49 protein-coding genes and 3 pseudogenes are annotated in these 54,176 nt (G+C 62.6%); 16 read left to right on the top strand and 36 right to left on the bottom strand.

Annotated features, from left to right (window positions below):
- Window positions 1–179: 179 nt before the first annotated feature.
- Window positions 180–806, top strand: a complete 627-nt coding sequence (locus AC1DFR_RS20260; protein ID WP_476874312.1) for a hypothetical protein — start codon at window positions 180–182, stop codon at window positions 804–806.
- Window positions 807–1,007: 201 nt separating this feature from the next.
- Here the strand turns inward: AC1DFR_RS20260 and AC1DFR_RS20255 are convergent, their stop codons facing one another.
- Window positions 1,008–2,801, bottom strand: coding sequence for an alpha-amylase family glycosyl hydrolase (locus AC1DFR_RS20255; protein ID WP_476872174.1), 1,794 nt, complete (start codon window positions 2,799–2,801; stop codon window positions 1,008–1,010).
- A gap of 1,589 nt (window positions 2,802–4,390) precedes the next feature.
- Between AC1DFR_RS20255 and AC1DFR_RS20250 the strand changes: the two genes are divergently transcribed.
- The 5 genes from AC1DFR_RS20250 (at window position 4,391) to AC1DFR_RS20230 (ending at window position 8,338) form a co-directional block, all read left to right on the top strand.
- On the top strand, window positions 4,391–4,636 hold the full coding sequence (locus AC1DFR_RS20250) for a hypothetical protein (RefSeq protein WP_476872173.1): 246 nt from the start codon (window positions 4,391–4,393) through the stop codon (window positions 4,634–4,636).
- Window positions 4,633–5,343 (top strand): hypothetical protein, encoded by a 711-nt coding sequence (locus tag AC1DFR_RS20245; RefSeq protein WP_476872172.1) that lies wholly within the window; start codon window positions 4,633–4,635, stop codon window positions 5,341–5,343. The genes AC1DFR_RS20250 and AC1DFR_RS20245 overlap by 4 nt, the downstream gene beginning before the upstream one ends.
- Window positions 5,336–5,497 carry a hypothetical protein gene (locus AC1DFR_RS20240; RefSeq protein WP_476872171.1) on the top strand — a complete coding sequence of 54 codons (162 nt, stop codon included), beginning with the start codon at window positions 5,336–5,338 and terminating at the stop codon, window positions 5,495–5,497. Before AC1DFR_RS20245 ends, AC1DFR_RS20240 begins: the two co-directional genes overlap by 8 nt.
- Before the next feature lie 223 nt (window positions 5,498–5,720).
- Window positions 5,721–6,458: an AfsR/SARP family transcriptional regulator gene (locus AC1DFR_RS20235; RefSeq protein ID WP_476872170.1), complete on the top strand. Its 738-nt coding sequence runs from the start codon at window positions 5,721–5,723 to the stop codon at window positions 6,456–6,458.
- A gap of 1,502 nt (window positions 6,459–7,960) precedes the next feature.
- The gene (locus tag AC1DFR_RS20230) at window positions 7,961–8,338 is read left to right on the top strand and encodes a hypothetical protein (protein WP_028275079.1); all 378 of its coding nucleotides are present in this window, start codon (window positions 7,961–7,963) and stop codon (window positions 8,336–8,338) included.
- A gap of 451 nt (window positions 8,339–8,789) precedes the next feature.
- Here the strand turns inward: AC1DFR_RS20230 and AC1DFR_RS20225 are convergent, their stop codons facing one another.
- From AC1DFR_RS20225 to AC1DFR_RS20140, 18 genes and pseudogenes are all read right to left on the bottom strand, one after another.
- Entirely contained in the window at window positions 8,790–9,044 is a 255-nt protein-coding gene (locus tag AC1DFR_RS20225; protein ID WP_476874311.1) for a hypothetical protein, read from the bottom strand.
- A gap of 371 nt (window positions 9,045–9,415) precedes the next feature.
- Entirely contained in the window at window positions 9,416–10,909 is a 1,494-nt protein-coding gene (gene tcuA / locus AC1DFR_RS20220; protein WP_476874310.1) for an FAD-dependent tricarballylate dehydrogenase TcuA, read from the bottom strand.
- Between the two features lie 93 nt (window positions 10,910–11,002).
- Entirely contained in the window at window positions 11,003–11,866 is an 864-nt protein-coding gene (locus tag AC1DFR_RS20215; RefSeq protein ID WP_476874309.1) for an amino acid ABC transporter permease, read from the bottom strand.
- Entirely contained in the window at window positions 11,863–12,507 is a 645-nt protein-coding gene (locus AC1DFR_RS20210) for an amino acid ABC transporter permease (protein ID WP_476874308.1), read from the bottom strand. The genes AC1DFR_RS20215 and AC1DFR_RS20210 overlap by 4 nt, the downstream gene beginning before the upstream one ends.
- Window positions 12,508–12,517: 10 nt before the next feature.
- The gene (locus AC1DFR_RS20205; protein ID WP_476874307.1) at window positions 12,518–13,387 is read right to left on the bottom strand and encodes a glutamate ABC transporter substrate-binding protein; all 870 of its coding nucleotides are present in this window, start codon (window positions 13,385–13,387) and stop codon (window positions 12,518–12,520) included.
- A 40-nt stretch (window positions 13,388–13,427) separates the two neighbouring features.
- Window positions 13,428–14,177 (bottom strand): amino acid ABC transporter ATP-binding protein, encoded by a 750-nt coding sequence (locus AC1DFR_RS20200; protein WP_476850859.1) that lies wholly within the window; start codon window positions 14,175–14,177, stop codon window positions 13,428–13,430.
- Between the two features lie 240 nt (window positions 14,178–14,417).
- Entirely contained in the window at window positions 14,418–15,080 is a 663-nt protein-coding gene (locus AC1DFR_RS20195) for a GntR family transcriptional regulator (protein WP_476850858.1), read from the bottom strand.
- A gap of 415 nt (window positions 15,081–15,495) precedes the next feature.
- Window positions 15,496–16,080 carry a flavin reductase family protein gene (locus tag AC1DFR_RS20190; RefSeq protein WP_476872165.1) on the bottom strand — a complete coding sequence of 195 codons (585 nt, stop codon included), beginning with the start codon at window positions 16,078–16,080 and terminating at the stop codon, window positions 15,496–15,498.
- A 38-nt stretch (window positions 16,081–16,118) separates the two neighbouring features.
- Window positions 16,119–16,892, bottom strand: coding sequence for a 1,6-dihydroxycyclohexa-2,4-diene-1-carboxylate dehydrogenase (locus tag AC1DFR_RS20185; protein WP_476858157.1), 774 nt, complete (start codon window positions 16,890–16,892; stop codon window positions 16,119–16,121).
- Window positions 16,893–16,965: 73 nt separating this feature from the next.
- Window positions 16,966–18,333, bottom strand: coding sequence for an MFS transporter (locus AC1DFR_RS20180; protein WP_476874306.1), 1,368 nt, complete (start codon window positions 18,331–18,333; stop codon window positions 16,966–16,968).
- Between the two features lie 162 nt (window positions 18,334–18,495).
- Window positions 18,496–19,344, bottom strand: coding sequence for a catechol 1,2-dioxygenase (catA, locus tag AC1DFR_RS20175; RefSeq protein WP_476850855.1), 849 nt, complete (start codon window positions 19,342–19,344; stop codon window positions 18,496–18,498).
- Window positions 19,345–19,537: 193 nt separating this feature from the next.
- Window positions 19,538–19,816, bottom strand: a complete 279-nt coding sequence (gene catC / locus AC1DFR_RS20170) for a muconolactone Delta-isomerase (protein WP_476874305.1) — start codon at window positions 19,814–19,816, stop codon at window positions 19,538–19,540.
- A 69-nt stretch (window positions 19,817–19,885) separates the two neighbouring features.
- A complete protein-coding gene (locus tag AC1DFR_RS20165; RefSeq protein ID WP_476872161.1) occupies window positions 19,886–20,986 on the bottom strand; it encodes a mandelate racemase/muconate lactonizing enzyme family protein in 1,101 nt (366 codons plus the stop codon).
- Window positions 20,976–21,959: a LysR substrate-binding domain-containing protein gene (locus AC1DFR_RS20160; RefSeq protein WP_476872160.1), complete on the bottom strand. Its 984-nt coding sequence runs from the start codon at window positions 21,957–21,959 to the stop codon at window positions 20,976–20,978. Before AC1DFR_RS20160 ends, AC1DFR_RS20165 begins: the two co-directional genes overlap by 11 nt.
- 92 nt (window positions 21,960–22,051) lie before the next feature.
- Window positions 22,052–22,309, bottom strand: coding sequence for a hypothetical protein (locus AC1DFR_RS20155; RefSeq protein WP_476872159.1), 258 nt, complete (start codon window positions 22,307–22,309; stop codon window positions 22,052–22,054).
- Between the two features lie 432 nt (window positions 22,310–22,741).
- Window positions 22,742–23,878: a serine hydrolase domain-containing protein gene (locus AC1DFR_RS20150; protein WP_476874304.1), complete on the bottom strand. Its 1,137-nt coding sequence runs from the start codon at window positions 23,876–23,878 to the stop codon at window positions 22,742–22,744.
- A gap of 694 nt (window positions 23,879–24,572) precedes the next feature.
- Window positions 24,573–24,689: pseudogene (locus AC1DFR_RS20145) on the bottom strand (recombinase family protein); the annotation flags it as partial.
- A gap of 541 nt (window positions 24,690–25,230) precedes the next feature.
- Window positions 25,231–25,521: a hypothetical protein gene (locus AC1DFR_RS20140; protein ID WP_476850848.1), complete on the bottom strand. Its 291-nt coding sequence runs from the start codon at window positions 25,519–25,521 to the stop codon at window positions 25,231–25,233.
- A 775-nt stretch (window positions 25,522–26,296) separates the two neighbouring features.
- Here AC1DFR_RS20140 and AC1DFR_RS20135 point away from each other — a divergent pair.
- Window positions 26,297–26,986, top strand: a complete 690-nt coding sequence (locus tag AC1DFR_RS20135) for a nucleoside/nucleotide kinase family protein (RefSeq protein WP_476872158.1) — start codon at window positions 26,297–26,299, stop codon at window positions 26,984–26,986.
- Window positions 26,987–27,343: 357 nt separating this feature from the next.
- On the opposite strand, the gene AC1DFR_RS20130 is transcribed toward AC1DFR_RS20135, so the two are convergent.
- The 3 genes from AC1DFR_RS20130 to AC1DFR_RS20120 form a co-directional block, all read right to left on the bottom strand.
- Window positions 27,344–27,814, bottom strand: a complete 471-nt coding sequence (locus AC1DFR_RS20130; protein WP_476872157.1) for a hypothetical protein — start codon at window positions 27,812–27,814, stop codon at window positions 27,344–27,346.
- On the bottom strand, window positions 27,807–28,346 hold the full coding sequence (locus AC1DFR_RS20125) for a hypothetical protein (protein ID WP_476858252.1): 540 nt from the start codon (window positions 28,344–28,346) through the stop codon (window positions 27,807–27,809). Before AC1DFR_RS20125 ends, AC1DFR_RS20130 begins: the two co-directional genes overlap by 8 nt.
- Before the next feature lie 317 nt (window positions 28,347–28,663).
- A complete protein-coding gene (locus AC1DFR_RS20120; protein ID WP_476872155.1) occupies window positions 28,664–29,113 on the bottom strand; it encodes a hypothetical protein in 450 nt (149 codons plus the stop codon).
- 297 nt (window positions 29,114–29,410) lie between these two features.
- Here AC1DFR_RS20120 and AC1DFR_RS20115 point away from each other — a divergent pair, with 297 nt between their 5' ends.
- Entirely contained in the window at window positions 29,411–30,934 is a 1,524-nt protein-coding gene (locus AC1DFR_RS20115; protein ID WP_476872154.1) for a glycoside hydrolase family 43 protein, read from the top strand.
- Window positions 30,935–31,068: 134 nt separating this feature from the next.
- Here AC1DFR_RS20115 and AC1DFR_RS20110 read toward each other — a convergent pair whose 3' ends face one another.
- Entirely contained in the window at window positions 31,069–31,830 is a 762-nt protein-coding gene (locus AC1DFR_RS20110) for an HAD hydrolase-like protein (RefSeq protein ID WP_476850816.1), read from the bottom strand.
- A gap of 75 nt (window positions 31,831–31,905) precedes the next feature.
- On the opposite strand from AC1DFR_RS20110, the gene AC1DFR_RS20105 reads away from it, so the two are divergent.
- Window positions 31,906–32,373, top strand: a complete 468-nt coding sequence (locus AC1DFR_RS20105) for an Lrp/AsnC family transcriptional regulator (RefSeq protein WP_476850815.1) — start codon at window positions 31,906–31,908, stop codon at window positions 32,371–32,373.
- 10 nt (window positions 32,374–32,383) lie between these two features.
- Here AC1DFR_RS20105 and AC1DFR_RS20100 read toward each other — a convergent pair.
- The 3 genes and pseudogenes from AC1DFR_RS20100 to AC1DFR_RS20090 all read right to left on the bottom strand — a co-directional run.
- A pseudogene (locus AC1DFR_RS20100) lies at window positions 32,384–32,488 on the bottom strand (lyase family protein); the annotation flags it as partial.
- 105 nt (window positions 32,489–32,593) lie between these two features.
- Window positions 32,594–34,006: an aldehyde dehydrogenase family protein gene (locus AC1DFR_RS20095; RefSeq protein ID WP_476872153.1), complete on the bottom strand. Its 1,413-nt coding sequence runs from the start codon at window positions 34,004–34,006 to the stop codon at window positions 32,594–32,596.
- Complete coding sequence (locus tag AC1DFR_RS20090) at window positions 33,999–35,051, bottom strand: homoserine dehydrogenase (protein ID WP_476860515.1); 1,053 nt, start codon at window positions 35,049–35,051, stop codon at window positions 33,999–34,001. The genes AC1DFR_RS20095 and AC1DFR_RS20090 overlap by 8 nt, the downstream gene beginning before the upstream one ends.
- Window positions 35,052–35,350: 299 nt before the next feature.
- Here AC1DFR_RS20090 and AC1DFR_RS20085 point away from each other — a divergent pair, with 299 nt between their 5' ends.
- From AC1DFR_RS20085 to AC1DFR_RS20075, 3 genes are all read left to right on the top strand, one after another.
- Complete coding sequence (locus AC1DFR_RS20085; protein ID WP_476850812.1) at window positions 35,351–36,790, top strand: amino acid permease; 1,440 nt, start codon at window positions 35,351–35,353, stop codon at window positions 36,788–36,790.
- 81 nt (window positions 36,791–36,871) lie between these two features.
- Window positions 36,872–38,035 (top strand): alanine racemase, encoded by a 1,164-nt coding sequence (gene alr, locus AC1DFR_RS20080; RefSeq protein WP_476874303.1) that lies wholly within the window; start codon window positions 36,872–36,874, stop codon window positions 38,033–38,035.
- A gap of 37 nt (window positions 38,036–38,072) precedes the next feature.
- On the top strand, window positions 38,073–38,873 hold the full coding sequence (locus AC1DFR_RS20075) for an IclR family transcriptional regulator (RefSeq protein WP_476850810.1): 801 nt from the start codon (window positions 38,073–38,075) through the stop codon (window positions 38,871–38,873).
- On the opposite strand, the gene AC1DFR_RS20070 is transcribed toward AC1DFR_RS20075, so the two are convergent.
- From AC1DFR_RS20070 to AC1DFR_RS20060, 3 genes are read right to left on the bottom strand one after another with little or no spacing between them, the layout of a single operon-like run.
- On the bottom strand, window positions 38,870–39,646 hold the full coding sequence (locus AC1DFR_RS20070) for an IclR family transcriptional regulator (RefSeq protein ID WP_476858244.1): 777 nt from the start codon (window positions 39,644–39,646) through the stop codon (window positions 38,870–38,872). The two genes, AC1DFR_RS20075 and AC1DFR_RS20070, sit on opposite strands and share 4 nt — an antisense overlap.
- Window positions 39,647–39,678: 32 nt before the next feature.
- Entirely contained in the window at window positions 39,679–40,431 is a 753-nt protein-coding gene (locus tag AC1DFR_RS20065; RefSeq protein ID WP_476874302.1) for a cyclase family protein, read from the bottom strand.
- Window positions 40,428–40,877, bottom strand: a complete 450-nt coding sequence (locus AC1DFR_RS20060; protein ID WP_476858242.1) for a hypothetical protein — start codon at window positions 40,875–40,877, stop codon at window positions 40,428–40,430. The genes AC1DFR_RS20065 and AC1DFR_RS20060 overlap by 4 nt, the downstream gene beginning before the upstream one ends.
- Window positions 40,878–41,201: 324 nt before the next feature.
- Here AC1DFR_RS20060 and mmuM point away from each other — a divergent pair, with 324 nt between their 5' ends.
- Window positions 41,202–42,206: a homocysteine S-methyltransferase gene (gene mmuM / locus AC1DFR_RS20055; protein ID WP_476874301.1), complete on the top strand. Its 1,005-nt coding sequence runs from the start codon at window positions 41,202–41,204 to the stop codon at window positions 42,204–42,206.
- A 784-nt stretch (window positions 42,207–42,990) separates the two neighbouring features.
- Here mmuM and AC1DFR_RS20050 read toward each other — a convergent pair.
- From AC1DFR_RS20050 to AC1DFR_RS20035, 4 genes are all read right to left on the bottom strand, one after another.
- Window positions 42,991–43,950, bottom strand: coding sequence for a carbohydrate kinase family protein (locus tag AC1DFR_RS20050; protein WP_476874300.1), 960 nt, complete (start codon window positions 43,948–43,950; stop codon window positions 42,991–42,993).
- 121 nt (window positions 43,951–44,071) lie between these two features.
- Window positions 44,072–44,866 carry an ATP-binding cassette domain-containing protein gene (locus AC1DFR_RS20045; RefSeq protein ID WP_230011630.1) on the bottom strand — a complete coding sequence of 265 codons (795 nt, stop codon included), beginning with the start codon at window positions 44,864–44,866 and terminating at the stop codon, window positions 44,072–44,074.
- Window positions 44,863–45,909: an ABC transporter permease gene (locus AC1DFR_RS20040; protein WP_476858240.1), complete on the bottom strand. Its 1,047-nt coding sequence runs from the start codon at window positions 45,907–45,909 to the stop codon at window positions 44,863–44,865. The genes AC1DFR_RS20045 and AC1DFR_RS20040 overlap by 4 nt, the downstream gene beginning before the upstream one ends.
- 114 nt (window positions 45,910–46,023) lie before the next feature.
- On the bottom strand, window positions 46,024–47,142 hold the full coding sequence (locus tag AC1DFR_RS20035; protein WP_223917292.1) for a substrate-binding domain-containing protein: 1,119 nt from the start codon (window positions 47,140–47,142) through the stop codon (window positions 46,024–46,026).
- A gap of 164 nt (window positions 47,143–47,306) precedes the next feature.
- Here AC1DFR_RS20035 and AC1DFR_RS20030 point away from each other — a divergent pair, with 164 nt between their 5' ends.
- The 3 genes from AC1DFR_RS20030 (at window position 47,307) to AC1DFR_RS20020 (ending at window position 51,564) form a co-directional block, all read left to right on the top strand.
- On the top strand, window positions 47,307–48,305 hold the full coding sequence (locus tag AC1DFR_RS20030; protein WP_476874313.1) for a LacI family DNA-binding transcriptional regulator: 999 nt from the start codon (window positions 47,307–47,309) through the stop codon (window positions 48,303–48,305).
- A 54-nt stretch (window positions 48,306–48,359) separates the two neighbouring features.
- Complete coding sequence (locus tag AC1DFR_RS20025) at window positions 48,360–48,653, top strand: putative quinol monooxygenase (protein ID WP_028275207.1); 294 nt, start codon at window positions 48,360–48,362, stop codon at window positions 48,651–48,653.
- A 286-nt stretch (window positions 48,654–48,939) separates the two neighbouring features.
- Complete coding sequence (locus AC1DFR_RS20020) at window positions 48,940–51,564, top strand: GH32 C-terminal domain-containing protein (protein ID WP_476874299.1); 2,625 nt, start codon at window positions 48,940–48,942, stop codon at window positions 51,562–51,564.
- Window positions 51,565–52,023: 459 nt separating this feature from the next.
- On the opposite strand, the gene AC1DFR_RS20015 is transcribed toward AC1DFR_RS20020, so the two are convergent.
- From AC1DFR_RS20015 to aspA, 3 genes and pseudogenes are all read right to left on the bottom strand, one after another.
- Window positions 52,024–52,317, bottom strand: a complete 294-nt coding sequence (locus tag AC1DFR_RS20015; protein ID WP_476874298.1) for a winged helix-turn-helix domain-containing protein — start codon at window positions 52,315–52,317, stop codon at window positions 52,024–52,026.
- A 69-nt stretch (window positions 52,318–52,386) separates the two neighbouring features.
- Window positions 52,387–53,688 (bottom strand): dicarboxylate/amino acid:cation symporter, encoded by a 1,302-nt coding sequence (locus AC1DFR_RS20010; protein WP_476874297.1) that lies wholly within the window; start codon window positions 53,686–53,688, stop codon window positions 52,387–52,389.
- Between the two features lie 150 nt (window positions 53,689–53,838).
- Window positions 53,839–54,176: pseudogene (gene aspA / locus AC1DFR_RS20005) on the bottom strand (aspartate ammonia-lyase); the annotation flags it as partial.

Raw genomic sequence — 54,176 nt, 5'->3', positions numbered from 1 at the left:
CCTGGATCGAGCGCAGCTACCACCGAAAACGCCGTCAACGTGCCCTAGGACGGCTGACACCCATCGAGTTTGAGACAATAAAAAACGCGGCCTCAGCCGCGTAAGAAAATATCAACCACAGCTGTCAACTAAACCTTCAGCAGTCCCGAGCGGGCCTGGTGGGGATCATTATCGTCTCCGTGACAGCAATAGTTGCCGCCGACGGCATTGATCGCAAGGACATGACACGGCTCGTTTACGCCGGCACGATCCCGGTACTGAGCACCTGGGTAGGGACCGTATTGGCGTTCTACTTCACCCGGGAAAACATGAGCGCCGCGGCAGAGAGCACGGCGCGGCTGCTCGGTGGCCTGACCAGCACACCCGTCATGGACGTGATGATTCCGGCAGCGCGGATGACCGCCCATGATCTTCCGGCAGGGGGTGATGTGAAAGACGTGCAGCTCGGGGAACTCTATAGCGTAATGGCGGCGGCAGGCGTCGCTCGCGTGCCGATTCTCAACGATTCAAAAGCCGTCCTGTACGTCGTTCACAAGACCACCATCGACTCATTCGCCCGCAACCTTAAACCGCCGAAGGATCCGATGACGCTCACAGAAACAATGCTGGAACTGCTCAACAGCCCGCAGCACAAGAAAATGCTGGAAGCGATTGGATTCGTCCCGCCCACCGCCGTCATCGCGGATGCTCGCCGGGAAATGAGTTCCATCGCGGGTTGTCACGACGTGTTCGTGACGACCAACGGCAAGGAATCGAATCCAGTGATCGGATGGCTAACCAACACCGACCTTGCAGCAGCGAACTAGGACTCATGCTCTCGCAAGGACGGCTTTCACTCACGCCTCTGCATCGAGGGACTGGTCGAGTTTTGTTGACTCTCGGGGATGATGTTTTTCACGCGGTTTGAAGGCCGGTTTGTATTGTCTCAACTCTATCGGCGTGAGCCTGGCGGATCGAGTCGTTTAATGGCGCTGTCGGGCTGATTAAGCTCTTCAAGGTTCGCCGGCTCACGGTGCCAGGATGACAAAGCCGGAAGGCGGAACCTCTATATGGATGGCCAGGCCGTTCCGGGCTTCGGCCGCCGTTGGAATGCCCACCTTGGCCGCATCGGTGGAATAGACATACCGGTACTTGTCCCCGGCAGCGTGCAGTCCGGCATCGATTGTCACCCAGGCCGACCGGCTCCGGTCAGTGTCGGTGTTGATCGCGCAGACGACTTCCCGGTTGGACATGATCCGGCCCCAGGCCACGATCGAGGTCATCCTGCCGGCGCCGATGCGCCGGGGGTACCAGAAGGAGCTTCCGTCCTCGGAGATCGGGCGCAGGAACTGGCGGCCGCGGCGCAGCGCGATGTCCTGGCGTCGGATGGCAAGTATCTGGCTGAGGGCTTTGTAGGTGGGGGTTTCCGGGTTGAAGCAATGCCGGCCCTTGCTGCGGAAAGGGCCGAAGCTTCCGCCGAACATCGTTTCGCGTATATAGCGGTCGTTGTCCCCGGAACCGTCGAAGCACTGTTCGCTGCCGTAGTAGACGCAGGGGATGCCTAGCGTTGTAGCGTTCAGCGCCAGGGCGGCGAGTTCGAGGGCGAGGCCCTCGGGGTCGGCGGCGAAGCGCCGCTTCCCGTTCCATCGCTGTGCATGGTCGTGGTCGCCGTAGGAGGTGACCACGTGCGCGCGGAACCATGCGTGGCTTTCTTTCTCGACCTGAATCGAGTTGCTGAAAAGGGAGAAGTATTGGTCAGGGTCGATCCAGCCCTTCACGGAAAACTCGAGCCTGTCCTGCAGATGGTCCAGGCCGAGAGCGGCATCCAGCCCTGTGGTGTCGACCAGATTGATCGCCTGTGCCCTGTCGAAGGGAATCTCTCCGACGAGGAAGAATGAGTCCTTTCCGATGCTTTGGGCGAACTCGTGGATCACCGAGCTGAAGTAGCGTGTGGCGCCGGGGTCCATGTGTTTGACGGTGTCGATCCGGAAGCCGTCCAGATCTGCGTAGACGAGCCAGTACTGGTATGCCTCGGCGAGGGCTTCGAGTGCTGCCGAATGCTGGTATTGGTCGATGGGGCCGGAACCGTGGTGGATGTCTTTGTACCCGTAGAAGTCTCCGTTGGTGTACTGGTCCGCATCATGGTCCCAGTCGCCTATAGGTCCCTTGCAGGTGAAAATACCGTCCGCCTGCAGTTCGCTCGGCCAGACGGCGGCGTCGAGATCGTTGACCTTGTTGGGGAAAGGCAGGTTCGGGTTACCGTCCTTGTCCCTCCATCCTGCAACCTTGATCGGGCTGCCCGTCCAGCGCGGGTTCGCAGCGTCGTAGTCGAACACGTCTCCGGCATGGTTCAGCACCACGTCTAGGATGACGTAGATTCCCGCATTGTGCGCATCCGCCACCAGGGCTTTCAGGTCGGCGTCAGTGCCGAAGTGCGGATCGACCTCTAGAAAGTTCTGTGCCCCATAGCCGTGGTAGTCATTCACGCCGGGCCGCTGGCGGAGGACAGGGCTCACCCACAGTGCGGTCACGCCGAGGCGCTGCAGGTAGCCGATCTTTGACCGCGCGCCCTGAAGCGTGCCGCCCTGCCAGACCGCACCCGCTGCACGCCAGCCGGCGGCGTCGGCCTCGGTTCCAATGGCATTGCCGTTATCGCCCGCGGAGTACATCGGACTTCCTCCCGGCAGTTCCTCGTTGCCGTCCGAGAAGCGGTCTATGAGGAAAAAATAGAAGACTTGGTCGGACCAGTCGCGCGGCGACGGATGATAGCCATTGTGTTTGAGAAGTGCGGCCCAGGGAAGGTCGCTGAGATTCCGCGGCATTGTCTGCCTGCTTTCGACTGATGTGCGTGTGGTTGCCCCCATCGGGAGCCGGTGTTCTGAGAGTGTTCCAGGATGGGTCGCTCGGCGGCCGCCAGTTGGATCCCTGCGGTATGGCATTCATCTATCTAGGCGTTATCACGCAATCAAGCGGACTAGGCTCCAAAATCCGCCGTACGAAGCGTTAGGACTAACGGCCAACCTCCACCAGCGGGGGAGATCGGTTATCGCGCATTCCCTTGGAACCAATCCGGCCGGACGCCTGATCCATGGAGCAAACTACTATCCCTGCCGTTACAGCAGTGTTATTGCTCTCGGGTAATTCTTAAAGCTGGTGTAAGCACCATGTAGGGGCCAGAACGGCGGTCCGGACAACGGTCGACCCGCACGCAGTAACGACCGAATGCCACTCTGAGAGCATGGCGACGGAGTCGGAGTGGATTGCTCGCGGAGGTCCTCTGGGGGCTGAGGGTTGCCGCGACACCGGTTGACCTCCTGCGAGTACTGCATGAAAAGGGTCCCGCCGGCTCAGCCACCGTTCACACGCAGTCGGACGCTTACCACCGCACGCGCCCGGTGCTTCAATGCCCACCGGCAAATCCACCCCCGGCTCTGCCGCCGCCGGAGCCGCTTGAGGGACCGGTGTCACATACAACAACACTCCGGAAACGTGGGTGGAAAGGGTTTCAGACACCCGACTTGGGTAAGGTGCCCTCGCACAGGCCATGGAGGGCGCAGCACATTCAGATTTCACTGACCTCAGGTGCTGAGCGGCCCACAAACCGAGATAGTGCTGGTACGAGATGCACTCCTACAGCCCCCGTCCAATCGCCTTTGTCTGGGCGGTGATTTTATCCTTACGTCTCTCCGCGTGTGTGACGATGAACGACGACCGCGGCGGCTCGGCCTCCAGCACGCCCGGCACTTCCGCAGACGCGGGCGCGGACAAATCGGCCGGGACGGGCGCCCCTGATGGGACGGTCCCTGGCGGAGCCGGCGGCGCCTCGAATGGACCAGGTGATGCCCAGGCGACGGCCCCAATCAGCCGCAATCCCCGACTGCAGGGGAACAGCCCTTTCCGCCGCCCCCGGCGAAGCCTCCCGTACTGCCGCCCGGTCCGCCGGCCCCCGGCCAGCCCCCCGCGCCGGAGGCCGCCGTACTCAACTGGCTGCCGATTGGCCCGGTGGCCCGGGTGATCCGGTCTGGTACGTGCGGTTAAGGGACAGGGACTGCGGAAATCTCCAGGGATTCGACGAACCCCTGGATACGATGGAGAAAGTGGCGAAGTCGCTGTGCTTGGGGTTGGAGGGTGACCAGGCCGCTTGGGACAAGGGCGCGTCGGCTCTGGAGAGGATGGCAAGTCCAAACCTGGGGAATTCTGATTGCTGGTCCGTAGTCGCCTACAAACTGTTGCGGGACGTTGCGGCCTTCCGAAGGCAAGGCCGGATGCGCCGTTCAAGCTCGTCGCCGTCTCAGGCACCGCCTGCCAGCCAGACCTTCAATTCCTTGAGGACGACGCGGGGGACTCGCCGCCCATTTCCGTCTGTGCCGGTGATGCGATCGTCCTGGTCGGGACTCTCGGCGGTCTCCCCGTGGGAACCCTCCGTACGGTCAACGTAGGCACCACCACGGCACAGGTGCGGCATTGCAGGAGCCCGCAGGACAACAACTACCCGTTCGATGAGTTCTACTTCCAGGCACCAGCTCCCGTGCCGGGTGCGCCCACCACGGTGGACGTTACTATCGCCGACGCCGATTGGTCCGTGAAGGGATCTGCGTCCTTCGAGTATGCGGCGGACCAGAGCACGTGCCCACCGTCGCCTGGCAGCACCCAATGACGGAGGACAACGGGAGCGAGCGATCCACATGGTCCCGGGCGCTTGGGGTTATTTCGGCGATCGGCCCGCCAATCACGGTGGCGACGGCGCTGTTGTTCTACTTCGGTTGGGCAAGAGCGGACGCGCAGGCGGCCCAGATGGGCCTGAACGTGAGCCTGTTTGGCTACTCTGTGCAGGACTACATCCTGATCAGCATCAACGCGCTCTTTTTGCCGCTCGTCTGCCTTCTGGTCGCCAGCGTAGTCTGGGTGGCCCTGGACCGTTTGCTGCGCCGCCGGATCGAGGAGGACCGCGGCCGGGCGATCATCGTACGAACCGCCGGCATTGCCGCTCTGTTCAGTGGTCTCCTGGTCTGCATCAGTCTTCTGCTGGCTATCCTCGAGCCTGCGCAGACGGCGCTCTTCACGCCGTACCTGATGGCCCTGGGCGTGCTCGTGGCCACGTGGTGCGTTCGCCTCCGCCGTCTGGGCCGGGACGGCAAACTGCCAGCGCTCACCACTGAGCAGCGGGCAGTGGAAACCACCCTGGTCCTGAGCATCGTGACGCTGCTGCTCTTCTGGGGCACGGCGGACTATGCCCAGGCACTGGGCCTGTCGGCTGGCAATGAACTTCGAGCAAGGAGTCCAGTACATGCCCCGGGCGGAGGTTTATTCACACAAGCCGCTGGGTATCGGGTCGGACGCCGTCAAGGAGGTGAAAGTGGGTAGCGGGGACACAGCGCTCTACCGGTATGACGGTCTGCGCCTGCTGGTGCTCAGTGGCGGACGTTTCTTCTTCCTGCATGACGGCTGGACAGCGAGGGACGGAACGGTGATAGTGCTCCCGGACGACAATTCGGTCCGAATCGAGTTCAAGAGATAGCTCTGGTCCGGGCATAGGCGCTGCCGTAGGGCCGCACTGGCGGTCACTAGGGTCTAATGGCGGTCACTGTTGTGCACGATATGCCAGGGTGCCCCGCTCAAGCTATTTCCCTTCACAAAACCGCCAGATGATGCAGGCCATTGACATCACACTCCGAACTGCGGAAAGTCGTTGATACATAGGTTTCCAGCTCTTCAGACCCACGCTGGACTTGGGGGTACCCATGGGCAATGACGGCTATGGTTTTCAGTTGAGCCTGCTTCAATCGTGGCAACTTCGCCGGGACACCGACGTCGTGCCCGTTGCAGGGCGTCAACAACGGCTGATTGCTGCGCTGGCGATCAACGGTCCACGTCCCAGAAGTTACCTTGTCGGTCTGTTATGGCCTGAGTGTCGCGAGTCCAGGGCCCTGGAAAGCCTGCGGGTGAGCATGCACCTGGTCTCGCGGCAGGTCCCAGGCCTGTTGGTCAACCGGGGAGCCGTGCTGTCCCTCAGCGAATTGGTGGATGTCGACTTGCACAGGGTCCGGGCTCAGATCCGGGAGCTGAGCCGAGCTGGGCTCAATGGAAATGTGGCCTCCTGTCTGCGCCAGTTACGGGACGCCGAATTGCTCCCGGGCTGGTATGAGGACTGGGTGCTCTTTGAACAGAGCAGGTTACGGCAGGACCGGCTCCACGCGTTCCACATCATTGCTCGCGAGTCGCTGGCGCGCTGTGACTATGAGTCTGCCTTGGAAGCCTCGGAGGCAGCACTGGAACTCGAACCGCTTTGTGAAAGTGCGGTTGGACTTCTCATTCAGGCTGAACTGCAGCAGGGCAACATTACTGCCGCGCTTCGGGCCTTCGAAAAGTATCAAGCGACACTGAAGCAGGAGATGGGCCTTGTCCCTTCGGAGGCCATTCGGCGCCTCGTTGCGGACATTTCGTCGCAGCCAAGCCGCAATCGAATGAGAGATATCTAGACGTCGCTGGGAGGGATAGGCTGGGCGGAGAGCCACTGGCGCACAACGCTTAGGACTTTGTCCGGATCAGCCGTGGCGACAGTGCTCGGCTCATCGCCCGGTGCCTGGCTGTAGGTTATCCTGGCGCGAAAGCCCGGAGTCTGGTCTGGCTCGTGCCAAGTGCAGATGACTAGCGCGCCCATAGACGGCATGGCAGGGTCTGGCTCGTCTTCGTCCGAGATTCCCGACGGACGATCATCGTTGGTCATGGCATTTCACCTTGCTCTCTATCAGCGGCCCCACATGGTGGAAGATCGCGGACTTCCCACTTCCGAGTCCGCCTCGGTTGTCCGCCGCAAGCAGCTGCCGGCGTTTCGGCCATGGAAGGCACCCGAGAACCGGCAGTCCCCGGTTGCTTTGATCCTGCTGCACAGGATTCAGGATTCAATCCTACGTTTGCTCAAGGTTTGCTCAAGTTTGCACTGTGAGAAACACGACGCCACGAATATTCGTTGTAAAGGGCAGCCGTCAAAACACCCGACAATGAGTGTCGGGCTGGCATGACGCGCCCCCTTGTAGCAAGAGGGGGTGTACAAAGTACACACTTTGGGCTTCGGACTGGGTGGTACTGGGGCCGGTTCGGGCCGGATTCCGCATGTTTCCGCGGAAGTCCAGTGTTTGCGGGGGAGGGAATGCAGTTCGAGTCCCACCTCGGGCACGTGTTTTCCCTGTTCAGGGGCTTGTGGGCCGCTGAGTGTGTACAAATCTCCTTTTATGGGCCCCTGCGGGGGCCTATTTTTGTTGGTGGCCGTTGCGGTCTGGCGGCTCCTTCCCTTGGCGTGGACAGCGGTGTTGCCGTGTACTCCTTCATGGCCGGGAGCGCCTGGAACGGCCTGACTTGCTGCGACTTCGGGATCAAAAACTCTATGGTCATCCCTGTCGGCAGCCAGAACTCCTGGGAAATTTTCGTTGTGTCCTCGGCAATGTTCTCGAGCAGCGGGCAGGAGCCGGGCCAACCTATCGCGTTTGGTGACGCCGGCTCGAACAGCCGCCACGGCTTTCGCTTGGTCCTGGCCGTTTCTTTTTCCTGTCGGTCAGCCATTGTCGAAATAGATCGGGCCCCCTGGGGACACCCAGCCAAAGCGTGGCGCTGTCAGGTCCTGTTCGTTGGTGGAGATCCGGGCGTAGCCCGATGATCTGCGCGGGCAGGGGTGCAACTGTCGCGATTGTCCAACCTGAGCGGGACAGTTTTGCGGGCGGGGCATGCGCGAATCCAAGTTTCCAGTATCTGTATCTGATTTCTCGCAGCGCCAGTGCGGGCGGACGGTGTCGCGGTGGGGGATCGTCTAACGGGCGGTTTGCAAACCGGAACCGGCCCACCAATGTCATTTTCCGAAGTCGTCTGCACGGAACGTCACGAGTCCTCTGCACTACAGGAACAGCTCATCTGGGGCGGGGCGGGTCGAGCAAGGATCCAGCGGGCCCGCAGCCAAGTGTTTCGGGTGCATGCCACAATGAGGCCCATGACTCGAATCCTCATGATCGGCATCCACGCGCGAGCCCTCGACTATAGCAAGCTGCCTCCTGGCCTCGACGAGGCCACGATGACCGAACGGATCGAAGCGGGGTTCGGGGCCACTACGGCCGCCGGCTTCGACGCCGTCAACTGCCTGATCGGCACCTCCCCGGACGAGGCCGAAGCAGAGATTCGCTCGGCGTTCGGTCGTGATCGTTTCGGCCTCGTGATGATCGGGGGCGGCATCAGGATGATCCCGGAGTACACCGAGCTCTTCGAACGGATCATCAACGTGTGCAATGCGGAATCGCCCGGAATCACCTTCTGCTTCAACACATCGCCCGAGACGACTCTGGACGCGTTGGAGCGTCACGCCCAGCCGTGAACGTCTGCGACGCGATCCGGTGCGTCGACTAGCCTCGGCGTTTCGTGTCGGCGGTCATGAGATGCGCCTCTGCTCACGTGCGGCTGCGATGTATTGGGAATAGGTGCTCGCCTTACGGGCACTGTTGCGACACGGACCGACCAAAAAACGCCGCCACAGAGCGACCAACTCCACAGCTCATGCCACACGATAGCGCGCATAAGGAGCCAAAGGGGTGGTCCCACCGTTCTCAATAACGATCAATTACTGAGACAGCGTGGTCTTTCAGCCATGGGCTTCGAAGGTTGTCATTTTCAGCAGTCGAGGCACGGAATGTCAGAAGTCCTCTGCACTCTGAACTGGTCATCGTGACGTTAGCCGAGTATCTGGTGGCCCGGTTCCATGATCCGGTTCAGCTGTTGTCGGGCCGCGCGTTGCAGCACCAGCACGGTCCTCGGATGAAGCTCTTCCGTCAGTTGGCTGCGCTGCGGTGGCTTCGGTAGATCCTTAGACCGTCACTCTGGAGAAAGATGGCGCGTTCGTTGCCGCCCGCCAGATGGAGCCAAAGCACGCTGCCGTCAGCTGCCAGCATGTCGATGCGCCCGGTAGCGATGACTTCCCCGTGCTGGTGGATTTGCACGTAGTCGGCCCGTGAGAGCTTGGACCAGTTGGCAATGGGGGCGGGTTTCCGGATTTCTGTATGAGATCCGGACGATCGGGGCGTCATGGGTTGTCCTTGGGTGGGGGCGACTGCGGTGTCGGAATCGTGTGAGCGTCGGGGGAGGTGGCAGGGCGGCGTTTCCGCCACCCTGCCTCCTCCATATGGGTTCTCTTCCCACGCCCGACTATCGGGCTGCCTGTTGCGATGGAGTGCGGGAAGAGCGCCCATCTGTGCCGGGCATAGGGCCGGCAGTCGGTGGTGATGGTCCGCTCGGGAGACCCGTTTTGGTCCGGAACATCAGGGCAAATCTCCCGGGGAGCTTTCGCCGTCAAGAGCCGGCTCTCCCTCAGTCCCGGTCACCGCGACGAGCGTCAGAGCGAGTGAGGCCTGCGGTGGCCCGCCCGGGTTTTTGAGGAGAAGTGCAGTGGATCCGTGCCCTACGCCAGGACGCCCGCCCGCCGCCCAAAGACGCACCCGGCAGCAAGTCCGGTGCCCCCCGGATAGTTGACGCTGAATAGTCCGCCGAGCATTTCACCTGCCACGAACAGGCCTTCGATGTGCTTGCCGTCTGCGTCCAGGACGCGGCCGTGGGTGTCGGATTTGATGCCACCGAAGGTGAACGTGATTCCGCAGGTGACGCCGTAGGCGTAGAAGGGTCCGGTTTCGATCGGGGCGGCCCAGTTGCTCTTGACCGGTTCGGTTGCGGCCTTCCGGCCATCCTTAACGTTGGGATCGAACGGGGTGGAGCGCTCGATCGAGCTGTTAAAGTCCGTCACGGTTTTGGACAAGCTTTCCGGGTCAATGCCGATTTTGACGGCCAGGTCCTCGAGGGTGTCGGCGACCTCGACAGAGATGCCGGGCATCTCGTATTCTTCGCTGCGCAGCATGGGCCGAAGGCCGGCGTCGAAGATCTGGTACGCAACCGAGCCGGGCTGCTTGAGGATTTCCTTGCCGTACTTGGCGTAGGTGTAGTTCCGGAAGTCGGCACCCTCGTCCAGGAAACGCTTGCCGTCGGTGTTGACGATGATTCCAAACGGGTAGCTTTGCCGGGTGAGGCGGTTGGTGAGTTCGCGGTTGCTTTCGTTGGTGGCGGTAAAGGCATCCCACTGGACGCTGTGGCAGCTGCCCCAGTCTCCGCCCTTGGTGGCGCCGATCTCCAACGCTGCGGCGATCATGTCGCCGGTGTTGTAGGGAGTGCCGCGTACCTTGGCGTTTTCCCAGCCTTCGCCCAAGTACTCCCGCCGCCGCTTCGGGTCCGCCTCGAAGCCTCCGGCGGCGAGGATCACGGATTCTGCCCTCAGGCGCAGCCCCCCTTCAGCGGTGTTGACGACGACGCCGGCTACACGGCCGTTCTCAACGATCAGGCTTTGGGCCGCGTGGCCGTACCTGACTTGGATGCCCAGCTCTGCAGCGACCCGGGTGTGGTCTTCGATCAGGCCTTCGCCGCCGCCCACGTTCCCCACGTGCAGGCCGCCCCAGAAGAGGTAGGACCCGTCGGCACGCTCGAAGGCCTGACGCTCGTACATCAGGCGGTACTTCAGGCCCAGGCTGTTGAGCCACCGCAGGGTGGACTGGCTCTCGGCAATGAGGACTTCCGTCAGTGCCGGGTCGTTCCGGCCTTCGGTGACCTTTTCCAGGTCAGACGCGTATTCCTCAGCGCTGTAGGGCGGAACGACGGTCCGGCCGTGCCGTTCGTCCGGTTCCACGAGGCCCTGGAGGTCATCCAGGCCGTTGTGAACGACGCGTGTGGCGCCGGCGGTGTAGAAGCTGTTGCCGCCGGCCATGTCTTTGGTGCCTTTTTCGAGCAGGATGACTTTTCGCCCGCGGACGGCAGCGGCGTGGGCCGCCGTGAATCCGGCATTTCCGCCGCCGACGACGATCACGTCGGCCTCGGTGAGGTTTCCCGCTGCAGGTTCGTTCTGATCAGCCATTGTTTTCTGTCTCCTTCATGTTGAATTCATAAGTATTCGACTGTATACACAGTTTGGCAGGGGTGATTTGGGGGTAGAGGCGGCCCGGGGGTGTTAGCGGTGGGCCGGTACGGGGTCCGGTTCTGCCGCTGTTACCGGGAGCGGTTCCTCGGCGGCGAGGCGGTTTTGGCGGCGCTCCAGGGCCACGGCGAGGGCGCCGAGGGCGATGTTGACGACCAGGAATCCCAGCGCGGCAACAAACTGGGCCTGCAGCAGGGACCGGGTGTAGTACTGGCCGATGACGGTGGCGGACCTCAGCAGTTCCATGTAGCCGCCGAGCACAAAGGCCAGAGCCGTTCCCTTGAAGAGGATGATGAGCTGGCTCACGAGGGCAGGACTCATGGACCGCAGGGCCTGCGGGAGCAGGACCAGGCGCAGCGTCCCGACGTGGGAGAAACCCAGTGCGAGGGAGGCCTCGGCCTGACCGGGCGGCAGCGCGAGGATCCCGGAGCGCAGCAGGTCACCGATGACAGCCCCGCTGTACAGGGTCAGCGCGATGACCAGGAACCAGAAGTCCCCGAGTTTGAGGCCGTAGTTGGGCAGCACCAGGGACGTGAAGTAGAGCAGCAGGAGCAGGGGGATGCTGCTGAAGACGTCCGTGTAGACCCGGCAGGTCCGGCGCAGAGGTGCGTGTGTGGAGACGAGTCCGAAGGCCAGGAGGCATCCGGTGATCATGGACAGCACCATGCCGACGGCTGCGGCCGCAATGTTGTTCCACAGCCCCTGGCCGAGAAGCGCCCAGAGCCCGGGCTCGGCGAACGGGGCCCACGCCGCGGCGCTCAGCTCGCCTTTGTCATAGAGGACGCGGAAGACCAGATAGGCGCCGGCGATCACGATGAGGGCCGTGAGGATTTCCAGGAGCAGGTGGCGGCGTTTGGCGCGCGGACCGGCCGGGTCAAAAAGCGATACGGTACTCATCGGCTGAACGCCACCTTCTGATCGACTGCGGATACGAGCCGGCCGATGACCAGCCCGATGGCGAGGTAGCAGAGGGCGGCCCCGCCGAAGATAATGAACGGTTGTGCCTCATCCACCGCGATCTTGTCCGAAAGGAACGTCAGTTCGGATACCCCCACCAGGGCAGCGACCGAGGTGTTCTTGACCATGGTGATGAAGACGTTGCCAAGCGGTCTGGTCACCGTGGCGAAGGCCTGCGGGAGGACGATGAGCTTCAGTGAGGCCACCGGCCCGAAGCCCAGGGCGCGCCCGGCTTCCAGCTCGCCGCGGTCCACGGTGTTCAGGCCCGCACGCAGGGTTTCGGCTACGAACGGCGCGGTGTAGAGCACCAGGACGATGGCGGCCGAGGCGTAGAGCGAGTACTGGATGCCCAGGACCGGCAGTCCGAAGACAAACAGCACCATCTGCACGGGAAGCGGCACGTTCCGGAAAATCAGCACGTAGGCCGAGGAAACAGCCCGGGCCGTCCTGATGGGGCTGGTCCGCAGTGCGGCGAGCAGCGTCCCCAGGAGCACCGAACCGGCGGCACCCAGGAGAACGAGTCCCAGAGTCACCATCACGCCCTGGCCAAAATCGCCGAGGTGATTGAGAAGGAATGACATCAGCGGATCCCTACAGCGTTACTTTGGGCGGGGTAACGTCGCCGGGCTTGACCTGGCCGATCGTGGCGTCGTAGGCCTTCTTCCAGTCCCCGTCCGCGATGGCCTTGGTCAGGAGCTGATCGAGGTAGTCATGAAATGCTGCATCGTCCTTGGCCACGCCGATGGCAAATTCCTCGGCGTCGGCCAAATGGCCGTCCGCGATGCGGTAGGCATCCGGATTCTGGGACTGGACACCGAGCAGGATCGCCTCGGTCGTGGTCACCGCGTCGACCCTCTTATCCTTCAGTGCCTGCGCGCATTCGCTGTAGGTGCTGAACAGGACCACGTTGGCCGCGGGCACGGCCGCACCGATGAGCTGGGCCGCGCGGGCGCCGGTGGTGGAACACACGGTCTTTCCGACCAGGTCCTCGGGTTTGTTCACTGAGCTGTCGTCCTTGCGTACCAGCAGGGCCACGTTGCTCTCAAGGTAGGGTCCGGCGAAACTGACGACTTTCTTCCGTTCGTCCGTCACTGCGTAGGAGGCGATCACGGCGTCGACCTTGTTCTGCTGCAGGAACGCCTCACGGTTTTTGGTGACCGCCTCAACGAACTCGACATTCTCTGCACTGCCGGTGAGGTCCTTGGCCAGGATTCTGGCCATCTCAATGTCCAGGCCTTCCATCTTGCCGGTGACCGGATTCTTCACGCCAAAGAGCGGCTGGTCGAATTTGACCCCGACGATCACTTTGCCGCGTTTCTGGATGTTGTCCATCGTGCTGTTGGCCGGGAAGCTCCGGGCCGGTTGGGTCTCGGCGGCCGGGGTGCTGCCGCCGCAGGCTGTGGTGCCCAGGACCAATGCGCCGGCGATGGCCAGGGCCGGCAGGAAGTGCTCGCGTTTCATGGTGACTCCTTAGGGTGGGTGCGTCGTTGCACAGGTGCTGTTAATGGACCGAGGAGAGGAAGGCTTTGGCCCGGTCCGAGGAAGGGGAGGTGAAAAACGTTTCAGGGTCGGCAATTTCCACGATGGCTCCGGAGGCCATGAACACGATCCGGTCCGCGAAGGCCCGCGCGAACGACATCTCGTGGGTCACGACGATCATCGTCGTGCCGCTCTGCGCGAGGCTCCGCATGGTCGCCAGAACCTCGCGGGTGGATTCCGGATCGAGCGCCGACGTCGGTTCATCAAAGAGCAGGACCTTGGGATCCATGGCCAGTGCGCGGGCGATGGCCGCGCGCTGCTTCTGGCCTCCGGAGAGCTGGGCAGGCCTGCTGTGTGCCTTGTCGGCGATGCCGACCATGGCGAGCAGTTCGTGGGCCCGCGTCTCTGCCGCCTGTTTGGCCAGGCCGAGAATTTTCCGTGGGGCGAGGGTGATGTTCTCCAGGATGGTCTTGTGGGAGAAGAGGTTGAAGGACTGAAAGACCATCCCCACCTCGGTACGGAACTTGTACAGATCCCTGCCCTCCACCGGCTGTTCGTGGCCGTCGATGAGAATGTGGCCCTCGTCGATCGCTTCGAGCCGGTTGATGCACCGGCACAGCGTCGATTTGCCCGACCCTGACGGGCCCAGGATGACGACCACCTCGCCACGGCGCACCGACAAATCAATGCCGGTCAGGGCCTGCATGCTGCCAAAGCGCTTGCCGACTCCGCGGAACTCAACGACGGTGTCCGTCTCCGTGATGGCTGTCATGATCTATCTCCTTTGATGGAATACGACTGTATACAGTGAAGTACAGTGTGGCATGGTGACCGCAATCACGGCAAGTCATTACGAGTCTTGGATGGGTGTGGAGGTCTCGCCCACCGCCGCGGCAGTTACCAATGGCAGCGGTGGGCGCAAGGGTGGCAGCACCGGGCTGATGCCCGGGAGAAGGCAGAAAAGCTGGCGCATCGGGGCCCGGAGAGCTAGCCGGAGAGCCTGGCGGTGATCTTAGTGGGAGGCCGATTTCCGCAGCAGGTCGAGCCTGATCCGACGGGCTGTCTCCATGTGTTCGCGTGCGGTGTTCCGCGCACCAGTTTCGTCGCCGGCGGTGATGGCCGCGACCAGCTTCGAATGCTCGGCCAGGGCCTCGTCCCAACGCTCTCCCACAGACAGAGTCGAGTGCGGCGTGCGGATCAGGTGGGTGGACAGCCGCTGCAGGAGATCCTGGAGGACGGGATTGTGCGCAGCCGCCCAGACGGCTGCGTGGAACTCCAGGTTCGTCGACGCCCGGGTGTTGTCATCCGGCTCCGAAAGTGCGCGGTCACGTTCCACCAGGCCTTCGAGCTGCATAATGTCAGTGATGTCGTGGGACAGGGCCGCCTGCCCGGCCGCCTCCTGTTCCAAAAGAATCCGCACGTCATAGACCTGGATGACTTCCTGGGGTGTTGCCTGATGGACCTGCAGTCCACGGGCGCCGCGATCCAGAAGACGGTCGTGCTGGAGGCGGCGAAGAGCCTCGCGCACCGGCGTGCGGGAGACACCGAAGCGTTCCCCCAAGGTAACTTCCCGCAACGGAGTGGCCGGAGCAATTGCACCGGCCAGGATTTCAGAGCGCAGCTGGGCGTAGATCGAATCCCCGTCGTGCCGCATCGTTTCAGAACCAGGTGACACAACTTTCCTTCCACAGTGGCGATTCGGAAGGGAGGCTTACGCCGCCACTCGGTCCCGCCAGTTCGCAGACCCGAGCCATCGCCCGGACCCCCATAGTATTCCAGTGGATACGCGCGAGTCCAAGATGTGTTGTCCTTTCCATCCGGATGGTGCATGAATCGGTATCGTTCGGCCGCTGCCGGCCTAGTTCTTCGCCAGCAACTTTTGCCATCCGGGCGGACCTCGCCCGTCGGTGATACGTGCCGGTACAGGGTCTGGCGGGTGATGCCGAGTTCGGTGCAGAGATCGCCGACTTTGGTTCCGGGCTTGCCCAGGGAGGCCGTGGCGAGCCTGAGTTTGGCCGAGGTCATTTACTCGGGAGACTGAGTCGCATAGCCCGACATGTAGATCGCTGCGCCCTGCAGGGCCGGTCAGATTAGACAGGTGTCCGGTCGTGAAGCGGCCTGAAGGAGCTGGAGCCGGCGAACCAGTCCGATTCGGGAGCCTCGCCGGAGTTATCCCGCCGGGCACCCTCGATCCGTCCTCCTGGATTGTGGAACTCGCCGCCGAACAACACGAGGGGTTCCCGCTTGGTGACGTCCAGTGTGATGACCTCGCCGACGACGATGATGTGGTCGCCGCCGTCGTAGATATTCCACGGCCGGCACTTAAGCGTCGCGGCGTTCCCCGTCAGCACCGGGACGTTGCCGTCCAGCGTCCATTCCGGTTCCGCGTCAAGGACTTTGCCAGCGAAGTGCAGGGCCACATCCTTTTGTTCTACCGACAGGATGTTGATAGCGAAGGGCGCAGCTTCCAGATACCGGGCGCCGCGCGAGGACCGGGTCAGTGTGACCTGGGCAAGCGGCGGGTCGAGGGATACCGCGGTGAAGGCGCTGACGGTGGCGCCGTGCGGAACGCCGTCGTCCGTCCGGGTGGTGACCACCGTGACACCGGTGGCGAACGTGCCAAAGGCGTGGCGCAATTCTCGTTCTTCAATGCATCCCATGACTTCCTGAGTCATCGACTTCTCCTTTCTGCTGTTGTTCAGGCCGCGCTGAATTACCCAAGGTCCCCGCCGCCCACCGGCAGCACCGCGCCAGTGATGTAGCTGGCGTCGTCAGAGGCCATGAACAAGATCGGAGCTGCCTGCTCTTCCAGCGTGCCGTACCGCTTGAAGAGGGTGCTTTCGGTGGTCTGTTCCACGATCTGCTGGTACCACGTCTCTTCCTGGGCGGACTGCGCGTTCGGGTTGCGCGGGACCTTCCGCGGCGGAGCTTCGGTGCCGCCGGGCGCGGTGGCCACTACCCGGATGCCCTTCGGAGCGGCTTCGAACGCCAGCGACGCGGTCAGAGCGTTGACCCCACCCTTGGACGACGCGTATGGAACGCGATTGATGCTTCGGGTGGCTATCGAGGAGACGTTCACGATGACCCCGGCCGTCCGTTCGACCATGTGCGGCAGCACTGCGCGGCAGCACCACAGCGTGGGGAAGAGGGAGCGCCGCACTTCGGCCTCGATCTCGTCCTCCTCGTAGTGCTCGTAGGGCTTGGTCCAGATCGTACCGCCGACATTGTTGATCAGGATGTCGATGCGTCCGAACTCTGCCACGGCGTAGGCCATCAGCTTCACGGCGCCCGCATAAGTTTCCAGATCGCAAAGGAAGTATCGTGCGGGTGCATCACTGGCCGTCAGCTCAGCACACACTTCAATGACCAGCTCGGACCGGTCCGCCAGCACTAGGGTGCCTCCCTCGGCCGCAATCTTACGGGCGACGACGGCACCAATCCCTTGGGCAGCGCCGGTCACCACAACAACCTTGTCGGTAAAACGCATTGCTGTGCGTCCTCTCTTATTGGGATTTTTCAGCCGTTGAGGCCAGTTCGATATCTGCGTAGGTGCCCCCGCGTCAGCTGATGGATTCACGTTCCCGTGGCGCCGGCTCCGTCGAAGCAATCTCGGCTTTAACTGTCGAGCTTCGCACCATCAGGGTGGCCAGTCCGGCCAGAACCAGGGGTACGGCGAGTGCCATGAAGTAGCCGGAGACGCCCAGTCCCGTGAGAATGAGCCCGCCGAGGGCGGAGCCCACGATGGAACCGAGGCGGCCAATTCCGATGCCCCAGCCGGTAGCCGTGGCACGAAGTTGAGTGGGGTAGGCGTTGGCGATCAGGTAGTTCAGGGCCAACTGCTGGCCGCCAATGCCGAAGCCGGCCAGCCCGATAAGCACGAAGACCAGCGCAAAGTTGGAGCCGGCCAGGCCCAGGCCCAGCGCGATGACGATCCCCGCCGCAAACATGACCAGCAGCAATTTTCTGGGGTTGACCTTGGGCAGGATGATGGACAGAGGGATGGCGAAGAGGATAAAGGCGCCGTTGACGGTCACGGTTCCCATCGCGGCCTGCGAGCCGGCCAGCCCCAACATCTTGAGCGCGGTTGGCATCCAGAGCAGCAGCAGGAACCACGCGATCCAATTGAGCAGGTAGGTGGCGAAGACCGCGATGGTGACCATCCGGTACTTAGCGGAGAAAAGTGCGGCGACGGAGCTGCGCTCCTGCATTTTGTCGTTGGTTGCGAGCACGGCGTCCGGGCTGACTGGGCTCCCGGAAATTGAGGCCATGATCTGACGCGCCTGTGCGTCGGCTGCGGAGGTGCCCTTGGCCGCCAGGAAGATCGGCGATTCGGAGAGAATCTTGCTGCAGACCAAAACCATGGCAAGTGGCAGCACGCCGCCGGCCAGGAAGATGCCACGCCAGCCCATCACTGGCAGCCATGCCGCCGCCATAAGCCCACCGAGTAGCGCGCCACCGGGCAGGCCAAGCAACACCAATGTCATGAACGTGCCGCGGCGCGATTTGGGACTGTACTCGGCGGTCAGTGCCAGCAGCGCCGGGGTGGCCCCGCCCATGCCGAGGCCAATGAGGAAGCGCAGAATGACTATCTGCTCCAGGGATTGAGCAAAAGCACCGGCAAGGGAGAACACACCAAAAAGGGCCAGTGCGAGCAGGATGGTCTTCTTCCGACCGATCCTGTCCCCGAAGGTGCCAAGGGACATTGCGCCCACGCACATGCCAACGGTGCTGGCGGTGATCACCCAGGTCATGTCAGTGGCCTGCAGGCCGAAGTCTTCGGCGATTGCCGGTCCGATGAATGCAATCGACTGGGTGTCGAATCCGTCCAGCAGTGCGATCACGAAACAGAGGACGACGATGGACCATCGTTTGATTCCCATGGGCGTGTTGTCGATAACGTCCTGGACGTTATAGGCGAGTTTAGTCACCGGTAACTCACTTTCGTGTGATGTTCTGACCCGACTGATCCGGGGGCCGGGCGGCTGCGGTCACTTCATTTTGGGCACGCGGCATTACGGCGGGTGGTGGGGATGATATTGGGGTTGGGCCCGGGGCCGGGCGGTTCCGGCCCCGGCGCCGAAAAGGGGGGCTTAGCCCCGGGGATCGAGCACGAAGTTATAGGTGACTTCGCGGCCCTTGCCGTCGGCGCGCTCGGTGGGGGCCAGGACGAGTTCGGGCTTCACGGCCGAGGCGATGTCGTCGGCGACGTGCTCGTCGCCTTCGAAGTAGAGCTGGGTGGTGATGAGCTCGTGCTTCGGGGCCGAAACCTTCAGGTGCAGGTGGGCCGGCCGCCAGGCGTGCCAGCCGGCCGCGGCGATGAGGGCACCGCAGGCACCGTCGGTGGGGATCTGGTACGGCGCGGGCTGCATGGTGTTGATCTGGAAGTTGCCCTGAGCGTCGGCGATGATGGAGCCGCGGAGGTTCCATTCGGGCAGCCCGGGGGCGAACTGGGAGTAGAAACCGAGGTCATCGGCGTGCCACAGTTCGATCAGTGCTCCGGCGAGCGGCTGGCCGGCGACGTTCGTGACCTGGCCCTGGAACAGCAGCGGCGTGCCTGGTTCGTCGTCGCGCATCGGCAGGGTGGCCGGGGTGTTGAGCGTGGGGGCGTTCGGGATGTAGTACGGTCCCTCGATGCTGCCCTTGGAACCGTGGCGGCTGGAATTGGCGACCTCCTCGACGGAGTGCTCCACCCATACGTCCAGGAACAGCGGCCACTCCCCGTCCTCGCCGACCTGGATGAGCCAGGCCTTGAAAGCGTTGTATTCGTCGTAGGTGACCTTCTCGTCCAGGACGGTGTCGTTGATCGCCTTGATGACGCGGCCGGCAAGCGTGCTGACCCGCTCCTGGCTGGTGCCGGCGGCGAGGTGCTTGTTCTCCCGGAAGCGGGCGGTTGCCCCTGCGCCCGAGGAAGCTGCTGTGGCTTCGGTTTCCATTGTCATGGTGACTCCCTTGTCAAAAAAGAACGATGGTAAAAACGGTCGGCGGTTTCGGACTGGCAAATTTCGCTCAGTGCCGTGCCGCACATCACAACCGGTGTTGATTCAACGGTAGGCCCGTAATTGATCGAGGGGAAATACCTATTTCCGGCCCATTGAAAGCTTTTGGATATGAATGTTCGAGCGAGGGGCCGGGCTATTTCACAGCGGACGGGTGCATGGCCAGCGGCGTCACCTTGATGTCCATGTAGGGGAAGAGCGGCAGTCCGGAGAGCAGGGTGTGCAACTCGTCGTTGTCCGCGACGTCGAACACCGAGTAGTTGGAGTATTCGCCCACGACCCGCCACAAATGCGCCCAGCGTCCGTCGCGCTGCAGCTGCTGGGAATACTCCCGCTCTTCCGCCTTGACGGCGTCGGCGCGTTCCTTGGGCATGTCCAGCGGAATATTGACGTCCATGCGGACCAGGTACAGCATGTGGTTCTCCTTGCGGGGTGGGGAGCGGTATGCGGGCGTTCTGAGGGCAGGATGCGGGGCCGGGCCGGCCTAGTCCTGTCGGTATATCTGCAGCTTGTCGGCGTCGATGGCCGCGCCGACGCCGGGGACCTCGCGGACCCGGATGGCGCCGTCGTTGATTTCGAGCGGCTCCGCGAGCAAGTCGTCCGTCATGTCGAGGTAGTTGGAGAGCTCCCCGGCCCGCCGGGAGCTGGCCTCGAACGCCGCACCAAAGGTGACCGTGGCGAGGCTGCCGATCTGGGTGTCGATCTGGTTGCCCATCGTGACGTCCACGCCGAGGCCCACGCAGAGGCCGAGGATCTGCTGGGCTTCGGTGAAACCGCTGCGCGCAGTCTTAATGCAGATCGCGGTGCTGCCGCCGGAAAGCAATTCGCGGGAGACATCGCCCAGGGTGGGGACACTTTCGTCGCCCACGATCGGGATGCTCGAGCTCTGCACCAGCCGGCGCCGGCCCATCGCCTCGCCGGCATCGCACGGCTCCTCCAGCATGGAAAGACCCAGGCCCTCGGTCCTGCGCAGGACCTCCATGGCCTCGTTCGCCGTCCAGCCACGGTTGGCGTCGAGGTAGATCTCGGCGTCCTCGCCAAGGCCCTCCCGCAAAACATGGCAGGCCTCGACGTCGAGGGAGAGGGGCCGCCGCCCGGTCTTGAGCTTGAAGGTGTTGATGCCGTACTTTTCACGGAACCGCAGCGCTTCTTCCAGAAGCTCGGCGGCGGGCTTGAAGCCCAACATGTGCGAGACCCGCATGCTGTCGGTGAAGCCGCCCAGCAGTTTGTGCACCGGGGTGCCCAGCGAGATCCCGATGACATCCCAGAGCGCGATGTCCAGGGCCCCCTTGGCCGTGGGGTTGTTGACCGTGCGCCGGAGCAGCTGCTGGACCTTGGAGCGGTCCAGCGGGTCCAGCCCGATGAGTTGCGGGGCAAAGACCTTGGTCACCACCGAGACGATCGAATCCTGGGTTTCGCCGTAGGTGTAGGGCCGCGGCGGGGTGTCCGCGATACCGCAGATGCCGGTGTCCGTGTAGATCCGGACCAGCACGTGTTCCGCGGAAGTCACCTCGCCGCTGGCGAACTTCAGCGGCCGCGCGTAAGGAATGGCGTAGGGAATGGCCTCAATGCGGTCAATTTTCACGGGGTGGTTCCTTTGTTGCGGATGCGGGTTGTGACTGTGGCAGGGACTGGGCCGGCGACTCCGCGGGGCGAAGCGGGGGCTGTTGCTGGCCAGGGCCCGATGTGGGAGGTAAATCGAAGAGCTGCAAGAAGCTGCGCAGCAGGGGTGTCTCAGCGTCGCGGATCCAGGCAACGGCGAGGTCGACCGGCGGCGGGTTATGCAACGGACGGAAGACGACACCCTGAAAGGAAAACATCCGGGAAGTCATCGGCACTAGGGCGATCCCCATCCCCGCCGCGACGAGCGAGAGCAGGGTGGAGGTTTCCCTGGCCTCCTGGACGAGCCGCGGCTGGAACCCGGCTTTGCGGCAGGCATCCACGACGATGCTGCTGACCGCGGAGTAGCTCGGATAACCGACGAAGTCCCGGCCGGCGAGCTCCGCCAGTTCCAGGGTGCCCTTTTCCGCCAGCGGCGAATCCGCCGGGAGTGCCGCGACCAGCTGATCCTGTTCGAGCAGTTTGAGGGCCACAGTTCCGGAGCGGACTGGGGGTCGGAGGACGGCGACGTCGAGCCTTCCGTCCTCGAGTGCGGACTCCATCTGCGGCGTCAGCATTTCGCCCTGAACGGTGATGCGGAGCCCGGGAAAAGTGCGTCGGGCGGCCTGGACGATGCTGGGCATCAGCCGGTAGGTGGCTGTTCCGGTGAAGCCGACGCGGAGGACGCCAGTGGCACCTGCGCCGACCTGCCGGACGTCCTCCTCCAGAGCTTCCAGTTCCTGCATCAGCAGCCGTCCTCGATCCAACAGGACCTGTCCGGCTGGGGTGAGATCCACCTTGCGCGTAGTGCGCAGCAGCAAGGGTGTGCCGAGCTGTTCCTCCAGCTGCCGGATCTGTTGGGACAACGGCGGCTGGGCCATGTGCAGCCGCTGGGCTGCGCGGCCGAAGTGACGTTCCTCGGCCACTGCAATGAAGTACTTGAGGTGGCGCGTCTCCATAAGAAGCTCCCGGGCAGCTCGAAGCAGGCGATATGCCGTACTCCGACCAGCTTAGGAGGGCGGATTAGTTAGGGGAAATACCTATTTCGGAGCTATTGGGACGTTTCGCATACCAATCTCCGCCTGTGGGCGGCCGGGCGCGGACAGGCAGGCCAGCGGCAAGGAGGGTTACCTTGTTCGAAAGGCAAGCTGGCCAAGATGTCGGCCCAGCCGAAGTGCTTGAAGACATAGCCGCCCGGCGATGGCGCGGTGACGACCCGGTAGATGAAGTCTGCAAGGAAGATCACGCTGAAAACGGCGTTCATCACCGTGATCACGGTGTCGAGCGATTTGCCCCCTTGTTGCCTCACATGAAAACCTCCGAGCGGCAGCTGTCACGCGGGCAGCAACCATAACCCACGCTCCGGGCACCGCTTCGGCTGGTGACCGCACTCACCGACCCACTGTTGAAATCAGGCGGACTGGTACTTGGACCAACGTGGACGGGATCGCGGTTTGCGTGGATCGTGACTCAGCTCGGAGAGGGTCATGCTCAGGACCCTGTTGTGTAAGTTGAACATGCGCCATGATTGGCACCTGGAGTTCACCGAGGATGGCGGCCGCTACAAGCGCTGCAGGCGTTGCGGTAAGGACGACGACCGTGGCGGTGGCGGGACCGGCGCGAGTGGCGCTTGGGCTGGCATTGCCGGGATGGGATAAGCCCGCAAGCCAGGCGGTCTCCGGCCAAGGCCGCCGGGTTCACAACGGGAGGGGCTCCACCCGGGCCCGGCTCCCCGATCTGTTCACTGGCAGAGGCGGTCGAGGGTTTCCTGGGCGGCCTGTTCCATCTGCGTCTGGAGCAGGTCGACGCGGCGTGCAGTTGCAGGGTCCTGCCAAGGCCGCGGCGGCATTGTCATGGTCATCGTGACCTGGCTGCCGCCGTCGGCGCTCGTGATGGAAATACTGAGGTAGCCGAATCCGCCCCCTAGATGGCCGTAGCGGAAGTCGCTGGAACACGCGTCAGGATACCGCCCCAGGCCGAGCCCGTAGTCCGCGAAGCCGGCCTTCTTCTTCATTTCCTCAAGCATGGCGGGGGACAGGAGCTGGCCGCGCAGGAGGGCCCGGTAGAAGGTGTTGACGTCCTGCGTTGTGGAGATGACGCCGCCTGCGGGGGAGCCGACCCAAACCTCGGGCTGGGTGAGATCGACCCGTTCGCCGCCATCAATGACGTAGGCGTGGATGTTGTCCGGAGCCTGCCGGTCCGGTTCGGCCAGCGACGTGTGCTGAAGTCCCAGAGGGCCGAAGATGTCTTCATTGAGCACGTCGGCAACGGGCCGTCCGCGCAGCTTTTCGATCAGCTGGCCGAGAGCCATGTAATTGGAGCTCGAGTAAGAAAAGCGATCCACGTTCTTGGACTCCCAGGGGAGCGTGGCGGCCAGTTCGAGTGCCCGCTGCATGCTGAGCCGTGTGTTCGCAACCTGCTTCAGTGGTCCCGCAGAGTATTCGGAATCCACGTAATCGGGCATGCCGGAGTTATGGTTCAGCAACTGGCGCACGGTGATCGGTCCGGGCGGCCGCAGCGTGGTCCGGAAACTCTCCAGGACACCGTTCACCGGATCATCGAGCCCGATAAGTCCCTGGTCGACGAGTTTCAAGACGGAGACGGCGACCATCGACTTCGTAATGCTGGCCACGGATACCCGGTCCTGGGGCCGGGCCGGGTCCTTGCTGTCCAGGTTTCGCACCCCGTAGGCCTTGGACCATTCGCCGCCCGGCCATCTCACCTGCACAACCAAGGACGTCGCCCCGCCCTCCATGAAGTGCCGGACCCGGCCTTCCAGAGAATCCGTCGCGGCCTGGATCGCTTCCTGGGTCACTGCCTGGGTCGCGAAGAGGCTCGACGGAGCCGGCCCGGGAGGGGCCCCCACGCAGCCGCTCACAGGGAGAACCAAAGCCGCGGAGAAAACTGCGGCACCGAGCGGACAAAAACGCGTCCGCCACCGAGCAGCCAGGGCACCCATGACATCGTTGTACGCTCAAATCTGTCCAGTGGATAGGCCGGGCCCGTAAAGTCCCGCCGCACAGCCCGCCGACCAGTGGAAAGAGCAATCTCCTCCCGCCTGGAGCGGCAGGGGAGCCTCGACGCCCGATGACCACGAAACTCAGCACCCAGCGCCGATGGCCGCTAAGGGTTCCACAAAAGGAACGGCGAACCGCCCATTCCAAGCTGTGATTTAACCGCCACTCCCAACGAACAGTTACAGACTTTGGCACAGGCGTTTGAGCTGCTACTTTGATGCGCGCCTGGATCTCGATAAAGCGTCCCGCTTCGGTATGGCGGGGGAGTGGCTGATGGGGCCCGAGGCGGCGTTCGTTGGTTGTCGCCGTGGGTTGCCAGCTGCCGCGGTAGCAGGTTGGCTCCGTCCGGGCGAGCTCACCCGTGCGGGAGACAGGGCGGTGGATGGTCTGGCGGGTGATGCCGAGTTCGGTGCAGAGTTCGCTGACTTTGGTTTCGGGTTTGCCCATTGACGCCATCGCGAGGAGGAGCTTGGATGGGGTCATCTTGTAGGGGCGGCCGCCGCGGGCCCGCGCGGAGGCCAGTCCTGTGATGGTTCGTTCTGAGATGAGTTCGCGTTCGAACTCGGCCAGGCCCGCGAAGATCCCGAAGACCAGCTTCCCGGAAGCGGTCGTGGTGTCGATGGCTGCTCTCTGGCCGGTGAGGACTTTCAGTCCGCGGCTCCCTGCCGTCATAACGGCCATCGCCCGCCCAGATGAGCTCCTCGCCGTCGATCACGCACCCGGGCGGGACCTGCTCCGCAAGGGCAGCAGCCAGGTCAGGGCACCACAGGGTCAGGTCTTTGCCCTGACAGGGCACAGCGTCACGCCCGTCTCCGCGACCACTGCAGATACCCGAAAGCCGTCCCACTTGGGCTCATACCCGGAGCCGCCGGGAAGCACGTCCGGGCCGGGGACTCGGTTCACGGGTTTGGCCATGCTCAGGGAAGGCACGCGAAGGTCCGCCGGCCGGAGCTCTGACATGGCGGGCCGGGGAGATCAGTAGGGGCTCGAGAAGACCGGGGCCTGGGCGGCGCCCCGAGTGTCAGTGTCGCGTACCGCTGTCGCCGTCACGGCATCGGGGTCCGAGAAGACCACACGATGGGTTTGAGCGGTCACGGTTTCGTCTGTCGCGTGAAAGGCCGGCGCTTCGGTGGTCGTCGTCATAGCCATCATTTGTACGGCATGACCGGCCGAAGGTGCCAGTCGACGCGCCTGTCCGCGGGCCGCTGAGGTTCTACGTCCGCGGCATGAGGGTGAAGAACGACTTCGGATCGTCCGAGCCGAGAAGGTCGCGGTGGAAGGAGATGGCATCGACCGGGAAGGAGTTCACGAACAGGACGGCCACTGTCGCGGAATGCACGACGGTGTACCGGGTCACTGATTCGAGCCATGACATCAGTCCGGTGTAGTCCTCAACGAGGAGTCCGTCGCCCAGGAGGCCGCGTTTCGCGAGTAACTCCTCGACTGCGTGCCACTCCCAATCCATGAGCTCATTGATCGCTGCTTCCACTGTTGGAGTGCTCATATCTCGATGGTGGCACCGGCCATCGACAATCAGAGGAACTTGCGCCGCGCGTGTCGTCATGCCGGCCGATCCATGCCTCAGCCCTGCTGCCTTTTGGTCCTTCGGCGGTCTTCCCGGGACGACCCGACGGGCCACTGGTGCGACCACATTGACTGCTGGGATGTCGTCCAGACCGGCTTTGTGTAGGCGGATTGCCCGCCGGTGGGATTCGATGCACTTTGGGCTTAGGACTGGGTCGTACCGGTGCCGGATCAGACCGGATTCCGTATGTTTCCGCGGGGGAGCGAATGCGGTTCGAGTCCCACCTCGGGCACAGTATTTCCCTGTCCAGGGGCTTGTGGGCCTCTGAATGTGTACAAATCTCTTTTTATGGGCCCCTGCGGGGCCCATATTTGTTGGTGGCGGCTGGTCTGCGGCTCCTTTTCTTGGCTTGGACAGCGCTGTTGCTGCTTACGCGTTCATGGCCGGGAGCGCCTGGAACGGCCTGACTTGCTGCGACTTGGGATCACTCGGGCCTCGTTCCTTGCTGTTTGTGCCGGACGTGGTTGGCCTTGTACCTGTTCATCTCCCGGAGTTGTGGTGATGACATGACCTGCGGGATGTTTCTGGGAGATTTTCTGGTCCTCGATTCGTTCCTTTTCTTGGCCGGGGAGAGGTGAGCGGGCGTTTGTGCGGCAAAGGTTGTGTGGACATTGTCCACGCCGATGTAACGTGATGCCGTAGAACACCGGTGACCTCCTGCCCTGGTCCAGGCGAGAGCCGGAAAGGAGAAGCGATGAACACCCCTCCATACCTGCGCTGGGACGAATCAGGCCAGCAGCAGCTCCTCGCCCGGGCTGAAGCGCTGCTCCAGCGGCGAAGCCGGTGCCTGCTCGGAATTGCCGGGGCGCCCGGGGCCGGAAAATCCACCATCTCCGAATGGCTGCTGGAGCGCCTGCTCACCGACCATCCCCGGCAGGTCGCCCTGGTCCCCATGGACGGATATCACCTGGCGCAGTCGCTGCTCGTGGCCCGCGGGCTTGAGCACCGCAAGGGCGCTCCGGACACCTTCGACGGTGCCGGCTTCGTCGCGTTGCTCCGCCGGCTGCGCTCAGATATCTCGCGGGAGATCTTCGCACCGGTGTTCCGCCGCGAAGTCAACGACGCGATCGCCGGGGCCATCGCCGTCCCGCCGGAAACACGCCTGATCATCACCGAGGGCAACTACCTGCTCTTGGACGAGGCCCCCTGGAACGAGGTCGCATCCCTCCTGGATGAAACCTGGTTCGTGGAACTCGACCAGGGCGAACGCCTGCGCCGGCTCACCGCCCGGCACCTGAGGTTCGACAACGACCCCGCCATCGCCGAATGGCGCGCAACCGGCAATGACGAACGCAATGCCCGCCTGGTAGCACCAGGAAGCCTCCGGAGCACGCTTGTCATCAAGCACACACACGCGACCGTCCCGGCACCCGGCCACGAATAAGCGGCCAGAAACCGAGCCGCCGGCTTCACGGCGCCCCGGCATTATTCCCTGCCTGGGACACAAGTGCCCGACGAGGCTCATCGATAGTGTTCACGTAACCTGCCGTCGTAGCCGCTTATGAGTGGCCGCTCGTCATAATCTCCGATATCGGCGTTGGAATCAGTTGAGTGCAGCCGATCTGCGGCCACGAGCAGAATCACCGAGACCCGAGTTTAAATCGACGGGTTTGCCTTCATCGGTCCTAACGGTCCCGGACCGTAGTCGGTCCAGAACTCCAGTCGCGTCATGATCCGAGTATCTCCCTGCGGCGACCGGCCTTTGGGATCAGCCGCCTCCACGCAACGGCTGATCCCAACGCTACGCCTTTGGTATGGCCAGGGTCGCTGCCCAGCGCTGGCCCACAGCCGATTCGATGCCTACCGAATAGGACTTGAGGTGGCTGACCTCGAATTGGTTTTCCGAAGGAACCACATCGTTTTGATTGCAGGGCAGCGGGAACTTACCTACGCCATCGACGTTTATGAGTACTTCCCCCGGGCCAAAGCACGTCAAATAAACCTTGATGAACTTAGATTCCACGCTGAATTGACCAAGGCTCATCGTTGCAGTCTGGTTGTCCAGCGATCCGACCACTTTTTCGCCGCTGGGAATGTGGTGGTTCACGGTCGTCGGAGAAGTTACTGACTCGGGCGGCGTGCTCGACGGACTTGCCGTAGCTGTGGCAGTACCGGGGGGCGGCGGCGGCACGGCGTCGCATCCCACCAGGGCAAGGCACACTGCAGCAAGCCCGGCCCCGGCCAGCATCATCCCCGCTGATCTATCAGCCATTCCAAGTCTTCCACCCGATGCTGGTGGGAGCATCCAGCGTCCCCGTCCCAATAGTCGAACTAACGCAATTGGTGTTGTATTTCCAAGTGCGGATGTTTACCTTCCATTTGCTGGTTCCGATTTGCGCGTAGCCGGTCCGCAAAGCCGGCACGGTGTATTGGACCGACATTGAGGTCGTATAGGAAGCGGAGGCCGTGATGCTGCCGGACACCTGTGCCTTAGCAGTCGCGATTCCACCGCTCACGCCGCCTTCAATATAACCGCCCACTGTCGCTCCTATCGTGCCAGACAAGGTATTCGTAAACGTGACAGTGTTCGCATAGCTCGTCCCGTTAATGGCGTGGTACACCGGGCCGATGGCCTGATAGTAGTTTTGCTTGGACGTGACCGTCTTGTAGACCGTCGAGCTGTCACATAGCCCCTGTGGACTAACCACCCCCCCTGTGTCCGGGGCAGCCTGGGCCGGAGATGCAAGGGTCATCAGCCCCGTTACGAGAATGCCAGCTAGTGTCGCACCAAGAATCTTCTTCAATTGAATCCCCCAATTTCAGTACTCCGCTAGCTGACATCAGGGCGCACAGCGAAGTGAAGTGAAATAGTCCCCCAATGATCGCTGGGCTGAAGCGTCGCTGCCCCGACCAGCTGATGGCCCGACTCTATGGGACCGCGACTGCAGCAGCAATATGTAAAACAAATTGAATTATTACAGTCTGGTAAAGACATTCAGGCCGGCGCCACGCCGGAAATGAAGTTTGCCTGCACGGTTCCGTTTGGCAGGCTTGGGGTCAATCAGGCCAGGCCTCAGTAAATGGACAGTAATGGCACACCATAGCTCAAGGGGCTGCCGGCTTAGCTTTGGCCTGTCCCGACTCGGAAGATGCGGTCACTCAGGTCGCTGTGGAGGACGTGGAACTGTCCACCGTTGCCGTTGACCGTTCCGTCCGTCATGTAAAACCCCCGTCCGGCGTCCGGGCCTCCGGTAGCTCTGTCGATGACGGCGATCAGATGCCGGCCAAGATGTCCCTTCGGCCCCAGGACGGTGATCTCCTCGAGTTCTTCTGCCGTCAGTCCTGCCAGCACCGCACTAATTTCAGCCACGCCCTCCGGGTTACCCATGCCCGTGTTGGCCTGAATGCACAGGCTAGGGCACGTGGACCACCGCAGCAAGGATAGGGGGTTCTCCTCCTCTGCTGCGGCGATGGTGCGCTGTTCCAGTTCGCGCATTCTGGCAAGCTGCTCGCCAATTCGGCTGGCTACCATCAGGCCGGTACGCATCGCCCCGTCCACGGCATCTTCCATTCCGTCTGCTTCGCCCCGGACCACGCTGGTCCGGGGCGTTTCCATGTGATCGAAAGGCAGCCGGGCAGGTACCGTCGCGTCCCTTGAAGGCATCGTGGCCAATTGGTGCAACGCTCTGGACCATGCAGCGGCAGCGCTGAATGACGTGGCGTCCCCGGCTGTGATGCGGGTGTGAGGCAGGGAAGGTGTTCCAACCAGTGAAAGTCCAGGTGGGACTGCAAGGCGGGACATCCTAGGGTTGAAATTCCTCTACTCCCGCAGACCGGGTAGTCAATGCCAGCAACGGACGGAGCCCCATTGGTTGACACTGCAGCCGAGCAGGTTCGGCAAGTAGCATCTCCCGCAGCCATCACACCGGTCATTCCGGGTTTCCACCCTGACCCCACAATCTGTCGGGTCGGCTTCGACTATTTCCTGGCAACGTCGAGCTTTGAGTACTTCCCCGGAGCGCCGATCTTCCACAGCCGGGACCTCGTAACTTGGGATCAGATCGGGAACATCCTCACCCGGCGGAGCCAGTTCGCTGTTGGGGACGGGCGTCCTTCAGGCGGGATCTTCGGCTCAACGCTCAGGCATCACAACGGTGAATTCTGGTTCGTCACCACGAACATGAGCGACTTCGGTGGCGGTCATTTGCTGTTGCGGTCCAAGGAGGCTGCCGGCCCGTGGAGTGACCCGGTACAGATACCGGGAACGCTGGGCATCGACCCGGATATCGCGTGGGACAGCGACGGAAGTTGTTACCTCACCTGGGTGGGGTTCGGCCCCGGCGAGCATGAGTCCGGTATCGTCCAGGCGCGGCTGGATCCCGACGCTGGCCGCCTCTTGGAATCTCCCAGGAAGGTGTGGCAGGGAACAGGGCTGGCCTACCCGGAGGGGCCGCACCTGTATGAGGCGGGCGGCTGCTGGTATCTGGTTTTGGCCGAAGGCGGCACGGAACGCGGTCATGCCGTCTCTGTCAGCCGTGGCAGCAGTCCCGCAGGTCCTTTCGAACCGCATCCGAACAACCCCATCCTCAGTCATCGCAGCATGGCGGCGCCCGTCCAGAGTGTCGGCCACGCGGACCTGGTCGAAACGGTCGATGGTGATTGGGCCGCGGTCTATCTCGGTGTTCGTCCCCGAGGCGTTGTTCCTGGCTTTCACGTCCTGGGTCGAGAAACTTATGTTGCGGGTATCTCCTGGGACCAGGGTTGGCCGCGGTTCGATGAGGACCGTTATCAGGTTCCCGTCGTCGGGTCTTCGTTTATTGATGATTTCTCCTCCGACAGCCTTCACCCGCGGTGGATTTCACCCGGCCAGGACCCCGCTTCGTTTACGGCCGCAACCCCCGAAGGTCTCCTTATCGGGCAGAGCCAGACGGGCAGCGTTCCCATCTTGGCAACCAGGGTCCTCGGACACGTTTGGGCTGCACGCGCGTCGGTTCTTCTCTCGGGTGACGAGGCGGTCAGGTTCCTCCTGAGGATGGACGACTTCCATTGGTATGGCATCGAAGCCTCCGGACGCCAAATCCGGGTCGTGGCCCAGATCGGACCCCTTCAGCAGGTGGTAGCGACAGCGGAAATCGACCCAGCACCTGGACCATTTCAGCTGGAAATCGCATGCAACGACTCACCCTTGGCGGGCCAACCGGGCATAAATACTGGGCCGGACGAAGTCACATTGGGCTTTCGAGAGCACGGCGAGCTGACGACGCTCGCGCGGATGGACGGCCGGTGTCTGTCCACAGAGGTCGCCGGCGGGTTCACCGGCCGCGTTGTCGGACTGGCGGCAACCAGCGGCAGCATTATCATCGAACGGTTCGAATACAACCATCACGATTAGCGCCGCTCGAGTTCGTCCATCCCTGAGAGTCTCCGGCCCCATTTAGGGCACGATTGCGCCCTCCCAGCCAGTGCGGGAGCTCCACAGTCGGGGAGGAATGCGTGCGAACCCTAAACGCCGGCTTCGACGGCTCGTCAAACAGTGGAATGTGAATGACTGCTGGTCGCATTCGTGGACTCATCGCACGAGGGATGCTGCGCGGCTGACCGCCGGCGGTTCTCCAGGATCAGTGGCAGAAGGGCCGCAGGGGAGGCAGCAACGGCGGCGGCCTGCGAGGCTTCCTCGGCCTCGCCGTATCCCCAGAGTGCGAATATTGTGGGGATTCCGTGTATAGCTGCTCCCGCGACGTCGTAGCTTCGGTCTCCGACCATTGCGGGACTGGAGATGTCTACGCCTGTGGAATGGAGCCGAAGCAGCAATTCGGCGATGACGTCTGCCTTGCTCGCTCTTCCCTCACTATCTGACGCTCCGCATACGGTGATGAAGTGGCAATCAATTCCGAACATTCGTGCCAGTCTTTTTGCTTGATCTTCAACCTTGGATGTGGCTACGGCCATCGGAATGCCGGCCGAATGTAGGCGTTCGAGTAGATCGATGATCCCGTCGTAGGGGCTGGACTGTTCGGCGCCATGATCGGCGTACGCTTTGCGATAATGTTGGAGGGCCTTTTGGGCCGTCTTTTCGTCCAGTTGTGAGACTGTTCTGAAGGACTCGATCATGGGCGGACCAACGAATCGGCGCAGTATGTCCATGCTGGGGACCGGCGCGCCCACAGCTGCCAATGCCTGTGCAGCACTTGTTGTAACGCCCGGCGCTGAATCCAGGAGCGTGCCGTCCATGTCGAACAAGATGCAGCTAATGCCAGTGAGAGACGGCCGGGCTTGATGAAGTGTCATTTTTTCGAGGCTTTCGGTCTTGAAGTTGTTTCCGTTCCGGTTGGGTCCGGGGGATTATTGCTGTGAAGGGCAGGCATGGATCGAGTGAGTCTTGATCAGATTGATCAGAGGATTCTTGCGGAGCTTACGAAGAACGCTCGCATGAGCCATGCAGAGCTGGCGACCAAAGTCCTCCTTTCGAGGAACGCTGTGCGCCAGCGCATCGAGCGGATGGAACGGCAAGGGTATATCCAGGGGTACACGATTGTTGCCGGCCCTCCGGGCCAGGGCCCGGTGTCCGCCTTCCTGATGGTTTACAGGAAGGACCGGGTTCGGGGGGCGGACGTCATCTCCGTGTTGCGGTCGATTCCCGAGGTGGTTCTGTGCGATGTCGTGAGCGGTGACTTTGATCTTCTGGTGAGGCTCGAGGCCCGGTCGCTGGAGAGGGTGCAGGAGATCTGGGAGCAGATCGCTGCTATTCCCGGAGTCACGGACACGGTGACAGCCATGACGCTTTCCAGTTTCATCAGGCGGGGCGCCGGAGGTGCCCGCGCCACGGAGTGAAAGTGATCCCGCTGATGGTGAAGTTCTCCAAGGCCCGGGCGGTGTGTGCTCCCCAATAGGCTGTGGCCGGAAAAGGAACGCTCCCGAGCGAATCCGTCTCGATGCGGGTGGCCATGGTTTTCTGTCCTCCGTGTGGAAGTTTGGGTGGTGCGCAGTTTTGTGCCGGCTGCCCGGAGGAACTGGAGGGGCGCGGGCCCTCGGCCGCGCCCCTCCAGTTCGATCAGTTCTTGATGCAGATGACTTTGGGCTGGGTCATCTCCTCATACGCGAAATGGACGCCCTCCCTGCCCATGCTCCCGTACTTAGCCCCGCCGAATGGCATGCCGTCGAACCGGTAATCAGAGGAATCATTGATCATGACGCCGCCTGCTTCGAGCTGGCGGGCCGCATCCATGGCCCTGGCCAGGGAGTCGGTGAATATGCCCGCATGAAGACTGAACTCGATGGCATTGGCGACGTCGATGGCCTCTTCGAAGGTGTTGAATTTACGAAGCATGACCACAGGGCCGAAAACCTCCTCCCTCCACAGGCTGCTGTCCGCCGGGACGGCTTCCAGGACGGTCGGCTGAAGCACATTGCCGTCCGTGACGTTGCCTGAGAGCAGGACGGCGCCGGCGTCGAGGGCCACGTCCAGTTTGGACTGGAGCTCCTGCAATGCTGTGGGGCTGATCATGGGTCCGACATCCGTCTGTTCATCCATTGGATCCCCGGCAACCAACCGCGCCGTTGCCTCCAGGAAGCGCTGGCGGAACGCGCCGTACACTGGGGCGGCTACGAGGATCCGCTGCACCCCCACGCAGTTCTGGCCGGCAGCCCAAAACGCTCCGGAGACGCAGGATTCCACGGCCTTCTCGATGTGGGCATCGTCCAGGACGATCACGGGTGCGTTTCCGCCGAGATCCATGGAAAGCTTCTTCAGGCCTGCGGTGCGGGCGATACTCTCCCCAGTGGAGAACCCCCCGGTGAAGGACACCATTCGTACGTCCCGGGACCGAATGATTTTTTCGGCCACGTCCCGGTCGCCGTGAACAATCGTGAGGGCTTCCGGCGGGAGGCCGGAGCTCACGAGGGCGTCCGTGAGCAGCTGGGCTGACAGGGGAGTCAATGCAGAGGGTTTGAGGATCACGGCGTTTCCTCCGGCGATTGCCGGGCCGATCTTGTGTGCCACCAGGTTGAGGGGGTCGTTGAAAGGAGTGATCGCGGCAATGATGCCCAGTGGTTCGCGCGAGTACCAGCCGGTGCGGTCCTCTGAGCCCTCGTACGAGTCAAAGGGTATGACTTCGCCTGCGTTCCGGCGCGCTTCGGTAGCGGAGAGGCGGAGCGTGTTGACCGCGCGCATCACTTCCTTCCGTGCCTGGCGGATCGTTTTCCCGGCCTCGGACACAATCGTTTGCGCGAACTCCTCGCTGCGCTGCTCGATCTCCGTTGCGGCGCCGTCCAGTATCTTCCCGCGGGCGTTGCGGGACAGTGCCCGTGCCTTCCGGGCGCCGACGCGGGCCGTTTCGATCACGGCTTTGCCGGCGGTGGCCTCGGTCAGCGAAACCGCGCCGACCACTCTGCCGTCGTAGGGGCTCATCACGTCGCGGAACTGCGGCAGCGCCGTTTCCGTCGAGCACAGCGTTGATTCAGACATTTGCGGCTACTTCCGTCCTGGCTGCGTGCATTGCGATGATGTCAGAAAGCAGGGCGTAGGCGGTCTCCACACGGCCGGCTCCCGGTCCGGAGACGGTTACCGGGCCCAGAAGGTCGGTGTCGAAGGACACGGCATTGGTTGCGCCGGAAACGCCGGCCAGCCCATGGCCGAGGGGGAGCGCTACGGGGGAGACGCCTGCGGTCACTGACCCGTCCGGGTTCCGCCGCGCTGAACCCACGAGCTTCCAGCGGCGTCCCTCGCGGGTTGCCTTCTGGATATTCTCCGGCGTCACTGTCGAAATCCCCGCCCGCTGAACGTCCTTTAGTTCGATGCCTGCGTCGAGCAGCTCGTTGGCGAGGATCAGTACCTTGAGCTGAACGTCGTATCCCTCGATGTCTGCTGCGGGATTGGCTTCGGCGTAGCCGCGTTCCTGTGCCTCGCTGATGGCCTCTTCGAAGTCCAGTCCGGATTCCATCCGCCCGAGCACATAGTTGCTGGTGCCGTTGAGGATGCCTTCGAACCCGTTCAGCTTCAGCCCCGCGAACATTTTCTTGGCCAGGCGGATGACAGGAGTGCCGCTCATGACGGCACCCTCGAATTCGAAGTGCACGCCGTTCTGTTCGGCCAGGGCGGTCAGTTCGGCGCCGCGGAGGGCAACCGGGCCCTTGTTCGTCGTGCAAACGCTCTTGCCGGATTCGAGGGCCCAGCGTACGTGCGAAACTGCTGGCTCGCCGTCGTCGGGATTCGTGAACGTGGCCTCGCAGATGATGTCGGCGGTGCAGTCACGGATAACTGATTCGTTATTGGTGTCCGCGGACCCGCCATGGGCGGCGAAGGTTTCGCTTCCACCGTCCAAATTGAGTGCGATGCCGAGGTCGATCCCCTCGGGCTGGACCAGCGAGCCGAGACGCAGGTCGGTGATGGCGACGACACGCAGGCCGAAGCCCAGCTCGGAACGGAGTGTGTCACCGCGTGTTGCGACCAGTTCGGCCAGCGTCCTGTTGACGCCGCCGAAGCCGATCAGCGCAATGTCATAGGTGGTCATGGTGCTCCTTAAGTCAGATACATCGGTCCTCCAATGCTCACCGCATTCCATGTCCGTCAGTGCATGTCATTGTGACCGAACAGCAGGGCGAACTGACCATCTGTACGCCGATTCGGCAGCAGCGCCTCGAAGTAACTTAGGTGCAACATAAGCATGTTGAAATGTTTTTAATGACCCAAAGGCCGTTTTCGTGTTACTTTCATCACTACCGCCACTTCACAGCCCGAGGCGCCCTGTCCCAAGCCGGGGCGATGTGCGCATCTTTCGCATCAGACCTATCCACTCACCGGGGAGAAACCATGGAACCCTCATCACCTGTCCAGCTAGACACACAACCCACGTTGCCCCCGTCGACCGACTCCGGGCTCCGGCGGTCCATGGGGGCACGCCATCTGGTCATGATCGCCATGGGCGGGGTGATCGGCTCAGGGCTGTTCCTGAGCTCGGGCTACACCATTTCCCAGGCCGGACCGCTCGGCGCGGTCATCGCCTACCTGATCGGCGCCTTCGTTGTGTACCTGGTTATGGCCTGCCTCGGCGAGCTTGCCATCGCGTATCCGGTCTCAGGCGCCTTCCACATTTACGCGGCGAGGTCGATCGGGCCGGCCACAGGGTTCGCCACGGCCTGGCTCTACTGGCTCTGCTGGGCAGTGGCCATCGGATCGGAGTTCACTGCCTCCGGTCTCCTCATGCAGCGCTGGTTCCCGGATGTTGACGTCTGGGTCTGGTGCGTCATCTTCGCCTCGGTCCTCTTCGGATTCAATGCAGTTTCCTCGAAGTTCTTCGGCGAGTCCGAGTTCTGGTTTGCCATCGTCAAAGTCGGCGCCATCGTGGTCCTCATCGTTCTTGGTGGCGCGGCGTTGTTCGGCATCCACCCGCTCAGTGAGGGAGGCAGCCACCCGTTCATGTTTGAGAATTTCAACACCTCCAGCGGCCTCTTCCCCAACGGTTTCAGCGGCGTCCTCGTCACTGCACTTGCAGTGTTCTACGCCTTCTCCGGCTCGGAACTCATCGGTGTGGCAGCGGGCGAAACAGCTGACCCCGCCACCAGCATCCCCAAAGCGATGCGCAGCACAGTGATCCGCCTGCTGATCTTCTTCGTCGGGGCAATCGCTGTCATCGCAGCTACCATCCCTTTTGATCAGGTAGGCCTGGATGAAAGCCCGTTCGTGACTGTCTTCTCATCCATAGGCATTCCTTTTGCCGCCGACATCATGAACTTCGTCATCATCACCGCCCTCCTCTCCGCCGGAAACAGCGGCCTCTTCTCCTGCGCACGGATGCTCTACTCCCTTGCCGACGAGGGGCACGCCCCCCGGGCGCTGAAGAAACTGACCCGGGGCGGTATCCCCCTAATCGCGCTTTCAGTCAGCATGCTCGGAGGCCTTGCGTCGCTCATCAGCAGCGTCGTTGCGCCCGAAACGGTCTACCTGGCTCTCGTTTCAGTGGCAGGTTTCGCCGTCGTCGGGGTCTGGATGTCCATCACCGCCTCGCACTTCTTCCACAGGAGATCCTTTGTCAAGAACGGCGGCGATGTCGCCGCCCTTGCCTACAAGGCCCCGCTGTTCCCGCTGGTGCCCATCCTGGCCTTTTCGCTCTGCCTAATATCGCTCATCGGCATCGCCTTTGACCCGAATCAGGTGGCAGCCCTCTATTTCGGAATCTCTTTTGTTGGTGCCTGCTACGCCTTCTTCTACTTCAAATACGGGCGTAAGGCGCGCGCAGACCAGCTGTCCTGACGCCATCATCAACCATCGTCTTCTCAGCTTCGTGGCCGGGGTCTTTCTTTCCCGGCCACGAGGCTGTTCAAGGGATAAACCATGAACTCACAAGGCCTGATGCAACACGTGCGCAGTTCGGTCCAGGACGCCGGCAGCTGGCTGGAGATTGACGCCGCCGCTTTCGAATCAAACGTCCGGACCCTCCTGTCCATGATCGATGACCGCGCACTGTTGTGCGCAGTGGTTAAGTCCCATGCCTACGGGCACGGAGCTGACCTCTTACTCCCGTCCCTTGTTCGTCTGGGCGTTCCATTCATCGGAGTAGGAAGCAACGAGGAGGCAGCCATTGCACGCCGCTGCGGTTTTGAGGGCCGGATCCTGCGTGTCCGTGCCGCGGCGCCGCAGGAGATCAGAGCAGGCCTGCGTCACGACATCGAGGAACTTGTCGCCGACCCGCAGAGCGCGTGGGAGATACACAAGATCGCTGCCGCGGCTGGGAAGGTGGTCCGCATCCACCTCGATATCAACTCTTCCGGGATCAGCAGGCACAGCCTCGACGTCTCATCCTCGCTTGGCCGGGCATCCGCGGTAGGAATCGTGAGCCACCCGGGGCTTCAACTGGCCGGGATCATGACGCATTTTCCCAAGGACGACGACGGCCATATCGAAACGACTCTTCTGCGGTTCCAAAGCCAGGCGTTGACACTGCTTCAATTGACCCGAACTCCCCGGGATGAAGTGCTGCTCCACTGCGCCAATTCATACGCCGCCCTGCACGTCCGCGGCTCGTGGCTGGACATGGTCCGTGCCGGGGCAGTCCTCTACGGCGATTCGGAACCTTCAACAGCGCACTTCCAACGGTGTTTGGCCTTCAAAGCCCGGATTGCGTCCATTAATAGCTATGCGGCAGGCACTAAGGTCGGCTATGGGCTCACCCACACCTTGGACCGCAACTCCAGGCTGGCTTCAGTGACAGCGGGTTACGGAGATGGCTACCGGCGGGCACTGGCCAGCCAAGGCAGCGTACTTGTCCGCGGCCGACGCGCTGCCATAGTCGACATCGTTTCGATGAATTCCATGGTTGTCGACGTCACCGACGTGGCGGGAGTTTCCCCTGGAGACGAAGTCGTGCTGTTCGGGCGGCAGGGACGGGCAGAAATCGCTCCCGCAGAGCTGGAAGCAGCGAATTCAGCGATACTCGCTGACCTCTACACTGTGTGGGCGCAAGGAAACCGCATCCTGGTCAACAATGAAGACATGTGAGAATAGGCGTAGTCATCGGGCGGAAGGAGCACGGAGCATGGATTCTTCCTCGGAAGCGTCGTCCATGGCCCAAGGACTTCGAATAGTTCGGCTGGTCGCAGACCGGGAGAAGCAGGGCAGGCGGCTTCTCGGCGTTTCCCAGCTCGCATCCGAGTTGGATATGGAACAAAGCCGCGTCTCACGGCTGACGCAGGAATTGTGTGAGCTGGGACTGCTGGAGCGCGTCGATCGCGGTCCCTTCCGAACCGGTCCACGTTTTTTCAGCCTGGCCGCAGCGCTGAATACCGGCTGGGTCCGCGAATCAAGAACCGAACTTGAGGCTTTAGTGGCTTCTTTCGGCCTTAGATCCAGAGTTTCCGTTCGTGATGGCTTCCGGGTCGTTCTCCTGCGGGCCTCGAGTAACGATGCGGTACCCGGCAGCTTCGTGAAACCCGGCATGGTGACGCCCGTGTGGTGTACCGGCTCCGGACGGGCCTTGCTGTGGGACGACCAACAGCCGGCCATTGAAGTCCTTCTCCAGGATGTCAACTTTATCGGCGTAGGCGGTCCGGGGGCGGCCCATTCGCCGCAAGAAGTCGCCGAACTGATGGACCGGGACAGGGCGCGGGGCTTCATTGTCGCGGAGGAAGAATTCGAGCACGGAATCTACGAACTGGCCGTTCCGGTCCGCAACGCTGAAGGATCGATTCTTGCCGCGCTCAGCGTCCTCGGCAGCCGGGCCGAGATCAAACCCAGCACCAATGACATTGCAAAGGCCCTTACGGCAGCAGCCGAGCGGCTGGGGTCCTTTGAGGGCCGTCCCCGGGACAACGCGGTCCGGAAGGGCCTTGCCAGCTAGAGCCGGTTCTGCGGCGCCGCGTGACCCAGCGTTGACTCAAGCCACTTTCCCCAGGACACGAGAGCCGTGGCGCATAGCTCCAGGCGCGGCTCCAAGCGTGTCTTGGCGCCGACGACCTGAAGCGCTGCCACCACATCGCCCTTGAAGTCGCGAATCGGAACGGCCAGCGAGTAAAGTCCTGGTTCGGCTTCCTCGTCGACAATGGAGTACCCCCGTGCCCGCGCCCCGCGCAGTCGTGACAGGAAGTCCTCGACGTCAAGCGGTGTATTGGGGCCATGGCGCACGAAAGGTACGCCGGAGAAAATGGTTCGGACCTCGGCGTCCGAGGCTTCCCACAGCAGGGCCTGGCCGGCATCGCTACAAAACGCCGGGTAGGGCCGGCCCAGCCACGAACCGACCATGTTGCTACTTGCCGGAACACGCTCACCGATGGTGACAGTACTGTTTCCGCTCATAACTCCAAGGAAGCATCCTTCGTTAGTTTCACCGGCCAAGCCTTCCAGAGCGGTTACGCCGTCGGTCTGCAGCCGTTGCTCTGTCAACAGCTGTGCGTCTGTCAGGAGCGACCAGTTCATTGTGTAGGACCGATGGTCTCCGCGTGCCAGAAACCCCTCCTGCTCGGCGGTCCGGAGACTGCGCGAAACCTGGCTGCGGTCCCTGCCCAGATCGGCTGCTATATCAGCGACCGTTCCGCCAGACAGGCCTTCTGCGTTGCGGGAGCCCACAGCGAGGACAGCCATGATTCCCCGGCCCATGCTGGACGTCTTAGACATGGATCCGATTCTAGTCACTGCACGAACGTGTCTTAGTGGATGGCGAAGACACGGGCTGGAAAGCCGCTGCCTTGCAGTGGCTTAGGCCAGCTTGCAATGAGGATCGCGCCGGCTTCTGGAAGTCCGTCCAGGTTCGCCATCAGCTCGATCTGCCACCGGTTCCGCGCCAGGACATAGGTCTCCAAGGTGAAATCCTGGCAGGACGTAGCCCGCCCCGGGTCTGTGTCCGTCTGCTCGTGGCCGACGGCAGTTACCGACCGCTCCTCGATCAGGAAGGAGAGGACTTCCTGCGACCAGCCAGGTGTGTGGCTGACACCCTCATCGTCCCTGTTTGCCATGGCGTCGGCGTCGGGCCAACGATGGCTCCACCCTGTCCGCAACGCCACAAAGGACCGCGGTGCGATGGCACCATTGCGGCGCTCCCATGCCTGAATGTCCTCCATCGTGGGAGTGGCGTCCGCATTTACGGTGACCCGGGCGGTGATGTCGAGGATGACCAGTGGGAGGACCATGTCCTCCACAGGAATCTGGTCCAAGGTCCGTCCCCCGCGGATGAAATGCGAGGGAGGGTCAACGTGCGTACCCCATTGGCCGATGATCGAATACCGGTGAGCGGTGAAACCGTCGCCTTTCTCCAGGTCGAAGACCGCCTCCCTGATTTCGTCGGGGAAGGCCGGGAAATGCGGCTGGCCGGGGTGGAAGGCGTGCGTCAGGTCGGTGAATGACCTGCCCGCCAGCAACGCCTGCAGACCGTCCCAAAGTCCAGCTGTGGTGGCTTCAATCATGATGCGGCCTCGCTCTCAAAGAGTGCGGGAAGGGCTGTGCTGGAGACGCTGACCGGGCCTGTCAGTTCGATGACCGGTACCTCCCAGGGATGGATATCCACGATGTGCTGCAGGAAGCGTTCCACGGCGGCGTCAGGGAGCGCCGCATCGAAATACGTCGTGAAGACAAAGGTAGGCGAAATTGTCCGCTGCCCCACCTGCCCCAACGTAGGGTTAGCGCCTTCAGTGCAGGTGAAACCCTCGAAACCCAGGCCGGATTCAAATACATGCCTGTAGTTGCCAAAATCCCCTAAGTCGGTGGATTCCGACGAAGCCTGGAGCAGGGCCGCGATGCCGGCTTCATCTTTGAACGCTTCTGCGTCCCCCGTGGCGAGCCGCGAGAAGGTTTCCGAAGCTATAGGCCAATGCACGCGCAGCTTGCGGACTGATTTCATTGCAATTTTCAAGGGAAGCCTCTTCCTGGGCAGTTCGCAAAAGGTGTCAGAATGCCATATTGGCAGAGAGTGATGTTCATTACAAGCATGAATATATGCTTATTACGCACAATTTTGAGAGGTGTTCGCGTTCACTCGGCACATCCGCCAGCCTTTGGGCGTGACTGAGCCGCGGAACACCGGTTGCTGCAAGCGGCTGCTGACCGTCATCTGCAAGCCCCGGGCTGCACTGCTCTTTTTGGCACTCCACGTTGTGCTACCTTGCATTGCCGGGCCACGAGGCGCCGCAACTGCCCCGCAGGAAAGAACAAACCGAAATGCTTGGAGCCCTGAACGATGCCCAGTACCATCCTTTCCCGCATGCTCAACGCCGGAGCGAACCTGACCGTGGACGGTGCGCTCGCCACCGAGCTTGAAGCGCAAGGCTGCGATCTGGAAGACCCTTTGTGGTCGGCTAAAGTCCTTCTGGAGCAACCGGAACTGGTCAAGCGCGTACACCACGATTACTTCCGCGCCGGAGCCACTGTCGCCATCACGGCTAGCTATCAAGCCACACCCCTGGGATTCGCGCGCCGCGGCATCGGCGAGCAAGCGGCCTTGGAACGGGTGGCATTGAGTGTGCGCCTGGCCGACGAGGCACGCCGCGAGTACCTGGCGGAAAACCCGGATGCGGGCCCCCTGCTTGTTGCAGGATCGGTCGGGCCCTACGGCGCGTACCTTGCCGATGGATCGGAATACCGGGGCGACTATGTCCTCAGCCGAAAAGAGTTTTTGGAGTTCCACCGGCCCCGAATCGCATCGCTGGTGGAGGCCGGAGCGGACTTTCTTGCCTGTGAGACGCTGCCTTCATTGCCGGAGGCCGAGGCCCTGTTGGCACTCATGAAAGAGTTCGACGTCGAAGCCTGGCTCTCCTTCACGCTACGGGATGGCGGCCACATCAGCGACGGTACGCCGCTGGCTCAGGCGGCAAAGCTCTTGACGGCAGAGCCGCTCGTGGCGGCTATCGGCGTGAACTGCGTGCCGCTGGAGCTGGTCTCCCCATCGCTGGAGGCCCTGGGCAGAGCCACTGATACGCCCCTGATCGCATATCCGAATTCGGGCGAAAGCTATGACGCAGTCACCAAAACGTGGGGGCCGGCCGCGGCGAGCCCGTCGGGCCCCGATAGTAAACAGCCCGCAAGCCTTGCGGAGGGAACGCCAATCTGGCGTGAACTTGGTGCCCGGCTCGTTGGCGGGTGCTGTCGAACGACCCCCCAGGATATTGCCGCCGTGACGGCGCTGTCAGAAAGTTACAAACCTGGATATCGACCGGTTGGTGCTGCTGGCGCAAGGAACTTCTGACGCGTCACGAACTTGGCCTCTACGCAGTTAACCTGAGTGGCGATGTCCCCTATTGAGTAACGATGTAACGGGATCTGTGCAGCAGCACCGATGCTTCTCCACACGGAGCACCGAAACCGCCATCCCAACTGTGTATTAACCCGCCATTCTCAGCCCACAGTCACAGATTCACACCTAGGGAAGTTCTCGCGGCGGGGGAGGGGACGTAACGTGTCGCGCTTCAGGACCGGCTTGCGGACACATCTGACGGGCAGTTGCGCAGCTCCTGAGGCGCGCAAAGAAGGGCCGCGCCCCCTGCGGTCTGGGATGTGGCTGGTGGCCGGAACGCTCTGAAACGGCGAATTTGCGGTGTGTGTACATTGTCCACACTTCCGCCTTCGGATCGAGTCGTATGTGGGTCGGATCGGGCCGGACCTCGCATGTTCCCGGGGGAGTCCAGTGTTCATCCATCCCTGGATTCGCGGTTTTCGCCATGACTGCCAGAGCGTGCTCTACCACCACCCCGGCTCGTCTCTATTTCTCTGGCGTGTCGTCAGACAGTGGCATCGAGGGCGATGAGCGGCCGGGCGTGAGTGGTCGGAGGCGAGGGCGCCGGTCGCCGTCGTCGGAGATATCCGGCGTCGGACGTCCTGTGCTTTTTGATTCGTTCCGGTGCCGACCGGGTGTCTGCCTAGGGCCTCGGGGGAGCTGACCTGGTCGGACTGAGGATTTTCCGGTCTGGGAGGCGGGCGAGGGTGGCGCTGAAGGAGCGGTATCCGGGACAACCGTCATTTGATTAGGTGGTTCAGGAACCCCCGTATTGGGCACCGGGATGGGCTTCGATTGCGATGTTGAGTTCTTCCAGGGTCGGGGGGTTTGCTCCCGGGCGCTGCACGGTGATGGCCGCGGCTGCAGCTGCGGTGTGTCCAAGCTGCTCCAAGACAGCTGGGGCGAAACCTTCGGTTCCTCGGGTGAGAAAGCCCAGGATCAGGGCGGACATGTAGGAGTCCCCGGCGCCGATGGTGTCGGCAACTTTGGACTTCACGGCGGGAATGCTGATGTTAGCGGCGGGGGTGGTGAATTGTGAGCCGTCGGCGCCTTTGGTGATGACGGTAAGTCCGGCGCCCAGACCGAGGATGTGTGCTGCGGTTTCGTCCAGGCTTTTTTGGGGGTACAGCCAGTAGGCATCTTCGTCGCTGAGTTTGACGACGTCGGTTAGGGGCACGAGCTCTTCGAAGGTGGCCAAAGCTTCCCTGTGGCTGCCGAGCAGGGCTGGACGGATATTCGGGTCATAGGTGATCATGCAGTGTGTGCGGGCTTGTTCGAGCAGGGATTTCACGGCGCCGGCACCGGGATTAAGGAAAGTGGCGATGGATCCGGTGTGCAGGATTTTTGGGAAGTAGGCGGGGGCTGTCGGGGCAAGATCCCAGGAGATGTCGAAGTCGTACTTAGCGGAGCCGTCGGGTCCAAGGGTTGCTGTGGCCGATGCCGTTTTGGTGAGGGATTTTGATCCGGGCAGAAGTATGACGCCTGCGCTGCTGAGGTGGTTTTCGATGGAAATCCCACGCGCGTCCGGGGCGATGGCCGTGAGCAGACCTGTGGTGACGGCGAGGCGGCCAAGTCCGTAAGCGACGTTGGCCGGTGAGCCGCCGGGGTGCTCCACCGTGTCGTGCGACGTGGTGACCACGTCGATCAGCGCTTCGCCTATGACCATGACGTCGAGCGTCTGGTGAGCGTCGTTCCGGGCTGTTGTGAGGTAATCCATGGTCTGTCTCTCGTGGGATGGTGATGATGGGAACTCCCGGTATGGATCCGTCCGCGGACCTGGGGGAGGTCCGCGGACGGAGAAGGGAGCTCCGGTAGAGCGGGAGGGTACTAGCCGGCCATCAGGCGGTGGCTGCGCCGGTCATGATCGCCACTGCGTCGGTCATTGTGTGTGATTGCGGAGTGATGGTGGCAGCGCACTTGCCCAGGCGCTGGATGTGGATCCTGTCCGCTACGTCAAAGACGTGGGGCATGTTGTGGCTGATCAAGATGACCGGCAGGCCTCGGTCGCGAAGGTCCCGGACCAGCTGGAGGACCTGGTTCGATTCCCGGACGCCAAGTGCCGCCGTCGGTTCATCCAGCACAACGACCTTTGAACCGAACGCTGCGGCGCGGGCCACGGCGACAGCCTGGCGCTGGCCGCCCGAGAGGTTCTCCACCGGCACTGTCACGTCCTGCAGGGTGGAGATGCCCAACCTGGTCAGCTCTTCCTTGGCCTTCCGGCGCATACCTTTGGTGTCAAGCATCCGGAACACGCTCCCGAGGAGTCCCGCACGCCTTTCCTCCCGACCCAGGAACAAGTTCGAGGCGACGTCGAGGGCCGGTGAGACAGCGAGGTTCTGGTAAACGGTTTCGATGCCGTGGACCCTGGCGTCCTGCGGCCGCTTGAAGTGCACGGGCTGTCCTGACATGAAGAGCTCGCCGGAGTCCGGGACTTCTGCTCCGGTGAGGCATTTGATCAGGGTTGACTTGCCTGCGCCGTTGTCGCCGATGATCGCGAGGACTTCGCCCGGGTAGAGGTCGAGACTGACCCCGTCCAGTCCCACGACACGGCCGAAAGTCTTGACGAGGTTCCGGGCCTGCAGGATGGGCTCGCGCGTGGCGACGTGGGGGGCTTCAAATTCTGTCGTGGTCATGACTTGACCTTTCGGATCCACTGATCGACGGACACAGCAACAATGATCAGGACGCCCACGGCGAGCGTCTGGTACAGCACGTCCAGCCCGGCGAGCGAGAGGCCGTTGCGGAAGACACCCACGATCAGCGCTCCAAGCAGTGAACCCCAGATGGAGCCGCGGCCGCCGAAGAGGCTGGTTCCGCCGATCACGACGGCGGTGATGGAGTCCAGGTTCAGGTCTACGCCGGCGTTGGGGCTGGCGGCGTTGGTGCGCCCGATCTGGATCCAGGCGCCGGCGGCCAGGACGGCGCCGGCGGCGAGGTAGACGCTCATGAGAACCCGGTTGACGGGGATGCCAGCCAGGCGGGCGGCTTCCTTGTCATCGCCCACGGCGTAGACATGCCGGCCCCAGGCCGTCTTGCCCAGGATGAAGGCGACCGCGACATAGAGCAGGAGCATCATGACGACGCCGGTGGAGATCCGCACGGGGCCGAGCGGGAAGGTGGTGCCGGTCCAGGTCAGCAGGGGAGGCATGGCCGAGCCGCGAACGGTCGCTCCGTTGGAGTAGAGCAGTGTCAGGGCGATGAAGATGTTCAGCGTGCCGAGGGTGACGATGAACGGCGGGAGCCGGAACCTGGTGACCAGGAATCCGTTGAGTGCTCCGGCGGCAAGTCCTACGACCAGGCCTGCGAGCAGTGCAACAGGTGCGGGCAGTCCGTTGTTGACGGCGAGCTGGGCCATGACCATGGAGGAGAGGATCATGACGGCGCCGACGGAGAGGTCGATGCCAGCGGTGAGGATGATGAGGGTCTGGGCGATGGCCAGGGTGCCGACGACGGAGACCTGCTGGGTAATCAGCGAGAGGTTTTCAACCCGCAGGAACCTGTCATTGAGGAGGCCGAACACCACCACCGCGATGAGAAGTACGATGGCGGGACTGAGGGCGGGGTAGCGGTGGAGGATATTGCGTATCCGGCTGAGCGGTGTCTGGCGGTCAAGGAATTCCTCTGCCAGGTCGGCATGCCCGGCGCTGGGCGGGCCGGCGGTCTGTTGCTGGGTCACGATTGGTCCTGATCTTCCGTGATGGTTGCTAGGGGAGGCCCTAGCTCGGGAGATGCGGGGCGGGGAGGCCGATAGCGGGCGCCGGGTCGCCGCCCCGCAGTGAAGCTGGGTGGGTTACTTTCCCCAGCAGATGTCGGAGGCTTGGGTGGTGGTGATGCTCTTCACGCCGTCGGCAGGCTTGTCTGTGACGAGCTCGACGCCGGTGTTGTAGAAGTCCAGCCCCGGTGAGTTGGCCGGCTTCTGGCCGGTCTTGGCGAGGTCAACGATGGCCTTGACGCCCAGTTCGGCCATCTTGACCGGGTACTGCTGGGCCGTGGCGCCGATGACGCCGGACTTGACGTTGTTCACGCCGGTGCAACCGCCGTCCACCGAGACGACCAGCACGTCCTTTTCCTTGCCGGCGGCCTTCAGTGCCTCGAAGGCACCCGCTGCCGCAGGTTCGTTGATGGTGTAGACGACGTTGATGTTCGGGTTCTTGGCCAGGAGGGTTTCCATGGCGGTGCGTCCGCCGTCTTCGGCGCCCTGGGAGGCCTGGCTACCGACGATCTCGTAGTCGCCGCCCTTGCCGCCGGTGTACTTGCCGGTCTTGGCTTCGTCGCCGTTCTTCTTTTTATCCGCGGTGTCGATACCGAGGCCAGTCAGGAAGCCCTGGTCCCGGTTGTAGTCAACCGAGACGACCTTGTCATCAAAGAGATCGACGAGGGCAATCGTCGCTTTTTTCCCGTCCAGCTGAGCTGCGGTCCATTTGCCGATCAGCTCCCCGGCGGCGAAGTTGTCAGTGGCGAACGTGATGTCGGCTGCGTCGGCGGGATCCGGCGGGGTGTCCAGAGCGATGACGAAGAGCCCGGCGTCCTTGGCCTTCTTCAGGGCGTCCACTACGGAGGGGCCGTTGGGGGTGATCAGGATGCCCTTGTCACCCTTGGAGATCGCGTTCTCAATGGCCTGGATCTGGGTGTCCTCGTCGCCGTCAGCCTTGCCCGCAGCGAGCTTCAGGTCCACGCCGCCGGCCTCGGCCGCCTTCTTCGCCCCGTCCTCCATGGCGACGAAGAACGGGTTGGTCGTCGTCTTCACGATCAGGGAGACACCGACCTTGTCCCCTGACGAGCTACCGGTTGATGAGGTGGACGGGGAACTGCCACCACAGGCAGAAAGACTGAGCGCTCCCAGAGTCAGCACTGCTCCTGCAGCGAACAGGCGGGTGGCCGTTGAACGGGGTGCTTTGGAACTCAACATTGAATCTCCTGGTGTTTGAGGCCCTCACTGGCCTCGACAACGATGTCATGTACGATGTAAGCAGCATCACACCGGAGAGTCAATAGATGCAATGAGAAGGAGCGATTTTTTTGACAACGATGTCCAATCGTGGCCAGCCGGCCCTTTCCGCCAGCCGCCCGACGATGCGCCACGTGGCTGCCCTTGCCGGCGTAGGAATTAAGACCGTCTCGCGGGTGATCAATGACGAACCCGGCGTATCGGAAGCCACCCGCGACAAGGTGCTCAGCGCTTCCCGGCAGCTCAACTACCAACTGGACATGGCGGCCGGCAGCCTGCGCCGCGCGGGCAGAAGGACGCTCTCGGTCGGGCTGTTGCTGCCGAGTGTTTCCAACCCGTTCAGCGGCGAGATCAACCGGGCAATAGAAGATGCTCTTGGGGCCAGGGGAATCGCGGTCTTTGCGGCGAGCCTGGATGATGACCCCCAGCGGGAGCAGGACATCGTGGCGGCATTTCTTGGGCGGCGTGTCGACGGGCTCATCCTCACGCCCATCGCCAGGAGCCAGGCGTATGTGATCCCGGAGCATTCCCGTGACCTGCCTTTGGTCTTCATTGACCGTGAACCGGTAGGAGTGGAAGCAGATGCCGTCGTGACCGACAACGCCGCAGGCTCCGCGAGGGCAGCTGCTCACCTGATCAGCCGCGGCCACACCAGGCTCGCCTATCTGGGGGACCGCACCGACATCCAGACCGCCCAGGAACGCCGGCGGGGGTTCATTGAGGAGATCGGCCGGCAGGGAATTCCCACCTCCACGATTCCCGTCCGTGAAAACCTGCACGATGAGGAATCGGCCAGATTGGCCACGTTGGAACTTCTCACCGCTGCCGAACCACCGACGGCGATCTTCTCCAGCCAGAACCTCATCACGTTCGGCGCCATGCGCGCTCTCGGAGAGCTCGGGCTGAGCAAACGCGTGGCCTTGATAGGGTTCGATGACTTCACGCTTGCCGACATGATGGATCCCGGCGTGACAGTCATCGCCCAGCACCCCGAGCGGATCGGGAAGCTGGCAGCAGAGCGGCTCCTGGCCAGGATCGATGGCGACCAGCAGCCCCCGCATACCTATGTTGTCCCGTCTGAGCTCATACAACGAGGTTCCGGTGAGCTGCGCCCTCCGGCCTGACAGGGGTGGCCTCCTGAACTATATTTCGAACCCATCGACCTGAAAGGGATCATGATGACCAAGACCCTGTATGCCGAGTTCACCGTCAAGCCCGGCAGCGAAGCCCGCGTTGCTGAAATGATGCTCGAACTGACCCGGCATGTGCGCCGTGAACCGGGCAACGAGCTGTTCCTTCCCTGCACCCGGGAAGAGAACCCCCGGGAGTACTTTGTCTTTGAGGTCTACCGCGATGAAGCCGCGTTCCAGGAACACATCGGCGCCGATTACGGCGCCAGATTCAACGAGGAACTGGCCCGCCATATCGAAGGCGACGCCTCGGAACTGACCTGGCTTCTGCCGCTGGAATAGCCCTCAGCCAAATCCAGCCGATCCACGGTCGGCGGGAGCTGCTGCGTCCAGGACCCGCGGAGACGGCTGAACGGAGCCGCCTGCCGGAAATAACCCTTCCAGCCCTGCCGCTGGGAGGGAATTTTCTGCTGCCCGCCCATCGCTTCGCCCGGCTCAGCCGCGCGGCGGGCGGCCTCATTCCCGCGCCGCCAAAACCGTTGACTTGTCTGACGGACATCACTTAGTGTCCTTCGCACTGACAACGTTGTCTACCGACGACGCGCGCAACGAAGGGCGAATCAAACGAATGAAGAACACGACCACCCGCAGGACGCATGCCGTTTCTGCACTGACGCTCGCGGGACTGACGCTGGCCGCGGCACTGGCAGGTTCCCTGCCGGCGTCGGCCGCGACGGGCCCCGGGGACGAACCCTACCGGCCGGCCATTCACTACACGCCGGCAAAGAACTGGATGAACGACCCCAACGGGCTCGTCTTCTACAAGGGCGTCTACCACATGTACTACCAGCACAACCCCTCCGGTAACACCTGGGGGAACATGTCCTGGGGCCACGCCACATCGAAGGACCTTGTTCACTGGCAGGAGCAGCCGCTGGCGATCTCCACCGATGCAGAGCAGGACATCTTCTCCGGCAGCGTCGTCGTGGACAAGGACAACACGACCGGTTTCGGTACGAAAGAGAACCCACCGCTGATCGCGATCTTCACCAGCGCCTACAAGGACGCCTCGCCCCACCGCGGCCTGCAGGCGCAGTCCCTGGCCTACAGCCTCGATGACGGCCAGACCTGGACCAAGTACTCCGGCAATCCTGTACTGAACCGAAACTCCGCCAACTTCCGTGACCCTAAGGTCTCCTGGTACAACAAACCCGGCGGCGGAGGCTACTGGCTCATGACCGCGGTCGAAGCCCAGGATCACAAGGTCGTCCTCTACAAGTCCGCCAATCTCAAGGACTGGACCGCCCTGAGTGAATTCGGACCAGCCAATGCCACCGGCGGGCAGTGGGAATGCCCCGACCTGTTTCCCCTCGCCGTGGACGGCGACCCGAAGAACGTTAAATGGGTCATGGTCGTCAACATCAACCCCGGAGGCGTGGCCGGCGGCTCCGCTGGCCAGTACTTCGTGGGCAACTTCGACGGCACCACCTTCACCTCCGAAACCACCAAACCCGTGGCCACGCCCCCTCCCGGGAAGGTCCTGGCCGGATTCAACGACGGAACTTACAACGGCTGGACCGTCAACAACGAGCCAGGAAACTGGAAGAACGGCCCATTCGGCAGCACTCCGGCAAACGGAGCCCTTCCCGGCCAGAGCCCCGTGACCGGCTTTGACGGCAGTGGCCTGATCAACTCCTTCAACGACGGCGACTGGCCGCTCGGGTCCATGCAGTCACCTAACTTCACCGTGACCGACGACTACCTGAACTTCCTCGTGGGCGGTGGCAAGCACCCCCGCGTCTCCGACAAGCTGGACAACACCCCGCCCGAAGGGGAGCTCAAGTTTGACGGCTTCGAGGTTCCCGCCGGGACATCGCTGGCCGACACCGGCTGGACCGGGACCGGCGACCTCACCCCCAACTTCCAGCCCTCCACCAGCGGCGGGGACTTCTACCTCGGGGCCAAACGGATCAACACCTTCGAGACCGGCACCGCACCGGGCGATGACCGGCAGGGCACCCTGACATCACCGGAATTCCCCATCACCAAGAATTTCATGAGCATGCTGGTCGGCGGCGGCAACCGCTCCGCGGACTCCGGACAGATCCTGGCCGCCCAGTTGCTCGTCAACGGCAAGGTGGTCCGCTCCCTCGCAGGAGACAATTCCGGAATCCTGAACTGGAAAGGCTGGGATGTCGCCGAGTTCGCGGGACAGAATGCACAGTTGCGTGTAGTTGACCAGGCCACCGGCGGGTGGGGACACCTGACCCTTGACCACGTCATGCTGACTGACGGCCCGGCCGTTCCCCGGTCTGACGAGGAATCGGTAAACCTCGTGGTCAACGGACAAGTGGTCCGCACGGCCACCGGAAACGACAGTGAAAAGCTCGACTGGGCATCATGGAATGTCAAAGAATTCGTTGGCCAACAGGCACATATCAAAGTGGTCGACAATAACCGATTCGGTTGGGGCCACATTCTCGCGGACGACTTCATGCTCTCCTCGAAACCGGCACAGTCGGCCCTGGAGACCTATGACTGGCTGGACTACGGACGCGACTACTACGCCTCCGTGTCCTTCGGCAACATGCCCGATAACAAGCGGGTCATGCTCGGCTGGATGAACAACTGGGACTACGCCAATGACATCCCCACCAGCCCCTGGCGCAGCGCCATGGCACTTCCCCGCGAAGTCAACCTGACCACGACTTCTGACGGCCCTCGCCTCACCCAAAGCGCTGTCAAGCAAGTGGAACAGTTGGGCGGGAAAGTCTCCTATCAGGATAAGAAGGGCGGACCGATTCCCGCCGGGACACACCAGTTGCCGGCTTCAGCATCGGGCCAGGTCCAACGAGTCGACATCACCTTCGCGCCGGGCACGGCCAAGAAATCCGGCATCACCGTGCTGGGCGATGGAGCCGCATCCACCGTCATCGGCTACGACGCCACGACCGGGAAGCTCTTCGTTGACCGCACTAACTCCGGCAACACCGCGTTCCACCCGTCCTTCGCTTCCATAGAGGACGCCCCCGTCACCCTGGACAAGAAGGGCTACGTCACCCTTCGGGTCTACCTCGACCGCTCCTCAGTAGAGGTCTTCGCCCAAGACGGTCTGCGGACCATCACCGACCAGGTATTCCCCAACGCCGGAGCCGACAAGATGGCCCTCTTTGCAGAAGGCGGTACCGCCCAACTCAAATCACTCACCGTGACACCGCTTGAAAAGGCAATGTTCCTGGCTGAAAAGAAGTGACCCCACCCGCCGCCTGACGGGCTCCCCAAGGAGCTGGAACTGCAGGGATTGCGCCCGGTATTGCGCCGGGCTCAATCCCTTCAGTTCGTCCATACCCCGGCGGCCGAAACATCAAGCGAAAGCCCCAGAGCAGCGCGCTCATTTGGAGGAGTTCACGCACTGCGGGGTTGGTGAGTGCCATGGCGAGCAGGAGCAGTGCCGGGACGGAGCGAAGCTTGGTGTGCTGCTGTCCGGCTTGGCGGTATATAGCGTCAACCAGTTCTTGGTGCTGCGGGTTTCGGGTCGTTGGGAAGGTGCCAGTTCGCCGGGGGCGTCCGGGTGTTCGCCCCGGACGTGGCGCCCGCCCAAACTGCGAGGTTGGTCGGGGGCGAGGACATGAGATTCCGGCCGTAAAGACACGGCGGACGACGGCGGGAGGTCCCGCCGTCGTCCGCAAGAGTTGCAGTCAGCGCTGTCCGGCTAGGAGGCGGGCTCCGTCTTTCCAGGGGCGAGACCGTAGAAGGGCGTGAAACGACTCCTGGCACCGGGGGAAATGTTGGAACGGACGATCGAAGCGCTCTCCAGCGCTGCCAGATGGTATCTGACTGCGCCGCGCGAGGACGCGATGCCGTCGCTGATGTCAGCTACTTTGCTTGCCCCATGGCTTTCCAGGTAGTCGATGATTTTTGATCTGATCGGAGTGTTTCTCGCTCTTTTCGTCCGCTGAATGCGGTGCACGTCCGTCGGGCTCTGGAGGTCAAAGTCAGCGGTCATTGGCCATGGCCTTTCATCCGGTGTGAGGGTAGGTTCGCAGGTTTGAAAATTTGGCCGAGCGGGATCCGGTCAGTGCATCGGAATACGCTCAAACTCCCTGCTGTCTTCAGTGACCTGCGCATCCTGGGAGGCTTCCGGGCGTGACGCTTCGAGGAGGGACGTGGACTTGTCGTGGTTCCGGCCGATGACCGCGGTGGCGATGGCATTTCCCAGGATGTTGGTGGCGGTGCGTCCCATGTCCAGGAGTTGGTCGATCACCAGCAGGACACCAATTCCGGCGGCCGGGATGCCGAAGGCAGGGACCACGGCGGCTACGACGACGAGTGACCCGCGTGGAACGCCGGCCATGCCCTTGCTGCTGAGCAGGAGCATTGCGGTCATCGCGATCTGCTGGCCAAGGTCCATGTCGATGCCGTAGGCGTTGATCAGGAAGACCGACGCGAAGGTCATGTACATCATGGAACCGTCCACGTTGAACGAGTAACCCAGGGGCAGCACGAAACCGGTGGTGCGCTTCTCGATGCCGAACTTGGTCAGGCCTTCAATGAGCTTGGGCAGGGCGGCTTCACTGCTGGAGGTGGCGAACGCGATGACCATGGGTTCGCGCACTATCCGTACCAGTCGGAAGGCGGCCCGTCCGAGGAAGGCGACGGCGACGCCGACCATGATGACCCACAGGGCCGAGAGAGACACATAGAACCCGCCGATGAACGACGCGTAGGTGGCAAACGCATCGAGACCTTGGGAGGTGAAGGCCGCTGCGATGCCGGCGAAAACGCCGACGGGTGCCGCCAGCATCACATACCCGGTGACCTTCAGCATGACGCCCATCAGTTCGTCGATGGCATCGGCTATGGAGGAGCGGCCCTTCTTCCGGAGGTTCAGGAGGGCGATGCCGAAGAGGGCGCCGAATACGAGGATCTGAAGGGGGTTGTTTTCGGTCAGTGCGGCGAAGACGCTCGTGGGGATGATGTGGGTGATGAACGCCTGGTAATCGAGGGGCTTCGTTTCCATCCCCGCGTCGCCTCCCGGCATCAGGTGGAGCCCGTCACCGACGTTGAGTACATGGGCCGTGATGAAGCCGAACGCGCCCACCAGGACGGAGGCGGTCAGGAACCAGATCATTGAGCGGCCAAAGAGCTTGCCCACCCCGGCGGATTTGGCTGCTCCTGCGATGCCGGAGACGAGGGTGGCGAAGATCAGCGGGGCAATGATCATTTTGATGAGGTTCAGGAACATGTGCGTCACGGTGTCGAGGACCGCCACGACGGATTCGCGTGTGTCCACCGGCAGCAGCCAGTGGAAGAGCAGGCCGCTGAGGATTCCGAACAGGAGCGCTGCCAGGATCCACATCGTTGATTTGTTTTTCATAGTCAGTCCTTGGGTAGAGGCCGGGTTGGTGGCCCGGTGCTGGAACGGTCCTCGTCATCGAGTTCCGTTTTCTCTGTAGTCGGTCGGGATTTTGGGCGCGACGGCGTGCCCCTTGCTCCCTGGTCGGGCGGGGTCGTCGGTCTGCGGAGGCTATTGGGTGAGGTTGGCCAGGCGGTGCGGGCTGAGGAGCTCGGTGAGCTGCTCGTCGGTGAGCAGGCCGTGTTCGAGGACTAGTTCCGCGACGCCCTTGCCGGTGGCGAGGGCTTCCTGGGCGATGGCCGTGGCTGTGGCGTAGCCCAGCTGCGGGTTCAGGGCGGTGACGAGGCCGATGGATTGTTGCACGGTGAGGCGAAGGTGTTCGGTGTTGGCGGTGATGCCCCGGACGCAGCGGGCCGTGAGGGTGCGGCACGCGGCTTCGAGGTGGGAGATGCTCTTGTGGAGGCTGTGGACGATGATGGGTTCGAAGGCGTTGAGCTGGAGCTGGCCGG

The sequence above is a fragment of the Arthrobacter sp. 05T410 genome, from assembly GCF_056396505.1.
Note: the sequence above shows the minus strand (reverse complement) of the source record. Positions and strands in the feature narration are given on the sequence as shown.

Bases quoted from the DNA above. Each gene is read 5' to 3' on its own strand.
- AC1DFR_RS20075 (WP_476850810.1), top strand. From the start codon at position 38,073: ATGGATTCTTCCTCGGAAGCGTCGTCCATGGCCCAAGGACTTCGAATA.
- AC1DFR_RS20190 (WP_476872165.1), bottom strand. From the start codon at position 16,080: ATGACTCAGGAAGTCATGGGATGCATTGAAGAACGAGAATTGCGCCAC.
- AC1DFR_RS20030 (WP_476874313.1), top strand. From the start codon at position 47,307: ATGCGCCACGTGGCTGCCCTTGCCGGCGTAGGAATTAAGACCGTCTCG.
- AC1DFR_RS20025 (WP_028275207.1), top strand. From the start codon at position 48,360: ATGACCAAGACCCTGTATGCCGAGTTCACCGTCAAGCCCGGCAGCGAA.
- AC1DFR_RS20255 (WP_476872174.1), bottom strand. From the start codon at position 2,801: ATGCCGCGGAATCTCAGCGACCTTCCCTGGGCCGCACTTCTCAAACAC.
- AC1DFR_RS20130 (WP_476872157.1), bottom strand. From the start codon at position 27,814: ATGGCTGATAGATCAGCGGGGATGATGCTGGCCGGGGCCGGGCTTGCT.
- AC1DFR_RS20020 (WP_476874299.1), top strand. From the start codon at position 48,940: ATGAAGAACACGACCACCCGCAGGACGCATGCCGTTTCTGCACTGACG.
- catA (WP_476850855.1), bottom strand. From the start codon at position 19,344: ATGACAATGGAAACCGAAGCCACAGCAGCTTCCTCGGGCGCAGGGGCA.
- AC1DFR_RS20205 (WP_476874307.1), bottom strand. From the start codon at position 13,387: ATGAAACGCGAGCACTTCCTGCCGGCCCTGGCCATCGCCGGCGCATTG.
- AC1DFR_RS20215 (WP_476874309.1), bottom strand. From the start codon at position 11,866: ATGAGTACCGTATCGCTTTTTGACCCGGCCGGTCCGCGCGCCAAACGC.
- AC1DFR_RS20185 (WP_476858157.1), bottom strand. From the start codon at position 16,892: ATGCGTTTTACCGACAAGGTTGTTGTGGTGACCGGCGCTGCCCAAGGG.
- AC1DFR_RS20235 (WP_476872170.1), top strand. From the start codon at position 5,721: ATGGGCAATGACGGCTATGGTTTTCAGTTGAGCCTGCTTCAATCGTGG.
- alr (WP_476874303.1), top strand. From the start codon at position 36,872: ATGAACTCACAAGGCCTGATGCAACACGTGCGCAGTTCGGTCCAGGAC.
- AC1DFR_RS20230 (WP_028275079.1), top strand. From the start codon at position 7,961: ATGACTCGAATCCTCATGATCGGCATCCACGCGCGAGCCCTCGACTAT.
- AC1DFR_RS20160 (WP_476872160.1), bottom strand. From the start codon at position 21,959: ATGGAGACGCGCCACCTCAAGTACTTCATTGCAGTGGCCGAGGAACGT.
- AC1DFR_RS20035 (WP_223917292.1), bottom strand. From the start codon at position 47,142: ATGTTGAGTTCCAAAGCACCCCGTTCAACGGCCACCCGCCTGTTCGCT.
- mmuM (WP_476874301.1), top strand. From the start codon at position 41,202: ATGCCCAGTACCATCCTTTCCCGCATGCTCAACGCCGGAGCGAACCTG.
- AC1DFR_RS20105 (WP_476850815.1), top strand. From the start codon at position 31,906: ATGGATCGAGTGAGTCTTGATCAGATTGATCAGAGGATTCTTGCGGAG.
- catC (WP_476874305.1), bottom strand. From the start codon at position 19,816: ATGCTGTACCTGGTCCGCATGGACGTCAATATTCCGCTGGACATGCCC.
- AC1DFR_RS20200 (WP_476850859.1), bottom strand. From the start codon at position 14,177: ATGACAGCCATCACGGAGACGGACACCGTCGTTGAGTTCCGCGGAGTC.
- AC1DFR_RS20015 (WP_476874298.1), bottom strand. From the start codon at position 52,317: ATGACCGCTGACTTTGACCTCCAGAGCCCGACGGACGTGCACCGCATT.
- AC1DFR_RS20095 (WP_476872153.1), bottom strand. From the start codon at position 34,006: ATGTCTGAATCAACGCTGTGCTCGACGGAAACGGCGCTGCCGCAGTTC.
- AC1DFR_RS20065 (WP_476874302.1), bottom strand. From the start codon at position 40,431: ATGATTGAAGCCACCACAGCTGGACTTTGGGACGGTCTGCAGGCGTTG.
- AC1DFR_RS20120 (WP_476872155.1), bottom strand. From the start codon at position 29,113: ATGGAAGATGCCGTGGACGGGGCGATGCGTACCGGCCTGATGGTAGCC.
- AC1DFR_RS20070 (WP_476858244.1), bottom strand. From the start codon at position 39,646: ATGTCTAAGACGTCCAGCATGGGCCGGGGAATCATGGCTGTCCTCGCT.
- AC1DFR_RS20225 (WP_476874311.1), bottom strand. From the start codon at position 9,044: ATGACGCCCCGATCGTCCGGATCTCATACAGAAATCCGGAAACCCGCC.
- AC1DFR_RS20245 (WP_476872172.1), top strand. From the start codon at position 4,633: ATGACGGAGGACAACGGGAGCGAGCGATCCACATGGTCCCGGGCGCTT.
- AC1DFR_RS20135 (WP_476872158.1), top strand. From the start codon at position 26,297: ATGAACACCCCTCCATACCTGCGCTGGGACGAATCAGGCCAGCAGCAG.
- AC1DFR_RS20085 (WP_476850812.1), top strand. From the start codon at position 35,351: ATGGAACCCTCATCACCTGTCCAGCTAGACACACAACCCACGTTGCCC.
- AC1DFR_RS20090 (WP_476860515.1), bottom strand. From the start codon at position 35,051: ATGACCACCTATGACATTGCGCTGATCGGCTTCGGCGGCGTCAACAGG.
- AC1DFR_RS20210 (WP_476874308.1), bottom strand. From the start codon at position 12,507: ATGTCATTCCTTCTCAATCACCTCGGCGATTTTGGCCAGGGCGTGATG.
- AC1DFR_RS20050 (WP_476874300.1), bottom strand. From the start codon at position 43,950: ATGGATTACCTCACAACAGCCCGGAACGACGCTCACCAGACGCTCGAC.
- AC1DFR_RS20045 (WP_230011630.1), bottom strand. From the start codon at position 44,866: ATGACCACGACAGAATTTGAAGCCCCCCACGTCGCCACGCGCGAGCCC.
- AC1DFR_RS20010 (WP_476874297.1), bottom strand. From the start codon at position 53,688: ATGAAAAACAAATCAACGATGTGGATCCTGGCAGCGCTCCTGTTCGGA.
- AC1DFR_RS20140 (WP_476850848.1), bottom strand. From the start codon at position 25,521: ATGAGCACTCCAACAGTGGAAGCAGCGATCAATGAGCTCATGGATTGG.
- AC1DFR_RS20110 (WP_476850816.1), bottom strand. From the start codon at position 31,830: ATGACACTTCATCAAGCCCGGCCGTCTCTCACTGGCATTAGCTGCATC.
- tcuA (WP_476874310.1), bottom strand. From the start codon at position 10,909: ATGGCTGATCAGAACGAACCTGCAGCGGGAAACCTCACCGAGGCCGAC.